Annotated in this window: 40 protein-coding genes and 1 other RNA gene; 9 read left to right on the top strand and 32 right to left on the bottom strand. The window is 66.0% G+C overall.

Annotation, left to right across the window (positions count from 1 at the left end):
• Positions 1-219: 219 nt before the first annotated feature.
• The 16 genes from lpxC to rnpB form a co-directional block, all read right to left on the bottom strand.
• Positions 220-1,131: a UDP-3-O-acyl-N-acetylglucosamine deacetylase gene (gene lpxC, locus HBF25_RS21790; RefSeq protein WP_166952922.1), complete on the bottom strand. Its 912-nt coding sequence runs from the start codon at positions 1,129-1,131 to the stop codon at positions 220-222.
• Between the two features lie 345 nt (positions 1,132-1,476).
• Positions 1,477-2,676, bottom strand: coding sequence for a cell division protein FtsZ (gene ftsZ / locus HBF25_RS21785; RefSeq protein WP_166952919.1), 1,200 nt, complete (start codon positions 2,674-2,676; stop codon positions 1,477-1,479).
• 130 nt (positions 2,677-2,806) lie between these two features.
• Entirely contained in the window at positions 2,807-4,042 is a 1,236-nt protein-coding gene (ftsA, locus tag HBF25_RS21780) for a cell division protein FtsA (protein ID WP_166952916.1), read from the bottom strand.
• An 8-nt stretch (positions 4,043-4,050) separates the two neighbouring features.
• Complete coding sequence (locus tag HBF25_RS21775; RefSeq protein WP_166952912.1) at positions 4,051-4,791, bottom strand: cell division protein FtsQ/DivIB; 741 nt, start codon at positions 4,789-4,791, stop codon at positions 4,051-4,053.
• Between the two features lie 4 nt (positions 4,792-4,795).
• Positions 4,796-5,761: a D-alanine--D-alanine ligase gene (locus HBF25_RS21770; protein WP_166952909.1), complete on the bottom strand. Its 966-nt coding sequence runs from the start codon at positions 5,759-5,761 to the stop codon at positions 4,796-4,798.
• Positions 5,761-7,200 carry a UDP-N-acetylmuramate--L-alanine ligase gene (gene murC / locus HBF25_RS21765; protein WP_166952906.1) on the bottom strand — a complete coding sequence of 480 codons (1,440 nt, stop codon included), beginning with the start codon at positions 7,198-7,200 and terminating at the stop codon, positions 5,761-5,763. The genes HBF25_RS21770 and murC overlap by 1 nt, the downstream gene beginning before the upstream one ends.
• Positions 7,197-8,282, bottom strand: a complete 1,086-nt coding sequence (murG, locus tag HBF25_RS21760) for an undecaprenyldiphospho-muramoylpentapeptide beta-N-acetylglucosaminyltransferase (RefSeq protein ID WP_166952903.1) — start codon at positions 8,280-8,282, stop codon at positions 7,197-7,199. Before murG ends, murC begins: the two co-directional genes overlap by 4 nt.
• A complete protein-coding gene (gene ftsW / locus HBF25_RS21755) occupies positions 8,279-9,499 on the bottom strand; it encodes a putative lipid II flippase FtsW (RefSeq protein WP_166952900.1) in 1,221 nt (406 codons plus the stop codon). Before ftsW ends, murG begins: the two co-directional genes overlap by 4 nt.
• Before the next feature lie 6 nt (positions 9,500-9,505).
• On the bottom strand, positions 9,506-10,588 hold the full coding sequence (gene mraY / locus HBF25_RS21750) for a phospho-N-acetylmuramoyl-pentapeptide-transferase (protein WP_166952897.1): 1,083 nt from the start codon (positions 10,586-10,588) through the stop codon (positions 9,506-9,508).
• Entirely contained in the window at positions 10,578-11,942 is a 1,365-nt protein-coding gene (locus HBF25_RS21745) for a UDP-N-acetylmuramoyl-tripeptide--D-alanyl-D-alanine ligase (protein WP_166952894.1), read from the bottom strand. The genes mraY and HBF25_RS21745 overlap by 11 nt, the downstream gene beginning before the upstream one ends.
• A complete protein-coding gene (locus tag HBF25_RS21740) occupies positions 11,939-13,426 on the bottom strand; it encodes a UDP-N-acetylmuramoyl-L-alanyl-D-glutamate--2,6-diaminopimelate ligase (RefSeq protein WP_166952927.1) in 1,488 nt (495 codons plus the stop codon). Before HBF25_RS21740 ends, HBF25_RS21745 begins: the two co-directional genes overlap by 4 nt.
• A 2-nt stretch (positions 13,427-13,428) precedes the next feature.
• The gene (locus HBF25_RS21735) at positions 13,429-15,234 is read right to left on the bottom strand and encodes a peptidoglycan D,D-transpeptidase FtsI family protein (RefSeq protein ID WP_243853373.1); all 1,806 of its coding nucleotides are present in this window, start codon (positions 15,232-15,234) and stop codon (positions 13,429-13,431) included.
• Complete coding sequence (gene ftsL / locus HBF25_RS21730; protein ID WP_166952891.1) at positions 15,231-15,503, bottom strand: cell division protein FtsL; 273 nt, start codon at positions 15,501-15,503, stop codon at positions 15,231-15,233. The genes HBF25_RS21735 and ftsL overlap by 4 nt, the downstream gene beginning before the upstream one ends.
• Positions 15,500-16,423: a 16S rRNA (cytosine(1402)-N(4))-methyltransferase RsmH gene (gene rsmH / locus HBF25_RS21725; RefSeq protein WP_166952888.1), complete on the bottom strand. Its 924-nt coding sequence runs from the start codon at positions 16,421-16,423 to the stop codon at positions 15,500-15,502. Before rsmH ends, ftsL begins: the two co-directional genes overlap by 4 nt.
• Positions 16,424-16,467: 44 nt before the next feature.
• A complete protein-coding gene (gene mraZ, locus HBF25_RS21720; RefSeq protein ID WP_166952885.1) occupies positions 16,468-16,914 on the bottom strand; it encodes a division/cell wall cluster transcriptional repressor MraZ in 447 nt (148 codons plus the stop codon).
• 298 nt (positions 16,915-17,212) lie between these two features.
• An RNA gene (gene rnpB, locus HBF25_RS21715) (RNase P RNA component class A) lies at positions 17,213-17,578 on the bottom strand.
• Positions 17,579-17,636: 58 nt separating this feature from the next.
• Between rnpB and rsmI the strand changes: the two genes are divergently transcribed.
• The 3 genes from rsmI to HBF25_RS21700 all read left to right on the top strand — a co-directional run bounded on the left by rsmI (position 17,637) and on the right by HBF25_RS21700 (position 20,947).
• Positions 17,637-18,464, top strand: a complete 828-nt coding sequence (rsmI, locus tag HBF25_RS21710; protein WP_166952882.1) for a 16S rRNA (cytidine(1402)-2'-O)-methyltransferase — start codon at positions 17,637-17,639, stop codon at positions 18,462-18,464.
• Positions 18,465-18,728: 264 nt separating this feature from the next.
• Positions 18,729-20,549, top strand: a complete 1,821-nt coding sequence (locus HBF25_RS21705; protein WP_166952879.1) for a penicillin-binding protein activator — start codon at positions 18,729-18,731, stop codon at positions 20,547-20,549.
• A gap of 29 nt (positions 20,550-20,578) precedes the next feature.
• The gene (locus HBF25_RS21700; RefSeq protein WP_166952876.1) at positions 20,579-20,947 is read left to right on the top strand and encodes a YraN family protein; all 369 of its coding nucleotides are present in this window, start codon (positions 20,579-20,581) and stop codon (positions 20,945-20,947) included.
• A gap of 334 nt (positions 20,948-21,281) precedes the next feature.
• On the opposite strand, the gene HBF25_RS21695 is transcribed toward HBF25_RS21700, so the two are convergent.
• The 3 genes from HBF25_RS21695 to HBF25_RS21685 all read right to left on the bottom strand — a co-directional run bounded on the left by HBF25_RS21695 (position 21,282) and on the right by HBF25_RS21685 (position 25,609).
• Entirely contained in the window at positions 21,282-21,956 is a 675-nt protein-coding gene (locus HBF25_RS21695; protein ID WP_166952873.1) for an HAD family hydrolase, read from the bottom strand.
• A 72-nt stretch (positions 21,957-22,028) separates the two neighbouring features.
• The gene (locus HBF25_RS21690) at positions 22,029-24,773 is read right to left on the bottom strand and encodes a putative bifunctional diguanylate cyclase/phosphodiesterase (protein ID WP_166952869.1); all 2,745 of its coding nucleotides are present in this window, start codon (positions 24,771-24,773) and stop codon (positions 22,029-22,031) included.
• Between the two features lie 59 nt (positions 24,774-24,832).
• A complete protein-coding gene (locus HBF25_RS21685) occupies positions 24,833-25,609 on the bottom strand; it encodes an iron-containing redox enzyme family protein (protein WP_166952866.1) in 777 nt (258 codons plus the stop codon).
• 214 nt (positions 25,610-25,823) lie between these two features.
• Here HBF25_RS21685 and HBF25_RS21680 point away from each other — a divergent pair, with 214 nt between their 5' ends.
• Entirely contained in the window at positions 25,824-27,875 is a 2,052-nt protein-coding gene (locus tag HBF25_RS21680) for a M13 family metallopeptidase (protein WP_166952863.1), read from the top strand.
• 134 nt (positions 27,876-28,009) lie between these two features.
• Here HBF25_RS21680 and HBF25_RS21675 read toward each other — a convergent pair whose 3' ends face one another.
• From HBF25_RS21675 to HBF25_RS21655, 5 genes are read right to left on the bottom strand one after another with little or no spacing between them, the layout of a single operon-like run.
• Positions 28,010-28,711, bottom strand: coding sequence for an ABC transporter permease (locus HBF25_RS21675; protein ID WP_208392723.1), 702 nt, complete (start codon positions 28,709-28,711; stop codon positions 28,010-28,012).
• A gap of 5 nt (positions 28,712-28,716) precedes the next feature.
• Positions 28,717-29,646 (bottom strand): ABC transporter ATP-binding protein, encoded by a 930-nt coding sequence (locus HBF25_RS21670; RefSeq protein ID WP_166952857.1) that lies wholly within the window; start codon positions 29,644-29,646, stop codon positions 28,717-28,719.
• The gene (locus HBF25_RS21665; RefSeq protein WP_166952853.1) at positions 29,643-30,770 is read right to left on the bottom strand and encodes an ABC transporter permease; all 1,128 of its coding nucleotides are present in this window, start codon (positions 30,768-30,770) and stop codon (positions 29,643-29,645) included. The genes HBF25_RS21670 and HBF25_RS21665 overlap by 4 nt, the downstream gene beginning before the upstream one ends.
• Positions 30,767-31,672 carry a glycine betaine ABC transporter substrate-binding protein OsmF gene (osmF, locus tag HBF25_RS21660; protein WP_166952815.1) on the bottom strand — a complete coding sequence of 302 codons (906 nt, stop codon included), beginning with the start codon at positions 31,670-31,672 and terminating at the stop codon, positions 30,767-30,769. The genes HBF25_RS21665 and osmF overlap by 4 nt, the downstream gene beginning before the upstream one ends.
• Before the next feature lies 1 nt (position 31,673).
• Entirely contained in the window at positions 31,674-34,271 is a 2,598-nt protein-coding gene (locus tag HBF25_RS21655) for a glycoside hydrolase family 31 protein (protein WP_166952850.1), read from the bottom strand.
• Between the two features lie 142 nt (positions 34,272-34,413).
• Here HBF25_RS21655 and HBF25_RS21650 point away from each other — a divergent pair, with 142 nt between their 5' ends.
• On the top strand, positions 34,414-34,668 hold the full coding sequence (locus tag HBF25_RS21650; RefSeq protein WP_166952847.1) for a CsbD family protein: 255 nt from the start codon (positions 34,414-34,416) through the stop codon (positions 34,666-34,668).
• Between the two features lie 9 nt (positions 34,669-34,677).
• Here the strand turns inward: HBF25_RS21650 and HBF25_RS22580 are convergent, their stop codons facing one another.
• The 4 genes from HBF25_RS22580 to HBF25_RS21630 form a co-directional block, all read right to left on the bottom strand.
• The gene (locus HBF25_RS22580; protein WP_166952845.1) at positions 34,678-35,832 is read right to left on the bottom strand and encodes a diguanylate cyclase domain-containing protein; all 1,155 of its coding nucleotides are present in this window, start codon (positions 35,830-35,832) and stop codon (positions 34,678-34,680) included.
• 46 nt (positions 35,833-35,878) lie between these two features.
• Entirely contained in the window at positions 35,879-38,221 is a 2,343-nt protein-coding gene (locus HBF25_RS21640) for an EAL domain-containing protein (protein ID WP_166952842.1), read from the bottom strand.
• A gap of 7 nt (positions 38,222-38,228) precedes the next feature.
• Positions 38,229-38,876 carry a cupredoxin domain-containing protein gene (locus HBF25_RS21635; RefSeq protein WP_166952839.1) on the bottom strand — a complete coding sequence of 216 codons (648 nt, stop codon included), beginning with the start codon at positions 38,874-38,876 and terminating at the stop codon, positions 38,229-38,231.
• Between the two features lie 86 nt (positions 38,877-38,962).
• The gene (locus HBF25_RS21630) at positions 38,963-39,397 is read right to left on the bottom strand and encodes an acetyltransferase (protein WP_166952836.1); all 435 of its coding nucleotides are present in this window, start codon (positions 39,395-39,397) and stop codon (positions 38,963-38,965) included.
• Between the two features lie 60 nt (positions 39,398-39,457).
• On the opposite strand from HBF25_RS21630, the gene dusB reads away from it, so the two are divergent.
• Positions 39,458-40,444: a tRNA dihydrouridine synthase DusB gene (gene dusB, locus HBF25_RS21625; protein WP_166952833.1), complete on the top strand. Its 987-nt coding sequence runs from the start codon at positions 39,458-39,460 to the stop codon at positions 40,442-40,444.
• Between the two features lie 113 nt (positions 40,445-40,557).
• Here the strand turns inward: dusB and HBF25_RS21620 are convergent, their stop codons facing one another.
• Together HBF25_RS21620 and HBF25_RS21615 are read right to left on the bottom strand one after the other, a co-directional pair.
• Positions 40,558-41,436: an NAD(P)-dependent oxidoreductase gene (locus tag HBF25_RS21620; protein WP_166952830.1), complete on the bottom strand. Its 879-nt coding sequence runs from the start codon at positions 41,434-41,436 to the stop codon at positions 40,558-40,560.
• Positions 41,437-41,545: 109 nt separating this feature from the next.
• On the bottom strand, positions 41,546-42,532 hold the full coding sequence (locus HBF25_RS21615; RefSeq protein ID WP_166952827.1) for a glycoside hydrolase family 15 protein: 987 nt from the start codon (positions 42,530-42,532) through the stop codon (positions 41,546-41,548).
• Positions 42,533-42,684: 152 nt separating this feature from the next.
• Between HBF25_RS21615 and HBF25_RS21610 the strand changes: the two genes are divergently transcribed.
• A complete protein-coding gene (locus HBF25_RS21610) occupies positions 42,685-45,015 on the top strand; it encodes an FdhF/YdeP family oxidoreductase (protein WP_166952824.1) in 2,331 nt (776 codons plus the stop codon).
• Positions 45,008-45,835: a formate dehydrogenase accessory sulfurtransferase FdhD gene (gene fdhD / locus HBF25_RS21605; protein ID WP_243853372.1), complete on the top strand. Its 828-nt coding sequence runs from the start codon at positions 45,008-45,010 to the stop codon at positions 45,833-45,835. The genes HBF25_RS21610 and fdhD overlap by 8 nt, the downstream gene beginning before the upstream one ends.
• Before the next feature lie 78 nt (positions 45,836-45,913).
• On the opposite strand, the gene HBF25_RS21600 is transcribed toward fdhD, so the two are convergent.
• Together HBF25_RS21600 and mobA are read right to left on the bottom strand one after the other, a co-directional pair.
• Complete coding sequence (locus tag HBF25_RS21600; protein ID WP_166952821.1) at positions 45,914-46,258, bottom strand: hypothetical protein; 345 nt, start codon at positions 46,256-46,258, stop codon at positions 45,914-45,916.
• Positions 46,255-46,818, bottom strand: a complete 564-nt coding sequence (gene mobA / locus HBF25_RS21595; RefSeq protein ID WP_166952818.1) for a molybdenum cofactor guanylyltransferase — start codon at positions 46,816-46,818, stop codon at positions 46,255-46,257. Before mobA ends, HBF25_RS21600 begins: the two co-directional genes overlap by 4 nt.
• Before the next feature lie 320 nt (positions 46,819-47,138).
• On the opposite strand from mobA, the gene HBF25_RS21590 reads away from it, so the two are divergent.
• Positions 47,139-47,589, top strand: a 451-nt coding sequence (locus HBF25_RS21590) for a hypothetical protein (protein ID WP_208392722.1), incomplete at its 3' end; no start/stop codon positions are given.

The following is a 47,589-nucleotide window of genomic DNA, read 5'->3' as shown; positions in this document are numbered from 1 at the left end:
CGCCCAGATCTGCCTGCGTTCGGCTGCCGATAAATGATGCCAAAGCCTGACTGTTCTGCTCATGATGCCCACCTCCGTCCCGATTAGACGCTGGTGTTGCACCGACCGGTTGAGATCGCCCGTTACGTTTCAACCGGTCGCGCGCAGGCGCGCTCCTACAGGGGAATGCAAAAGGCCGCGATTTCTCGCGGCCTTTGGCTTTCTACCCGGATGCGTTGCTTAGACGGCCTGGGCGGGATGGGCGTAGGAGATCGGCGCCTTGGCCGGGTCCTTGAAGCTCACTTCTTCCCATGCCGTGGCGTCGGCCATCAGGCGGCGGAGCAGCTTGTTGTTGAGCTCGTGACCCGACTTGTGTGCCGAGTAGGCACCAATCAGGCTGTGGCCCAGCATATAGATGTCGCCGATGGCGTCGAGGATCTTGTGCTTGACGAACTCGTTGTCGTAACGGAGGCCGTCTTCGTTCAGCACGCGGTAGTCGTCCAGCACCACGGCGTTGTCCATCGAGCCGCCGAGGGTGAGGTTACGCTCGCGGAGCATCTCGATGTCGCGCATGAAACCGAACGTGCGGGCGCGGCTGACTTCCTTCACGAACGAGGTCGTGGAGAAGTCCATCTCGGCCTGCGAATTGCGCTTGTTGAACAGCGGGTGGTCGAACTCGACCGAGAAGCCCACCTTGAAGCCATCGAACGGCTCGAGCCTGGCCCACTTGTCGCCGTCTTCGACGATGACCGGCTTCTTGATACGGATGAAGCGCTTGGCGGCGTCCTGTTCCTCGATGCCAGCGGACTGGATCAGGAACACGAAGGGGCCTGCGCTGCCGTCCATGATGGGGACTTCAGGTGCCGAGAGATCGACATAGGCGTTGTCGATGCCGAGGCCAGCCATCGCCGAGAGCAGGTGCTCCACGGTGGAGACGCGGACGTCGCCGTTGATCAGCGTGGTGGACAGGCGGGTGTCGCCGACGTTCTCCGGGCGAGACTTGAGCTCGACCGGCGGATTGAGGTCGACGCGACGAAACACGATACCCGTGTTCGGCGCCGCCGGGCGGAGGGTCATATAGACCTTGTCGCCGGTATGGAGACCGACGCCGGTGGCGCGAATGATGTTCTTGAGCGTGCGCTGCTTAATCATGTTGTGTCAAACCTTGCTGGCAGCAGCCTGAGTAACGTACATGCTAACACAGTCTTAACCTCGGAATAAACAAACCGGACAGTACAGCTCATCCTTCCTTTCACCGAGGCTTCAGTTTTTTCTGAGAACAGCTCTCAGCTAGCATGCGACCGATTTGCGCGGCGCATCAATCACTTGCAACTTATTGAATTCCCTCCCGCCTTGCCTTCCAGGCGGCACGGCACCGCGCCACCGCCCGGACGGGAACGGCGGCGGCGCGGTGGGCGGCCCGGCTTCGTGCCGGGTCGTCCTCACGTTTTCCTTAACGTGCCTTGAGACTTCTCGCTGACACGATCAGTTCCCCGGTCAGTCGGCCTGGCGACGCAGGAAGGCCGGGATATCGAGGTAGTCGATCGCCGGTTCCTGGCTCTTCGCCGGCTGGGCCGGTTCGGCGCGCGAGGACGCCTGGGGCAGTGCCGGTTCCGGATTATGGGCGTAGTCCACCACTTCGTTGCCAGTGCCGGTACGCAGCACGACCGGACGCGGACGCTGGCGCATTTCGACCTGCTGCTGGACCGGCTGGCGGACCGGCTGCTTGGCGGCCACGGTGCCACGATTGAGGCCGGTGGCCACCACGGTGACGCGGACGTCGTCCTGCATTTCCGGGTCGAGCGAGGTGCCGATCACCACGGTCGCATCTTCCGAGGCGAAGTCGTGGATCACGCGGCCGATCTCGTCGAACTCGCGCATGGTGAGGTTCGGGCCGGCCGTGACGTTGACCAGGATGCCGCAGGCACCCGCCAGGTTCACGTCTTCCAGCAGCGGGTTGTTGATGGCGGCTTCGGCGGCAGCCTGCGCGCGGTCGTCGCCGCGGGCCGTGCCGGAACCCATCATCGCCATGCCCATCTCGCTCATGACCGTACGCACGTCGGCGAAGTCGACGTTGATCAGGCCCGGGGCCGTGATCAGGTCGGCGATGCCCTGGACGGCGCCCAGGAGGACGTCGTTGGCGGCCTTGAAGGCGTTCAGCAGGGTGACTTCACGACCCAGCACCGAGAGCAGCTTCTCGTTCGGCACGGTGATCAGCGAGTCGACATGCTGCGAGAGGTCCTCGATGCCCTTCAGGGCGACCTGCATGCGGCGACGGCCTTCGAACGGGAACGGCTTGGTGACGACCGCGACCGTCAGGATGCCCTTTTCCTTTGCGAGCTGGGCCACGACCGGAGCCGCGCCCGTGCCGGTACCACCACCCATGCCGCAGGTGATGAAGACCATGTCGGCGCCTTCGAGCATGTCCTCGATGCGCTCACGGTCTTCCAGTGCGGCCTGGCGGCCCACTTCGGGGTTGGCGCCCGCGCCCAGGCCCTTGGTGACATTGCCACCGAGCTGCAGGTGCGTACGACCGCCGCAGCTCTTCATGGCCTGCGCGTCAGTATTGGCGACGACGAACTCGACGCCTTCGATATTGGAATTCACCATGTGGGCCACGGCGTTACCGCCGCCGCCACCCACGCCGATGACCTTGATGACCGCGTTCGGTGCCAGCTTTTCGATGAGTTCAAACATTTCCCGTCCTCCGCAGAACTTTTAGTTATTTTGGTTTGTGTCCCGTGACCGACTCCTGTCGATCGCGAGCGGCGGGCCGTCCTTATGCCCCGGCGCCCCCCATCCTTTGGGCGCCGATGAACTATCCGGTCTAGAAGTTCTTGCTGAACCAGCTGCGGAACTTCTCGACCATGTTGCCGACGTTGCCGGCGGCGGAACTCATCTGCCGGCTACCGCCATTGGCGCGGGAACCATGCAACAGCAGGCCCACGCCGGTGGAATGCAGTTCGCTGGACACGACATCACCCAGCCCCGAAACATGCTGTGGCACACCTACGCGCACCATCTTGTGGAAGATTTCCTCGGCCAGCTCGAGGGCGCCTTCCATGCGCGCCGCGCCACCGGTGAGCACGATGCCGGCAGCGACCAGGCTCTCGTAGCCCGAGCGACGCAGTTCGTCCTGCACCATCTCGAAGATTTCCTCGTAGCGCGCCTGCACCGACTGCGCGAGCGCCTGTCGTGCAAGGCGGCGCGGCGGGCGATCGCCGACGCTTGGCACCTGGATGGTTTCTTCTGCGTGGGCCAGCTGGGCCAGCGCGCAGGCGTACTTGATCTTGATCTCTTCCGCGTGAGCGGTTGGCGTGTGCACGCCGTAGGCGATGTCGTTAGTCACCTGGTCGCCACCCACAGGCAGCGACTTGGTGTAGCGGATCGCACCCTGGGTGTAGATGGCGATATCCGTGGTGCCCGCGCCGATATCCACCAGGCATACGCCCAGTTCCAGTTCGTCCTCGGTGAGCACCGACTTCGCGCTGGCGACAGCAGCAGGCACCAGTTCGTCCACCGTGAGGCCGCAGCGCTGGATGCACTTGGAAATGTTCTGCACGGCGCTGGCCGCACCCGTGACCAGATGCACGCTGGCTTCCAGGCGCACGCCGCTCATGCCGACCGGGTGGCGGATGCCATCCTGGCCGTCGATGCGGTATTCCTGCGATTCCTTGTAGAGCACCTTGCGGTCGGCCGGGATCGCCACGGCGCTGGCCGCTTCCAGCACCTGTTCCAGGTCGGCCGACATCACCTCACGGTCGCGGATCGCGGCGGTGCCGTGCGAGTTGCGGGTTTCCAGGTGGCTGCCCGAAATGGAGGCGTAAACCGAACGGATGTCGCAGCCGGCCATCAGCTCGGCTTCCTCCACCGCGCGCTGGATCGAGTGCACGGTCGATTCGATGTCCACGACGGAGCCGCGCTTCATGCCGCGCGAGACATGGGTGCCGATGCCGATCACTTCGATCGGCTCGCCCGGCTCGTACTCGCCCACGATCGCGACAACCTTGGAGGTTCCGATGTCGAGGCCGACGACGAGCTGTTTGTCGTTCTTGTTTCTCATGTATTAGCTCAGCTTCCGACCTTTGGGGTGGCCGTGTTTTCCGATTGCGGCCACCGGATAGCGAATCCGTTGGTGTAACGCAGGTCAGCGTAGGCGAAGCCGCCACGATGGCCTGAAAGGAGTTGCGGGTAGACGTCGAGGAAGCGCGCGAGGCGACGGTCCGCCTGCTCGCGGTCGCCGATCACGATCTCCGCACCGCTGTCGGTGATGGCGCTCCAGCTGCCACGCTCGGACAGGCTCACACCCACCACTGACATCTGCGCGCGGCCTTCGAAAGCCTTGCGAGCCTGTGCATAGAAGCTCACCACCTCGGCCAGCCGGGAGTCCGGTCCCGACAGTCGCGGCAGGTCGCCCATCTGGTCGGCGCCGGGCGCATCGAACACCTGGCCCTGGCGGCTGATCAGGCGGTCGCCGTTCCAGCGTGCGAAGGGCTGGCGCTCGTAGATGCGCACCAGCAGCGTGTCCGGCCAGCGCTTGCGCACCTCGACCGATTCCACCCACGGCAGCCCACCGATGGAACGGCGTACTGCTTCAAGATTCGTTGCAAAGAAGCCCTTGCCCAGGCTGGGCAGCACGGCCGCGCGGATCTGTTCGGCACTGACGTGCGTGAACTCCGCCTCGACCTTCAGCTGCGTCACCGGCCAGCGGCCGGCGGCAAACCAGCCCTGCATCACGCCGACCACGGGCAACGCCACCAAGGTGATGGCGATGCCCCAGGCGACGATCCGCGTGGCAGCGGCTCCCTTCATGTGGTTATGCCCTCCTTTCCATGGAGGTTTCCAGGATGCGCCAGCACAGGGCCTGGTAATCCAGTCCTGCCACGGCAGCGGCCTTCGGCACGAGCGAGTGCGAGGTCATGCCCGGAGCGGTGTTCACTTCGAGCAGCCAGTTCTTGCCGTGACGGTCGCGCATGATATCCACGCGTCCCCAGCCGAAACAGTCCACGGCATCGAAGGCGCGCAGCGCAAGTGCGCGCATCTCGTCTTCGGCGCCGGCGGAAAGGCCCGGGCAGATGTATTGCGTGTCGTCGGCAATGTACTTGGCGTTGTAGTCGTAGTACTCCTGCGCCGGCACGATCTTGATCGTGGGCAGGATTTCACGGCCGAGGATGCCGACGGTGAATTCGCCGCCCTCGTTCGCATCGCCTTCGATCAGGGTTTCCATCAGCAGGTCGCCCGGGTAGCGGTGCGCCAGTTCCACGGCGGCGTCCAGATCGGCTTCCTTGAACACGCGCGTGACGCCTACGCTGGAACCTTCCCAGGCGGGCTTCACGATCAGCGGAAAACCCACTTCGCGCGCGGCGGCATGCACGTCGGCACCCCGCGGCAGCGCCTTGAACTTCGGCGTGGGCAGGCCGAGGGCCAGCCACACCTGCTTGGCGCGGATCTTGTCCAGCGACAGCGCGGAACCCAGCACGCCCGAACCGGTGTACGGCACACCCAGCGATTGCAGGGCGCCCTGCAATTCTCCGTTTTCGCCACCGGCGCCATGCAGGATGTTGAACACGCGTGCGAAATGCCCGGCGCGCACGGCGTCGAGCAACGCGGGGATGCCGTCGATCGGATGCGCATCGACGCCACGGGCGCGCAGTGCTTCCAGCACGCCCTGTCCGGAATTCAGCGAAACCTCGCGCTCGGCGGAATTGCCGCCATAGACCACGGCCACCCGGCCGAAATCGGCGGGATCGGTGACCAGGCGCGGGAAACGGGTGGTGCTCATCACTTGCGGGTCCTCAGGTTGCCGGCGTTGGCCAGCTCGATGGCCGCCGCGCCGATGTCGCCGGCGCCCAGCAGCATGATCAGGTCGCCGTCGCGCGCCAGCGCGGGCAGCGTGTCGCGCAGGTCGCGCGGGTGGTCCACCAGCACCGGATCGGTCTTGCCGCGTGCGCGGATGGCGCGCGCCAGGGCCTTGCCGTCGGCACCGGCAATGGGCGATTCGCCTGCCGGGTACACCTCGGTAAGTACCAGCACGTCCACTTCGGCCAGCACGTTGGCGAAGTCGTCGAGCAGGTCACGGGTGCGGCTGTAGCGATGCGGCTGGAAGGCGACGACGAGGCGGCGCTCCGGCCAGCCGCCACGCGCGGCGGCGAACACCGCCGCCAGTTCGCGGGGATGGTGACCGTAGTCGTCCACCAGCAGGGCGTTACCGCTGTCGAGTGCGATCTCGCCGCGACGATGGAAACGACGACCCACGCCCTGGAAACCGGCCAGCGCACGGGCAATGGCCTCGCCCTCCACGCCAAGCTGCCAGCCCACCGCGGCGGCGGCCAGCGCGTTCTGCACGTTGTGGCGGCCCGGCAGGTTCAGCGTGATCGCCAGCGCATCGGCCATGCCCGGCAGGCGCACGTCGAACTGCATCTGGAAACCGACCTGGCGCACGTTCGTGGCCACCACGTCAGCCTTCGGGTTGTCGATGCCGTAGGTGATCATCCGGCGCGAGGTGTCTTCCGCGAGCTTAGCGGTTTCCTCGTCGTCGATGCACAGCACGGCCATGCCGTAGAACGGCAGGCGATGCAGGAAATCGTGGAAGGCTTTCTTCACCTGGGCGAAGTCGCCGTTGTAGTTTTCCAGGTGATCGGCGTCGATGTTCGTCACCACCGCCATCACCGGCGAGAGCATCAGGAACGAGCCATCCGACTCGTCGGCTTCCGCCACGAGGTACTGGCCGGTGCCCAGGCGCGCGTTGGCGCCGGCGGCGTTGAGCTGACCACCGATCACGAAGGTCGGATCGTATTCGGCTTCGGCCAGTACGCTGGCGACGAGGCTGGTGGTGGTGGTCTTGCCGTGCGTACCCGCAATGGCGATGCCACGACGGAAGCGCATCAGCTCACCCAGCATCTCGGCGCGCGGCACCGTGGGAATACGCGAGGCGTGCGCGGCGACCAGCTCCGGGTTGTCCTTGCGGATGGCGCTGGAGGTGACCACCACGTCGGCACCGTCGATGTTCGCGGCGTCGTGGCCTACATGGATCTGGATGCCCAGGCTGGCCAGGCGCTCCGTGGTCGGCGACGTCGCGCGGTCGGAACCGGACACGCTGTAGCCGAGGTTGTTGAGCACTTCGGCAATGCCGCTCATGCCCACGCCACCCACGCCAATGAAGTGGACCCGGCGGAACGAGGTCATGAAATCGTCGTGGGCGCGCAAACGACCGGGCGTCATGCGGATACCTCCATGCAATGACGGGCAATCGTTGCTGCTGCGTCGGGTTTAGCCAGCGTGCGGGACGCGTTAGCGGCGGAAAGAATACGGTTGCGATCGGCCAGCAGCTCGTCGAGAAGTTTCGCGAGCAGGTCGGGCGACTCGTGGCCGGCGAGCGCGGCATCGGTGACGATGCGTGCGCCGCCCACGTCGACCATGGCGCGGGCATTGCTGGTCTGGTGGTCGTCCACCGCGAACGGGAACGGCACCAGCACGGCTTCCTGGCCGGCGGCGCACAGTTCGGCGACGGTCAGCGCACCGGCGCGGCAGAGCACGAGGTCGGCCCATTCGTACGCGCCGGCCATGTCTTCGATGAAGGCCACGATGTTCGCGGCGCTGCCAGCCTTGTTATAGGCATCGACAGTGTCCTGGAGGTGGCGCTCGCCGGTCTGGTGCACTACTTCCGGCACCATCGAACCCATCGCCGCAAGGCGGGCGATGGCTTTCGGCACCACGCTGTTCAGCGTGCGCGCACCGAGGCTGCCGCCAAGCACGAGCAGGCGCGGCGCGCCCTCGCGACCGGCAAGGCGATCGATCGGCGCAGGCAGCGCGGCAATGCGCGCGCGGACCGGATTACCGACCCACTCGCCCTTCGGCAGCACATTCGGAAAACCGGTGAGCACGCGCTTCGCGAACGAGGCGAGCTTGCGATTGGTGAAACCGGCCACGGCATTCTGCTCGTGTACCACCAGCGGAATGCCTGCCAGTCGTGCAGCCACGCCGGCCGGACCGGCGACGTAACCGCCCATCGACAGCACGCAGCGCGGCTTCAGCTTGCGCAGCAGCGCCAGCGATTCGAACAGGGCGCGCACCAGCATCAGCGGCGCCAGCACGCGGGTCTTCATACCCTTGCCGCGCAGGCCGCCCACCTTGACGGTGTGCAGGTCGAGGCCATGCGACGGCACGACACGGGTCTCCATGCCGCCTTCGGCACCGAGCCACGCCACGGGCACGCCGTGCGAACGCAGTTCGTCCGCCACGGCCAGACCCGGGAAGATGTGGCCGCCGGTACCGCCGGCCATGATCAGCACAGGAGCGCTCATGCCATGCCTCCTGCCGGTGCCGAGGTAGGCACCGCATTGGCGGGCTGACGCACCGCCGACTGGCGGGCGTCCTCGGCACGATTGATTTCAAAGGTGGCGCGCAGCAGCACACCGACCATGGCGCAGGTCATCAGCACCGACGAACCGCCGGAGCTGATCAGCGGCAGGGTGAGGCCCTTGGTAGGCAGCACGCCGAGGTTCACGCCGATGGACACCATCGCCTGGAAACCCATCATCAGCGAGATGCCGTAGGCCACGTAGCCCGAGAAACGCTGGCCCAGCTCGACGCCCTTCAGGCCGATATACAGGCCACGGCCGACGAGCACGATGTAGAGACCGATGACCACCACGATACCGGCCAGGCCCAGCTCTTCGGCGAGCACGGCCAGGATGAAGTCGGTATGCGCCTCGGGCAGGTAGAACAGCTTCTGCACGCTGGAGCCCAGGCCCACGCCGGTCCATTCGCCACGACCCACCGCAATGAGCGCCTGGGTGAGCTGGAAGCCATCGTTGAACGGGTCCTTCCACGGATCGAGGAAGGAGGTGAGGCGTTTGATGCGGTAGTCCTCGGCGGTGGCCGCGTAGATCAGCAGCGGGATCAGCGGCATCGCCAGCAGCACGAGGTTGCGCATGCGGGCACCGGCCAGCCAGACCATGCCGACCGTGGTCGCGACCACGAGGGCGGCCGAACCGAAATCGGGCTGGGCCAGCAGCAGGAGCACCATGAAACCGGCCACGGCAATCGGCTTCACCACGCCGAACAGTTCGTACTCCACGCCTTCGCGATGGCGCACGAGGTAGCTCGCCAGATAGGCCACGAGGATCAGCTTCACCGCTTCCACCGGCTGGAAGCTGGTGACGAACAGGTTGATCCAGCGACGCGCACCGTTGATGCGCATGCCGAAGCCCGGCACGAACACCAGCAGCAGGATGCAGATGCCGACGAGCAGCAGCAGGGTGCTGTGCTTCTCGATCGTCTTCAGTTCGGTACGCATGGCAACACCGGCCAGCACGAAGCCGAGCGCCAGGAAGCTCAGGTGCTTCTTGAGGTAGTAGAACGCGCCCACGTGCGAGCCGTCGGCCACGGCGATGGAGGCGGAGGTGACCATCACCACGCCCATCGTGGCGAGCGCGAGCGCAGCCACGAGCAGCGGGAGATCGAAACTCCCCCGCGGGCCCTGACGGCGCTGTGCCTGCTTGTTACCGAAGCCGAACATGATGTCTTAGCGCACCTTCAACGTAGCCAGACCAATGAGCACCAGCACGACGCTGATGATCCAGAAGCGCACGATGACCCGGGGCTCGGGCCAGCCTTTCAGTTCGAAGTGATGATGGATCGGCGCCATGCGGAAGATGCGCTTGCCACGCAGCTTGAAGCTTGCGACCTGAAGCATCACGGAAGCCGTTTCCATCACGAACACGCCGCCCATCACCAGCAGCACGATTTCCTGGCGCACGATCAGCGCGACGCAACCCAGTGCGGCACCGATGGCCAGCGCACCCACGTCGCCCATGAAGACCTGGGCCGGGTAGGTGTTGAACCAGAGGAACCCGAGACCCGCACCCGACAGCGCGCTGCAGAAGATCGCCAGCTCACCGGCCCCCGGAATGGCCGGGATGCCGAGGTATTCGGAAAACAGCTTGTTGCCCGCGAGGTAGGCGAAGATGCCCAGTGCACCGGAGACCAGCACGCTCGGCATGATGGCGAGGCCGTCGAGGCCGTCGGTGAGGTTCACCGCGTTGGAGAAGCCCACGATGATGAAGTAGCCCACCACGACGAAGAGCACGCCCAGCGGCAGCGCCACCTGCTTGAACAGCGGCACGTAAAGTGCGGTTTCCGCCGGCAGCTGATGCGTCTGGTAAAGGAACACGGCGGCGGCCAGGCCGAACACCGATTGCCAGAAGTACTTCCAGCGGCTGGCGAGGCCACGGCTGTCCTTCAGCACCAGCTTGCGGTAATCGTCGTAGAAGCCGATGGCGCCGAAAGCCACGGTCACCAGCAGCACCACCCAGATGTAGCGGTTGCCGAGGTCGGCCCACAGCAGCGTGGAGATGCCGATGGCGAACAGGATCAGCGTGCCGCCCATGGTGGGCGTTCCGGCCTTGGAAAGATGCGTCTGCGGACCATCGCTGCGCACCACCTGCCCGGCCTTCAGCGCGGCAAGCTTGCGGATCATGGCCGGCCCCAGCAGCAGCGACACGGCCAGCGCGGTAAGCGCCGCCATGATCGCGCGGAAGGTGATGTACTGGAAAAGATGCAGCGACGTGAAGTGCCGAGCCATCCATTCCGCCAGTTCAAGCAGCATGGGATGCTCCTTCAGCGTACGACTTCATTGCTGCCGCGACCCGCTCCATACCGGAGGAACGCGACCCCTTCACGAGGACGGTGACGCCCGCGTGGATGTCATGACAGGCCGCCTCGATGAGGGCTTCCTGCGTGGTGAAATGGTGTGCGCCCTTGCCGAAGGCCTCCACCGCCGCGGCGCTCTTCGCACCGATGGCGAACAATCGCTCGATGCCGCGCTCGTGGGCGAGGCGACCGGTATCGGCATGCATCTTCACCGCATCCGGACCCAGTTCGGCCATGTCGCCCAGGATCAGCCAGCGCTCGCCCCTGGCCAGGGCCAGCGTGTCGATGGCGGCGGCGGCCGAACCCGGATTGGCGTTGTAGCTGTCGTCGATGAGCGTCCAGTTGCCCGGCATCGGTTCGAGGTTGAGGCGACCCGCAACGCGCGGCACCTGTTCCAGCCCTTCCACGATGGTCTCCACCGGCACGTCGAGTGCGATGGCGATGGCCGCTGCCGCAAGGGCGTTGGCTACGTTGTGACGACCGGCCAGCGGCAGGCGTACGTCGCCGTCGCCATGGGGCGTCGACAGCACGAAGTGCGTGCCGTCGATGGTCTCTTCGACGATATCGGCACCGATGTCGGCGCGGTGACCCAGCGCATAACGCAGCGTGCGGCGCGAGCCGGCCAGGCCGGCAAAGAAACCGGCGAAGCGCTCGTCGTCCGCGTTGATGATGGCCACGCCGTCCACCGGCAGCGCCTGGTACAGCGCGCCCTTGGTCTCGGCGACGCCTTCGATGGTTCCCATGCGCTCAAGGTGCGCAGGCGCAATGGAATTCACGAGGCCGATATCGGGCCGTGCGATGGCGGCGAGATAGGCGATGTCGCCCGGCTTGCCGGCGCCCATTTCGAGCACGGCGTAACGGGTGTCCTCGGGCATCGCCAGCAGGGTCAGCGGCATGCCCAGCTCGTTGTTGTAGTTGCCGGCGTTGACGTGGGTGCGGCCATGGCGCGACAGGATCGACGCGGTAAGCGTCTTCACCGTGGTCTTGCCGTTGGAACCGGTGATGCCCACCACGCGCACGTTGCGCTGCGCGCGCACGGCACTGGCGAGGTCGCCCAGAGCGAGCTGGGTGTCGTCGACGATCACCTGGGCGATCGGCGCATCCACGGGACGGGTGACCAGCGCGGCAACGGCGCCACGCTCGGCGGCCATGGCCACGAAATCGTGGCCGTCCACGCGCTCGCCGGGCAGCGCCACGAACAGGTCACCGGCCTTCAGGCTGCGGGTATCGATGGAAAAGCCGGTCACCTCGGTATCGGCGCCCTGCAGGCGGCCGCGAGTCCAGAGGGCGACGGCGGAAAGGCGCATCATGCGCGGGCTCCCTTGGTGCTGGATGCCATCGCCTCACGGGCGACGGCGAGATCGTCGAAGGGCTGCTTGCCCTCCGGACCTTCCTGATAGGTTTCGTGGCCCTTGCCTGCGATCAGCACGACGTCGTCGGCTTTCGCATCGGCCAGGGCCAGGGCAATGGCGGACGCGCGGTCGCGCTCCACCATGACGGTGTCGGGGTGGGCGAAGCCGGCCACGATCTGGGCAACGATGGTGTCGCCGTCTTCGCTGCGCGGATTGTCGTCGGTGACGATCACCACATCGGCGAGGCGCTCGGCAATGCCGGCCATGATCGGGCGCTTGCCCTGGTCACGATCGCCACCAGCGCCGAAGACGCAGATGAGGCGACCCTTGGTATGCGAACGCAGCGCCAGCAAGGCCTGTTTCAGCGCATCGGGCGTGTGCGAGTAATCGACCACCACCAGCGGCTTCTTGCCATCGCCGCCAAGACGGCTCATGCGCCCGTTGACGGGCTGCAATGATTCCAGCGCGGCGTGGATGCGCTCGAACGGCTCGTCCAGTGCGCCCAGCACCGCCGCGACGGCGAGCAGGTTGGCGACATTGAAGCGACCCAGCAGGGCGCTGCGCACGGTGCGCATGCCCCACGGCGTATTCAGGTTGAACGACAGGCCCTTGGCCGACGTGACGATGATGTCGGCGCGGATCTCGGCGTCCTTCTCGGTGGCCTCGTGGGCCATCGACGTGCGCAGCTTCGTCACGCCTTCCGCCAGGCCTTTCGCCAGCTTCACGCCGAAGGCGTCGTCGACGTTGATCACCGCCGTACGCAGGCCCTCGAAGCCGAACAGCTTCGCCTTCGCGGCCCCGTACGCTTCCATGGTGCCGTGGTAATCGAGATGGTCGCGGGTGAGGTTGGTGAACACCGCCACGTCGAAGGCAACGCCGTTGACCCGGCCCTGCTCCAGCGCATGCGAGGACACTTCCATCGCCACGTGCGTGGCACCGGCCTCGCGGAAATCCGCGAACAGCGACTGCATGCTGATCGCATCCGGCGTGGTGCGCTCGCCTTCGACGATATGACCGTGCATGCCCGCACCCAGCGTGCCCACCGTGGCCGGCTTACGGCCGAGGAAGGCCAGCGCCTGGGCGATGAGCTGCACCGTGGAGGTCTTGCCGTTGGTGCCGGTGACACCCACGACCTGGAGCGGCTGCGACGGTGAACCGTAGAAACGGGCAGCGATGCGACCCGTCTTCTCGCGCAGATCCTTCACGGTGACCACGGGCACGCCCGGATCAACGGCGTCGAACGGCGGCTCGGCCAGGATCACGGCCGCACCCTGCTCCACCGCTTTCGCGGCGAAGTCGATGCCATGGCCCTTCGTGCCACGCAGCGCGACGAAGGCATTGCCCTCGATGATGGCGCGCGAATCCAGCGAGAGTCCGGAAACGAGAATTTCGCCGGCACCCGGGGCGTCGGCGAAACCATTGAGTAGATCGGCGAGGCGCATGGTCACGGGACCACCTCTTCCGCCGCGCTGTCGTCCGCTTGTGGCGGTGCGTTGTTCGTACTGATCATGCCACCCTGGCTCGGGCCGCCGGCGTACCAGCGACCCACGTTGTCCGGCGGGATGTCCAGCAGCCTCACCGCACCCTGCATCACCTGGACGAAGGCCGGACCGGCGACGGAGCCACCGTAGTACCGGCCACCCTTCGGGTCGTTGATGACCACGACGGTGACGATGCGGGGAGCGCTGGCCGGAATCATGCCCACGAACAGCGAAATATAGTTATTGGCGTAGTAACCGCCGGCGGAATTCTTGTGCGAGGTACCGGTCTTGCCGGCCACGCTGTAGTTGGCGACGGACGCAAAGCCGTAGCCGGTGCCGCCCGGGGCAACCACAGTCTCGAGCATGCGCACGAGCTCATGGGCCACGTCGGGCGTGACGACCTGGTTGGGCGGGTTGTCCGCACCCTTGATGAAGCTGGGCGCACGATACTGGCCGCCATTGCCGATGGCGGCGTAGCCGGTAGCCAGCTGCAGCGGCGTCACGTTGAGGTTGTAGCCGTAGGCCAGGCGCGACTTCTCGATGGGCTTCCAGGTGCGGCCCACCGGCAGGTAGCCGGAGGCTTCGCCGGGGAAGCCGCTTCCCGTGCTGTTGCCGATGCCGAACGACTTGTAGATGCCGTAGAGGAAATCCGTATCCAGCGTCATCGCGATCTTGGCGGCACCCACGTTCGACGACTTGGTGATGACGCCGGTCGGGGTGAGCGTGCCCCAGTTATGCGTGTCGCGCACCGGGTGACCACCCATCATCCACGTACCCGGCGAGGTCTCGATGAGCGGCGAGGTCGGTGTGTACTTGCCGCTGGTGAGTGCGGCGGCCATGGTGAACGCCTTCATGGTGGAGCCCGGCTCCACCACGTCGGTGACGGCGCGGTTGCGGCGTTCCTGCGGGGTGCTGCCACGCACCGCGTTCGGGTTGAACGACGGCAGGTTGGCCATGCCCAGCACTTCGCCGGTGTGCACGTCCATCACCACGATGGAGCCCGAATCGGCCTTATTCTTGTCCAGCGCATCCTTGAGCGCGCTATAGGCGAGGTATTGGATGCGGCGGTCGATGGACAGCGTGAGGTCGCGGCCCGGCTGCGGCTCGCGCACCAGTTCCACGTCTTCCACCACATGGCCCATGCGGTCGCGGATGACGCGCTTGGCACCCGGCTTGCCGGCCAGCCATTCGTCGAAGGCCAGTTCCAGGCCTTCCTGGCCGTGGTCGTCGATGTTGGTGAAGCCGAGGATATGGCTGTTCACTGCACCCGACGGGTAATAACGACGGTACTCGCGCTGCGACGCGATGCCGGGAATCTTCAGGTCGACGACAGCCTGCGCGTCTTCCGGACGCATCTGGCGCGCGATGTACATGAACTCTTTGTCTGCACGGGCTTCGATCTTCTGCTTGAGATCGTCGGCATCCACATGCAGCGCGTGCGCCAGCTCGGGAATGCGGTCGGCATTTTCAAGCACTTCGGGCGGATTGGCCCAGATGGAAGCGACCGGCGTCGACACGGCAAGCGGCTCGCCGTTGCGGTCGAAGATGGTGCCGCGCGACACGGCGATGGGCATTTCACGCAGGAAGCGCGCGTCGCCCTGATCCTGGTAGAACTGCTTGCGCACCACCTGGAGGTCGAAGGCACGCACCACCAGACCCGAGGCGGCGATGCACAGCAGCGCCACCATCACGGTCATGCGCTTGCGCGGGCTGGGGCCCTGGCCGCGACGGCGGCTCGGCACCACCGGCTTGCCGTAACGGGCCTTCATCGACGCACCAGCTGGATGTCCTGCTGCTTCGGCGTGTACATGCTGAGGCGGGCACGGGCTTCTGCATCGATGCGGCTGGGTTCGGCGTAGGTGGCCTGTTCCAGTTCGAGACGGCCGTATTCCACGCCGAGGTCGTCCTTCTGGCTTTGCAGCCGGGACAGCTCGACGAAGAGGATGCGGCTCTCGTGGCGCGTCCACACCACGCCGATCGCGCTGACGATGACCGCCAGCAGCAGGATCGTGAGGCAGAACGCGCCGAAGATCTTCATGCAAGTTTCTCCGCCACGCGCAGCACGGCGGAACGCGAACGCGGATTCGCGGCCACTTCGGCGTCGGATGGGAAGATGGCCTTGCCGACCGGCTTCAGGCGCGCGGTCTTGGCTTCGGCGGGCGGCGCGCGGCGATTGCCCTGCACACGCCCCTCGTGCGAGCGGATGAACTGCTTCACCGTGCGGTCTTCCAGCGAGTGGAAGCTGATCACCGAGAGACGGCCGCCGACCTTCAGCAGCTCCAGCGCGGCATCGAGGCCACGCTCCACGGATTCCAGCTCGGCGTTCACGCGGATGCGCAGCGCCTGGAAGGTGCGGGTGGCGGGATTCTTGCCCGGCTCGCGGCGACCGACGCAGCGGGCGACCAGTTCGGCCAGCTCGCCGGTGCGGGCGATCGGTGCCGTGGCGCGACGCTCAACGATGGTCTTGGCGATACGACGGCTGAAGCGCTCTTCGCCGAAGGTCCACAGCACGTCGGCGATCTCTGCCTCGCTGGCTTCGGCCAGGAAGTCGGCTGCGCTGATGCCGCGGGTGGTGTCCATGCGCATGTCGAGCGGTGCATCGCCCATGAAGCTGAAGCCGCGGCTTGCGTCATCGAGCTGCGGCGACGAGACGCCCAGGTCGAGCAGGATGCCGTCGAGGCCGCCTTCGAGTGCCGGCCATTCGCCCATCGTGGCGAAATTGTCGTGGCGCAGGGAAACACGCGGATCGGTGGCGAGGCCAGCCTCGGCCACGGCAATGGCCGTGGGATCGCGATCCATCAGATACAGGCGGCCGTCGGCGGACAACCGGGCAAGGATGGCCCGGGCGTGACCGCCCCGACCGAATGTCCCGTCCAGATAACGCCCGTTCTCGCGCAAGGCGAGGCCCTCCACCGCTTCTTCGAGCATCACCGGGATGTGCACTTCGCGCCCCGCCATCGCCACATCCCGCTCCCGTTCTACTTCTTAAGTTCAGTTAGTCGTTACAACCGCAGCTCCGCCATGTCGTCGCTGATCTCGTCCTCGCCGATCGTCTGCCTGATCTTGGCGAGGTGGGCCTGTTCGCTCCAAAGCTCGAACTTGTTGCCCATGCCCAGCAACACGGCTTTTTTTTCTATGCCCGCCGCGGCGCGCTGACTGGCCGGAAGGAGGACGCGTGCTGCGCCGTCGGGTTCGACGATCGCGGCTGCGCCCACCAGCTTCATCTGCAACGCACGGTGGACGGCCTTCACGCTGGGCAGCGCATTGACCTGGTCGCGGACCTGCTCCCACTCGGCATACGGGAAAATCCACAGGCATCCCGTCTCGAATGGGTTGTAGGTAATCACCAGACGGTTTGCGCAGGCGTCAGCCACCAGATCCCGATAAGAAGTCGGAATCGTCAGACGACCTTTGTCGTCGACCGTGATGGCGGTTTCGCCTTGAAACATGTCTGCTGGCTACCCCACTAAATCCCACGATTTCACACTGGAGCCCACGATAGTCTCGCCCCTTGAGACTGTCAAGGAATTTTTTCTTGTGAATCAAAGAGAAAGCTGCCATTCATGACCAATTCCAGCCTTTTCTGAGGAACCAGCGGAAGGTGGTTGAATCGCGGGGATTTTTTGACGGAAACGCCTGTGCGAAGGCGTCCCGCACGCCGTGAAATTGACGTGTAGGCGGCAGGAGGTCGTGGAGATTGGTGGGAGAAGCGCGATCGGGGCATGGGATGCCCCGATCGCAACGAAAGGTTGGAGTCGGCCTGTAAGCCGGGTTCTGTACGTCTTGCGACGAGACAGTCATTCTTCTCGGCCTGGCGTCACCGCCAGGCTCTAGCAACCTACCCGGGAACGACGCGGGCCGCGTCATGGTTCCCTTATTTGGTCTTGCTCCGGGTGGGGTTTACCGTGCCGTGCGACGTTAGCCCCGCACGCGGTGCGCTCTTACCGCACCCTTTCACCCTTACCTGATCCCCTTGCGGGGCCATCGGCGGTCTGCTCTCTGTTGCACTGGCCGTCAGCTCACGCTGCCCAGGAGTTACCTGGCACCCTGCCCTGTGGAGCCCGGACTTTCCTCGATGCACACAAGGTGCGACGCGACTGTCCGGCCGACTCCACCGCCGATTATACGCCATGCTCGCTAGAATGACCGGCCAGTCACCGCGGAAACCCCGATGTCCTCCTCCCGCCCCGGCACCCTGTACGTCGTCGCCACGCCCATCGGGCATCGTGACGACATCAGCGCACGCGCCATCGAGACCCTGCGCAAGGTGGCCGTGATCGCCGCGGAAGACACCCGGCATACCCGTCCGCTGCTCCAGCACCTGGGCATCGATACACCACTGGTGGCACTGCACGACCACAACGAGCGCACGGCGGTAGATGCGCTGGTGGAGCGTCTGCGACAGGGCGACGACGTGGCCCTGGTGTCCGATGCCGGCACGCCGCTTATCAGTGATCCGGGGTTTCGCCTGGTGCGCGCCGTGCGGGCTGCCGGCCTGAAGGCCAGTCCCGTGCCGGGCCCCAGCGCCGTCGTCGCCGCGCTGTCGGTGGCTGGCCTGCCGAGCGATCGATTCATCTTCGAAGGCTTCCTGCCCGCCAAGGGTGGCGCGCGGCGTTCGCGCCTGACCGAACTGGCCGGCGAATCGCGCACGCTTATCTTCTATGAGTCGTCGCATCGCATCGTCGAGTGCCTGGAAGACATGCGCGAGGTGTTCGGCGCCGCCCGGGAGGCGGTGATGGCGCGCGAGCTGACCAAGCTGTTCGAGACGGTGCTCGGTGCACCGCTGGGCGAGCTGGTGGAGCGCGTCACCGCAGACCCGAACCAGCAGAAGGGCGAGTTCGTGGTGATGGTGGCCGGTCGTGAGGCGGGTGAAGACGAACGCCTGGCCGAGGGGCTGCGGGTGTTCGGCATCCTTAAAGAGGAACTACCGCCGGCCAAGGCTGCGAAGCTGGCGGCTGCGATTACCGGTGCGCCGCGCAAGGCGCTTTACGGGGCTTGAGCTTCCTGTCAGCCGACATTCGGCTTCGCCGGTCGCGCGCAGGCGCGCTCCTACACAGGCGCTCACTGTAGGAGCGCGCCTTGCGCGCGACCGGTCACAACGCATACGCCAAACCCCACGTGGCCTGCGCCCTCCTCCGATAAACCGCCCCCTACCGCCATGTCACACCCCGCGCCCGATCACGCCGGGCTCGCGAAGCGATGGGCTATGATCCGGGCGTTTCGGCGCCGGAGGGCGCCTCCCGCGTTACCAAAGGAAACTCCGATGCGAGCGATGCGTGCCACTACCCTCGGCCTCCTGCTGACTGCCGGCCTCGCCGGCTGTGCCACCCAGGGCGGCACGACGACCCAGCCCCACGGCACGGCACCCACCGGCGAGGCCACCCAGGCCGCGCAGGCGCTCTACACCAAGGGCCAGTTCGACCAGGCGGCGCAGGCCTACCTCGCCCTGGCCAACCAGGACTCCGATCATCGGGACTACTTCCGCCTGCTCGCCGCCGAGTCGTACCGGCAGGAAGGCGCCCTCGACCGCGCCGCCCCGGTGCTCGGTGACATTCGCCGCTCGCGACTGGAAGGCGAGGACGCCCTGCGCTTCGACGCCCTTCGCGCCGAACTCGCCCTGAAGAAGAACGACCCGGCCACCGCCCTGTCGCTTACCGGCAAGCCGTCGTCGCGTGTGTCCCCGCAGATCGAACAGCGCCTGACCGAACTGCATGCCCGCGCCCAGGCCGCATCGGGCGATCCGTGGAGCGCCGCCCAGACCCGCGTCGACCTCGACGGCCAGCTGCGCGGCATCGACCGCGAACAGAATCGCAAGGAGATCCTCGCCCTGCTCACCGGCCTCGGCGCCGAACCGCTGGCCACCCGTGGCAATGCGCTGCCGGCGAACGATCCGCTGCGTCCCTGGGTGCTCGAGGCACAGACCCAGCTCGGCAGCGCCACGCGCTCGCCTGCCGTGCTCGATCAGGCCGTGGGCACGGTCACCGGCGACAAGGGCGTGCGCGAAGGCTACAAGGTGCCCACCAAGGTCGCCCTGCTGTTGCCGCTCACCGGCCCGCTCGCCGGTGCCGGTGCCGCCATCCGCGACGGCTTCTTCGCCAACTACATCGATGCCGCGCATACCAATGCGCCGCGCCCGGAGGTCGCTGTCTACGACTCCGGCAATGACGCGTCGCACGCGGTCGCCGCCTACGACAAGGCGGTGTCCGAAGGTGCCCGTTTCGTGGTGGGCCCGCTCAACCGCGACGGCGTCTCGGCGATCTTCGCCAAGGGCGCGCTGCCCGCGCCGATGCTCACGCTGAACTATCCCAACGACAACAAGAACCTGCCGCCGTCCGGCGCCAACGAATTCGGCCTGCTGCCGGAAACCGAAGGCGCGCAGGTGGCCGACCACATGGCCGACCGTGGCCTGCACTCGGCGGTGGTGATCGTATCCACCGACGACTTCGCACGCCGCGCAGGCAATGCCTTCAAGGCGGAATGGCAGGCCCGTGGCGGCAAGCTCGCCGGGCAGGTCACGCTTGACGCCACCAGCATCGACTTCGCCTCGCAGCTTTCCGGCGCCGGCATCGGCGCCACGCCTGAGGGCGATACCGATGGTGGTGTCTTCCTCAGCATGAAACCGCAGCAGGCCCGCCTGCTGATGCCGCAGCTGCGCCTGACCCGCAACACCCAGCCGGTGTTCGCCACCTCGCACGTCTACACGGGCAGCGACGATGCGGCAGCGGACCGCGACCTCGAAGGGGTGGAGTTCTGCGACGCGCCCTGGCTGTTCGACGCACAGCCGGGTCTGCCGCGCCGCGCCGATCTGGCCGGCGCGATCCCCGCCACCCGGGGCGTGGCCGCCCGTCTGTTCGCCTTCGGCATGGATGCGTGGGGGCTGGTGCCTTACATCGACTGGATGCGCGGCCACCCGGGCAGCTACCTGCCGGGTGCCACCGGCCAGCTGGTGGCCGATGAATTCGGTCGCGTGCGCCGCGTACTCATCTGGGCGCGCTTCACTGACGGCGTGGCCCGTCCGGTCGCCGGTAGTCTCGAACTCGAAGCGCCGGCCACGGCTCCCACCGTCGAGAGCGGTGGCGGCTGATTTCCCACCGGCGCGGACAGGAGTCCGCGTTGAAAGCACCTCGTAAAACCACCCCGCGCCGCGCCACCGGAGACCACTTCGAAGGCGCGGCGCTTTCGTTTCTGCAGGCGCGCGGGTTGCGCCTTATACAAGCCAATTTCCTTTGCAGGCATGGCGAGATCGATCTCGTGATGCGCGATGGCGAGGTGGTCGTGTTCGTCGAGGTGCGTTACCGGCGCGGTAGCGCGTTCGGCGGGGCGCTGGCATCGGTCACGGCAGCCAAGCGGCGGCGCATCGTGAGCGCGGCGCATATCTGGCTGGCGGGGAGGCCGTTCGATGCGCGCAGGCCGTGCCGGTTTGATGTGGTGGGGTTTGAGGGTGCAGTGGTGGAGTGGGTGCGAGGGGCGTTTGATGGGTGAGTTTCCAGGTATCCGGTCGCGCGCAAGGCGCGCTCCTACACAAGCCGCCTCGTAGAAGCGCGCCCGCACGCAACCAGACCAACGCGGCCCTTGTAGGAGCGCGCCTCGCGCGCGACCGGACCGAAGCGGCCCTTGCAGGAGCGCGCCTCGCACAACCAGACCAACGCGGCCCTTGTAGGAGCGCGCCTCGCGCGCGACCGGACCGAAGCGGCCCTCGCAGGACCGCACCTCGCGCAACCAGACCAAAGCGGCCCCTGTAGGAGCGCGCCTCGCGCGCGACCGGACCGAAGCGGGGTTTGCAGGACCGCGCCTCGCGCGACCGGTCACACTAGCATCAAGCCGCCGCCAGAAACGCCTCACGCCCCAGCTTCGCCAGGTCCGCCACCGACTCCACGGTGATATCCGGCGGCGTATCCACCAGCTCCTTGCCCGCGGCCGCCGCGTAATGCCCCTGCTTCACGAACACGGTGGTGACGCGATCGCCCAGCAGCTTCTTCAGCGCCACGAGAATGCGCGGCTTGTCATCCACCATCACGTAATGATCGGCCGGATACCGTGCCTGCATGTCGTCGAGCATTTCTTCCTTGTGCACGTAGATCAGCACGTCTTCCCGGAACGCTTCCCACAACCCCGCACGGCGGATCTTGCGCGGCTGGAACACCGTATCGCCATCGGACATGATCACCGGCCGCCCCAGCGTGCGCAGATGATCGATCGTTTCCAGCACACCCGGAAAACGCCGCTGCTCGAACGGATAGTCGAGCAGGAAGAACGACATCTCCATGAACGAGCGATCGCTCTGCTGCCCACGCAGGCGCTGCAACACGCCCAGGTAATCGGCATAGCCCACCTGCCCGCGAATCTCCTTGTCGATGGCGTTGTAGCGTTCCCTGCCCCCGTCACCGAATTCATGCTCCAGCCGGGCGGCCAGGTCGGCGCTGAAACGGTCGTTGTCGATCAGGGTATTGTCGACGTCGAACAGGAAGACGATGGAATCGCGGTCGGACACGGCACAGCCTCGTACGGAATGCGGATGCCCATCATATGGGGACAGCCGTGACGATCCGAAGGCCGGCAACGTTCAGGCGCGCTTGGGCGGCACCAGCGACAGACGCTTGCTGGCCGCCGTGGAGGCCTTGGGAGCCAGCAGGCGGGCGATTTCATCCGGCGGCAACGGGCGCGAGTAGAGGAAACCCTGCCCCTCTTCGCAGCCGGCACGCAGCAGGAAATCGTGCTGGGGCTCGGTCTCGATGCCTTCGGCGATGGTGTGCAGGTCCAGGCTGCGGGCGATGGCCAGCATGGCCTCGGTGATCGCCACGTCGTTGCCATTGATCGGCAGGCCCGTGATGAAGGAGCGATCGATCTTGAGATAGGCCACGGCAGGCAGCTTCAGATAGGCCAGCGAGGAATAGCCCGTGCCGAAGTCGTCGATCGCCACGGCGATGCCCAGCTTGTGCAGGGCGACCATGGTCCGCTCCGTATCCTCGCCCAGGCGCAGGATCGCGCTCTCGGTGAGCTCCACCAGCAGGCGGTTCGCGGGCACGCCGGTGGTGGCAAGCGCATGCTCCACGCCGGGAAGGAATTCCGGATGCGCAAAAGACCCTGCGGAAACGTTCACCGCCACGCGCAGCGGCGGCAGGCGCAGCTGATCCCAGGCCACCAGCTGGGCGCAGGCGGTTTCCATCACCCATTCGTCGATTTGCCGGATCAGGCCGAGGCTTTCTGCAATGGGGATGAATTCATCCGGAGGTACGGCGCCGCGCTCGGGATGGCGCCAGCGGATCAGTGCTTCCACGGCTACGATGCGCCCGCTGCGGATTTCGACGCTGGGCTGGTACAGCAACTGGAATTCGTTGCGGGCCAGCGCCTGGCGCAGCTCGGAGGCAAGCTTCAGGCGACGCCGTGCATCCGCATGCATCTTCGGCGTGTAGAACCGCAATGCGTTGCGCTCTTCCGTTTTCGCCACATACATCGCGGCATCCGCATTCGCGATGAGGGTGACCGGATCGTTGCCATCCAACGGGTAGCCCGCGATACCGATGCTGGCGCTGACGTACAACTCGTAGTCGCCCAGGTCGAACGGACGCGCCAGCGCGGCCAGCAATGCCTCGGCTGTTACCAGTGCCTCTTCGCGCGAACGCAGGTCGCCCAGAAGAATGGTGAACTCATCACCACCGATGCGCCCCGCGATGTCGTTTGCCGACAACTGTGCGCGGATGCGTTCCGCCACGCGCATCAGCAGTGCATCGCCGGTGGCGTGACTGTAACTGTCGTTGATGACCTTGAATGCATCGAGATCGACAAAAAGCACGGCCACGGCACCGCGCTCGTGGGCCGCGCGCGTGATCGCCTCCGCGCAAAGCCGCTCGAATTCCGAACGCGTGACCAGCCCCGTGAGCGGATCGTGCGTGGCCATGTGTTGCAGGCGCTGGCGGTCGGCCTTGCGCGCCGTGATGTCGGAGACCACCGCTACGTAATGCTGCGGGCGGCCGTCCGAATCCCGGATCGTGCTGATGCTCATCAGCTCCGGATACGTGCTTCCATCCGCGCGGCGGCTTTCCACTTCGCCCAGCCAGTTGTCGCCGGCGGCAATGTTTTCCCACAGCGATGCCGGCAGCGGACGACCATCCGGCAGCGTACGCGTGGCATCGAAGCGTGTCTTGCGCAGCGCCTGCACGGAGATGCCGGTGAGTTTCGTCATCGCCGCATTGGCCGTGGTCACGCGACGATCCGCGTCGGCGATGATCACGCCCTCGGCGATGCTCGCCAGTGCCTCGGCGGCGATCTTGCGCTCCTGCTCCATCGCCACGCGATCGGAAATATCGCGGACGATGGCCTGGCATACCTGGCGAGAACCCCACACCACGAGACTGCTCTGCGTTTCCACGGGGCGCGTCGCACCTTCCGTGTTGCGCAACGTGCCCACGCCGGAATAGGCCGAACCCTCCGTGAAAAGGCTCGACAGCTGGATACCGGTAAGGTCGTGTCGCGCGCATCCGATCCAGGCGGCCGCGCGACGGTTTGCATCGAGGATGCGCCCGGTTTCCTCGTCTACCATGAAGATGGCATCGGCGGCGCTGTCGAACAGCAGGCTGTAACGCTCCTCCGTGCCACGGATGCCCGCGAGGATGCGGCTGGCGAAGCGCAGCCACAACGCCGAGGCAAACGCCGCCACGCCAAGCACCGTGAAGAACAGCACCCGGCCCAGCCAGGAGGCGCCGTTGGCGATATCCAGCGAGAAAGCCTTGGCACGCGGTTCGATGAAGCGATTGAGATCACCGATGCGCACGCGCTCCGCATCGAGATCCGCCTGGGTCAGGCTGCCGTCCGCGTAGCCCTTTTCCAGGCGGTCGGCGATACGGTTCATCTCGGCAAGGCTGTCGTCGACCGAGCGCCATTCCGTAATGGCCTCGCGCACGTACGGCATGCCGGAGAAATGCTGGAAGATGAAGACCATTCCCGGGATGGCCTCGGGGATGACCCCGCCACGCGCGAAGTCGTCTTCGACCTCGGCATGGGAAAAGCTGCCACTGGCGATGGAGTCGCGGGCCGCGCGGTCGGCCATCAGCACGGCATAGTTACGTCTGAAACCGATCAGGTCGTCGGCACGCCCGTGACGGGCGTAATCGTCCAGGTCGATCACCGACTGCTTCTGGGCCTTCGACCAAAGACTCTCGCCGTTGAGGAAACCGGCGAGAGTCACCTGGGTCTGCAGCGCGACCCACGTCAGGGTGAGGATGAGGCCCACGACGGCGACAAGCGCATAGGCCAGAGGCCTCAGGCGCCTTGCGAGCGGTCGCTGTTGACTGGCTTCAATGCGTCGCATCGAATCCCCGATTCCTCAAACCGACGTGATATTGCGCTACTTCAGCTGCAACTTACGAGTTACGCGGCTGCCTCGTTCAACTTGCGGATGGAGAGGATGCCGTCCATGCAACGATCCAGCGTCACCGTCATGGCGACGTAACTACGACGGACGCATTCCTTCACGTGTTCGACCTGGTCTACCGGAGGGTTGCTTCCCAGCAAGGTGCAGACGATTTCAAGAGCCTCCCACGGGTGGGTATCGTCATACGCGGCGTGCAGCTGAAGCCAGCGCAAACCGGCTTTGCGGCCGGAAATCGGCAGACTTTCCGCATATGCCACGCTTTCATAGACAATTTGCGACCAATCACCGGTCGCGCCCTCCACCGCATAGTTGGTGGCGGCCATGCCCGCGGCCAGTGAATCATGCCGGGACACCTCCTGGCACCAGTCGGCCAGGGCCTGGGAGCCCTTGGGCGGTTCACCCGAAAGGACCTCCTCACGGGACACCCCCGCCGATTCCGCCCAGTTGAGCCAGTATTCCGCGTGGTTCTGCTCTACCCGGATGTTGCGCACGAGCCAGCGACGGGCGAGATCGTCGCCCCGGCTGCGGCCGTACTGGGTCTTGAGCAGGCTACGGGCCATGTACCCCGGAAAACCCTCGATGACCGGCCACACGCCCACCATGAAGTGGCGGGTGGTCTGGGCATCGAGCGTGGCGGCACACATCGCCGACCACATGTCATGACGGACGATGGCCGCACGGGCATCCGCACAGGAGGACACCATGTCCTGTGCCCAGGTCGGATAGCTGGCGATGTCCATCTGCGGACCGGTGAGTTCGAAACGAGCGCTCATAAGTGATCTCCCTAAAGATCAGCTGCCATTGGAAGGTCCGGGCAGACCGGGGCGACCCACGGCCCGCCCAGCCGGTCCCCATTGCGGGGCCGGACAGCCATTAGGGCACATCCCCCGTCACGCTTTGCCGGATACGGGGGTGCCATTGGTCATACACACGACAGCCAGGTGCGGGGCTATCGTGGACGCCCCTTTCCACGCCCAAGGAGCCCTCATGGCCACCATCCACCGGCTGCTCGCCACCGCCATCGCCTGCGCGCTGGCGTCCTCCACCGTCGCGGCCGCGGAGCCACCCTCGGGCGTGGACCTGAAGGGCATCGACCACGCGGTGAAGCCCGGCGACGACTTCGATGGCTATGCCAACGGCAACTGGAAGAAAACGGCGCAGATCCCCGCCGACCGCGCCAGCACGGGCATCTTCCTGCAGGTGTTCCAGAAGGCCGAGAAGCGCAACGCCGACCTCGTGAAAGAGGCCGCCGCGGCCAACGCGCCGGCGGGCAGCAACGAGCGCCTGATCGCCGACTACTACAAGGCCTTCATGGACCAGGCCGGCATCGAGAAGGCAGGCCTGAAGCCGCTCCAGCCCGAACTGGCCGCCATCGATGCCATCGCCGACAAGCAGGCCCTCTCCACGGCCCTGGGGGCCCAGCTGCGCGCCGACGTCGACCCCATCAATGCCACCAACCTCGACACCGGCCACCTGCTCGGCCTGTTCGTGGCCCAGGGCCTCGAAGACCCGTCGAAGAATTACCCGTACCTCCTGCAGGGCGGCCTGGGCATGCCCAACCGCGACTACTACCTGAAGAACGACAAGGACATGGTGGAAGCGCGCACCAAATACGCCACCTTCGTCGAAACCCTGCTCTCCCACGCCGGCACGCCCGATGCCGCCGCCAAGGCGAAGGCCATCGTCGCGCTGGAAACCAAGCTGGCCGAAGCGCAGGCCTCCATCGTGGAGAGCGAGGACATCCACAAGGCCAACAATCCGTGGAAGCGCGGCGAGTTCGCCACGAAGGCCCCGGGCATCGACTGGACCGCCTACTTCAAGGCCGCCGGCCTCGACGACCAGCCCACCTTCATCGTCTGGCAGCCGGCCACGGTGACGAAGTTAGCCGCGCTCGTCGCCAGCGAACCGCTGGACACCTGGAAGGCCTGGCTGCGCTTCCACGCCATCAGCGAAAACACCTTCGTGCTACCGAAGGCCTTCGACGAGGCCTCGTTCGAGTTCTACGGCAAGACCCTCACCGGCACGCCGAAGCAGCGCGACCGCTGGAAACGCGGCCTGGGCGCCGTCAATAGCGACCTCGGCGATGCCGTGGGCCAGATCTACGTGAAGAAGTACTTCCCCGCCTCCTCGCGCGCCGAAGTGCAGGACATGGTGAAGAACATCCTGAAGGCCTTCGACGCCCGCGTGGACACCCTGGAATGGATGTCGCCCGCCACCCGCCAGAAAGCCAAGGCCAAGATCGCCACCATCAAGGTCGGTGTGGGTTATCCGGACACCTGGCGCAGCTACGCAGGCCTCGACATCCGCCCGGACGACGCCCTGGGCAATCACCAGCGCGCCGGACTGGCCGAGTACCACCACCAGGTCGCCAAGCTCGGCAAGCCGGTAGACCGCGACGAATGGTGGATGACCCCGCAGACAGTCAACGCCGTGAACCTGCCGCTCCAGAACGCGCTGAACTTCCCCGCCGCGATTCTCGAAGCGCCGTTCTTCGATCCGAAGGCCGACGCCGCGTCCAACTACGGCTCTATCGGCGCCGTGATCGGCCATGAAATCAGCCACAGCTTCGATAACACCGGCGCCGAGTTCGACGCCCAGGGCAAGCTCGCCAACTGGTGGACCGACGCCGACCAGAAGCACTTCAAGGACGCCGGCCAGCGCCTGGTGAAGCAGTTCGACCAGTACGAACCGCTGCCCGGCCTGCACGTCAACGGCCAGCAGACGCTGGGCGAGAACATCGCCGACCTCTCCGGCCTCACCATCTCCTACGCGGCTTACAAAGAAAGCCTGGGCGGCAAGCCGGCGCCGGTCATCGACGGCCTCACCGGCGACCAGCGCTTCTTCCTCGCCTTCGCACAGAGCTGGCGTGAAAAGACCCGCGATGCAGCGATGCGCCAGCAGGTCATCGGCGACGGACACGCACCGGGCCAGTTCCGCGCACAGACGGTACGCAACCTCGATCCCTGGTACGACGCATTCAAGCCGCAGGCCGGCCAGAAGCTCTACCTCGACCCCACCCAGCGCGTAAAAATCTGGTAACCCCCGCTTGTGCTCGATGCGACCCAACGCCTGAAAATCTCGTAGTCCTGCTGTGTAGGAGCGCGCCTTGCGCGCGACCGGTTGTCGCGAAAAAATGATTTCTTCGCGACAACCGGTCGCGCGCAGGCGCGCTCCTACAAGGGGCGGAGTTTTTGTTCCAGCCAGGCCAGCATGCCGTCGAGGGTGAGGGCCAGGGCGCCTACCAGCAGGGCGCCTTGCAGAACGTAGGCGGTGTTGTTGCCCACCAGGCCCTCGACGATGGGCGAGCCCAGCGTCGTGGCGCCTACCGCCGAGCCGATCGTGGCCGTGCCGATGCTCACGATGGCGGAAAGGCGAATGCCGGCCATGATCGGGCCGGCCGCCAGCGGCAGTTCCACGTCCCACAGGCGACGCCAGCGGCCGTAGCCCATGCCATCGGCGGCGTGAAGTGCGGCGGGAGATACCGCATCCAGGCCCGCGACGGTCTGGCCCAATACGGGCAACACGCCGTAGAGCACGAGTGCCACGAAGGTCGGCGCCGCGCCAAATCCCAGCAACGGCACCGCAATGGCCAGCACGGCCACAGGCGGAAACGTCTGGCCGATCACCGCCACAGCGCGCACCGTCGGCAACAGCGAACGACCCGCAGGTCGCGTCGCCAGGATACCCAGCGAAAGGCCCAGCACGGTCGCCACCAGTGTCGCACCGAGCACCAGGGCCAGATGCGCAAGCGTCAGCACATGAAATGGCGTACGCGTATACAACGGATGCGACAGTTCGGGCATCCACGCGTGGAACCAGGGCGATGCGTGCGGCAACACCAGTAACAGCGCCAGCAGGCCCAGCAATGGAAGCATCGCCCTCATCGTTTCCCGTCCACCAGATCGACCAGTGCAATCGATCCCACCACGTGGCCGCCTTCCGTCACCGGCAGACGATCACGCCCCTGCGCCAGCATCGCGCCCAGCGCCTCCTGAAGGCTGGCAGCGATATCCACCGCCTCGCCTTCCGCGGTTTCTCCATGCCGAAGCCGCTCCCGCACCGGACGAATCGCCAGCTCACGCAGATGCGCACGCGATCCACCCACGAACTCGCGAACCCGGTCATCGGCGGGCTCACGAATCAATTGCAGGGGTGTCCCCACTTGCACGAGGTGGCCATCGAGCATGAGGCCCACGCGATCCCCCAGGCCGAACGCCTCGTCCATGTCGTGCGTAACGAACAGGATCGTCGTCGCCGTTTCCCGCTGGATCGTGCGCAGGCTCGCTTGCAGGGATTCGCGCGTCAAAGGATCGAGCGCGCCAAACGGCTCATCCATCAGGACGATGCGGGGCCGGGCCGCCAGCGCCCGCGCCACGCCGACGCGCTGCTGCTGGCCACCGGACAGCGTACGCGGATAACGATCGCCGATGCCCGGTTCATCCAGCTTCAACAGATGGAGCAACTCGCCTACCCGCGAAGCGATGGCCTGCTTCGACCAGCCGAGCAGTCGCGGCACCGTCGCGATGTTCTCGGCCACCGTGCGATGGGGAAACAGGCCCACCGACTGGATGGCATAGCCGATACCGCGTCGAAGCTGCTCCACGTCCATCATGGCGATGTCGTCGCCATCGACCAGCACCCGTCCGCGGTCGGGCGTCACCAGTCGGTTGACCATGCGCAGCAGGGTGGACTTGCCCGAGCCTGAAGGCCCCACCAGCACGAAGAATTCGCCGTCATCCACGCGAAGGTCCAGCGCATCGATCACCGTGCGATCCGCAAAGTGCTTACCCACGCCTTCGAAGACGATCATGAACGCGACTCCGCCAATGCGTGCAATCCCTGGAAAAGCAGGTCCATCGCGAGCGCCAGCGCGATGATCGCCAGCGTACCCAGCAACACCATATCGGTAGCTCCCTGTCCGATACCGAGGAAGACGAAACGCCCCAGGCCACCTGCGCCGATCAGCGACGCCACGGCCGCCAGGCCCACGGTCTGCACCGCCACGATACGCAATCCGGCCAGCAACACGGGCAGACCAAGCGGCACCTGCACCCGGGTCAACAGCTGCCAGCGGCTCATGCCCAGCCCACGCGCCGCCTCGCGTGCATCCACCGGTGCGGCATCGAGCCCGGTGACGGTGTAGCGCAACACGGGAAGCAACGCGTAAAGCACCAGTGCGAACACCGCCGGCGCCGCGCCCGTGCCACCAAAGCCGAGGGAAGCCAGCGCAGACCACTGGCGGGCAAGCCACGCGAACGGGCCGATCAGCAAGGCGAACAGCGCCAGGGAGGGCACGGTCTGGAAGAACGAAAACACCCCGAGCAACACGCCCCCTGCCCGTTTCGCCCGCCAGGCCCATACGCCCAGCGGCAGACCCAGCGCGAGGGCAAGCGCAAGGGTGATCAGCGACAACACCAGATGAGTCTGCAAGGCATCGAGAAAGGCACCACGCTGCGCGTGATACTCACGCATGACGGCAACGTTATCGAAAGCGCCGGCCATGCCGCCAAGGACGAGGGCAAACGCCACACCCACCCAGATACCGGCCTGCCAGGCGATGCGAAGACCACGCATGCGGTCCAGCAGCAACAGCAGGGCGGCAAGCCACATCGTCCAGAAACCGGCACCCGTCTGGATACGCGTGGTGGGCGATGCACCTTCCAGCAACCGCGTTGCATCGTGGCCCGCAAGCCATGGCAAGGTGATCACCATGGCGGCCGTGCAGGCTGTCGCCAGCCAGCGGAACCGCGAACATCCCGCCACGGCAACAAGCAACCACGCGACGAGCAGAGCGATCGCATCCGGGTTTTGCGGCACACCACTGAGCAATCGATTGGGCGCCACATGCAGGAAAGGCAGCCCGGCCGCCGCGATACCGATGGCGCACAGGATGACCACCGGCAGGAAACGGGCAATACGGGCGCTGTCCGTCATGGCCCGGCACCCTGCCCGCGCAGATAATCGGCGGCCACCTTCGATGCATCCTCACCATCGATCTGCGTGCGCGCATTGAGATGCTGCAACACCTCGACGGTCAGCGGGCGAAAGGCCTTTTCCAGTGCATCGCGCATCACCGGATACCGTTTCAGTACTTGTTCGCGTACGACGGGCGCAGGCTGGTAGACCATCTCGACGTGACGCGGGTCTTCAAGAACCACCAGCCCGGTCATCGCCAGGGCCCCATCCGTGGAATAGACCATGCTCGCATTCACCCCCGACGTGCCCTCGGCGGCAGCCTTGATGGTGGCGGAGGTATCGCCACCGGCCAGCACGAGCAGTTGGTCACCGCGCAGGCGAAAACCATAGGCGGCCTGGAACGCAGGCAACGCCGCATCGCTTTCCACGAATTCCGCCGATCCCGCCAGATAGACGCGTCCGTTGCCATTCACCCAGCGTGCGAAGTCATCCAGCGTGCGCAATCGGTTGGCCTTTGCGATATCCGCACGCACCCCGATGGCCCAGTGATTGTCGGCTGGCGCGGGGTGCAGCCAGACCAGGTGGTTTGCCTCCTGGTCGAGCGACGAAGCCAGCGCATAGGCCCGCGCAGCATCCCGGAATGCAGGGTCGGCCTCCCGATGGAAGAAGAAACCTGCATTGCCCGTGTATTCCGGATACACGTCGAGATCGCCGTTGACGAGCGCACGTCGCACGATCGAGGTAGGCCCGAGCTGCGTGCGATCCGTCACCGGGATCCCTTCGCGGCGCAATACCTGGAGCACGATCTGCCCCAGCACAGCCCCCTCGTTGTCCGCCTTGGAACCCACCCGTACCGGTACCTCCGCCTGGGCGACGGCTATACAGAGCAGACACAGCAGGGCGACAAGGAGGCGCCGCAAGTCAGCGACCCAGCAAATCGGCGAACGTCCGCTTGAATGCCTCGTCGATCGGTGTCGCGTCCACGCTCGCAGGCAGGCCAATGAAACGCTGCTCGAAGGCGCGCACCGCTTGCGTGAAACGCTCCGCCCGCCCTTCGTCGTCGCCCTCTTCCACCGCGTAGGCCAGCGCGCGCGCCGCCTGCCCGGCCAGATCGACATCGTCCGGCAACGCCGAGATATCGCCCCAGACCTGCTTCAGGTAAGCCACGGCCAGCCCGGCGCGGCGCATGCGATGCAGCAGGCCTCGCGGCAATCCGTGCTCCGGCGCAAAACGCGCCACCACATCGTGGGCCTGATCGACAGGCGCCTGGCCCAGGTCGATGCGGATGCTCAGTGATGCGGTGTCGAACAACCATGAGCCCGGTGCAGGGGTGGCGCTGTATGGCAGCGCCCGGCCGTTGACCTCGACGCTTTCGGGAATACCGGCATCCAGCAGCTCCACGATGTAGGCACGCGTCGACGGCCTGCCGGGATAGTGGCCATCCATCGCATCGATATGCACCCGATGCGCACGATCGCCACGACGGCTGCGGACCGGCGTGCGGGCAAACTCGCCGCGCTGGTAACCCTGGCTCCGGCCATCGTCATCGTAGAGCGCCGTATGACCTTCGTCACCGGGAAACACCTGGAGAATCAGCGTATCGGGCACGCTGGCGAGATCGCGCAGGCCTTCGGGATAAAGCGGAATCACGCTGCCGGGCCGCACGAAGATGGGCATTTCCGCCAGCGTGTAATTGCGCTCCAGCACCTGTCCGCCCTCATAGGCCTCCGCACCGTCGCGGCTGTACCACAGGCCCGGCGGCAGCCAGACGGCGAAGGCGGCCGAGCCATCCTCGCTCACGGGAACGGTCACGGGTGCGACGAGGATGTCTTCTCCGAACATGTATTGCGCGGGGTGCGCATAGGCTTCCTCGTGCTCCGGCCAGTGGTAGTACATCGGCCGGACGATCGAGGTGCCTGTGTCATACGCGGCACGCGCGGCATCGTAGATATACGGCGCCAGCTGGTAGCGCAGGCGGATCGCCGCGAAGATCGCGTCGCCATAGGGCGGCCCGAAGTGCCATGGCTCCTTGTGCAGGCTGGCTTCCTTCGCCGAATGCGTACGCAGCACGGGGCTGAAGACACCCAGCTGCATCCAGCGTGCATAGAGTTCCGGATCGAGGTGACGCTCCGGTCGCGGTATGTGCTTGTGGAACGTGTGGCCACCGATGTCGTGACTCCAGTAACCGTAGAGCACGTTCGAGGCCATCGACGTGAAATGCGGCTGGAAGGCCAGCGACGTCCACGAGATCACGCTGTCACCGGAAAAACCGATGGGATAACGATGGTTACCCAGGCCACCCCAGCGGTGATAGATCAGCCCGCGCCGGTCGTCGTCGCGCTGCATCTCGGTGAAGAACACATGGTTGAGCCACCATGTGTTCGACAGGCCCGGCACCGCCCTGGATTCGGGCCACTGCTGCCAGTCGAGCCACCAGAAATCCACGCCCTGCCTTTCCAGCGGATGCAGGATCGTGTCGAACAGGGCACGCATGTACGGTTGCGACGCACCTTCGAAGGGAATGGGTTCGCGCGTGGAGGTATCCCACGACAGCACCTTCGCCATCGCGTCGTACTTTTCCTCGTGCGGCATCACGCCCGAGGCAGGATGCAGGTTCAGCGTGATGCGCAGGTTCTGTCCGTGCGCCCAGCGCATGAAGGCCGCCGGCTCCGGGAACAGGCTGCGATTGAAGGTATAGCCGGTCCAGCCGGACTGCTCGCCGAACACGTCGTGCTGTTCGTGGCCCGGCCGTAGCGACAGGCCCGGCGTGGTATGCCAGTCCATGTCGAGCACCAGCACATCGAGCGGAATGCGCTCCTTCTCGAAACGCGCCCCCAGGGTGCGCAGTTCTTCGTCGGCGTAATTCCAGTAGCGCGACCACCAGTAACCGAAGACGAAACGCGGCGGTACGGGCTGTGGCCCGGCGATGGCGGCGAAATCGGCGAGGCCCGCACGGTAATCGTGGCCATACCCGAAGAAGTACAGATCCTGGCGTTCACCGTGCGGACGCGGTATCACCCAGCCTTCGTCGTCGATGCCGAAGCCTTCCGTGTCGTCCACCACATGCCAGCCATCTCGCGCGATGAGGCCTTCTTCCAGCGGCAGCTTGCTGCCGTCCTGCCAGGTATCGCCCTCGTAGCGGTCGAGGGTGCGGTAGGTGCCGCCGAGGTTGTCTTTCTGGACATCGCCGGGATGCCAGGTGAGATCACCCGAGGGACGAAGCACGTCGATGGCAAGATTCGCGGCCGTGAAACGGCCCGTGCCTTTCTGGTAGCGCAGGCGGAGATTGCCGGTATCGATGTCCAGCGTGCTGTCGTCCTCGTTCAGCGAGAACATCGGCACGTCGACGGCGCGGTGGACGACGATCTGGGTACGCCCGTCGCGGAACTGCCGGTCGGCACTCCATTCCAGGCGGATCAGGCGTGGCGACAGCACGGTGAAGCGAACCTCGCCCCGTTCCACGGTGGCTTCCGGTTGCGCGGCGGCGCCCTGGGGCGTCGTGTCGGTCGTGGCTTCCATGGGTCGGGCAGCACCCCTGTGGCAAACGAAGGGGCCATTATGACGCGTCGCCGCATCGACACGGTGAAAGCGCCAGCTTGACGCGACGTGCACCCTCGCCCCGTCACCGTCTGTCGATCGTCACCCAAGCGAGGAGAGGACCATGAACGAAGACCAGATCCGCGGTGCGGCCAATACCGTAGGCGGCCGTGTGCAGCGTGCCGCTGGTGCCCTTACGGGCGATCACGAACTCGAAGCCGAGGGCGCCGTCCGCGAAACCGCCGGTCGTGTGCAGGCCAAGGCCGGCGAGGCGGTGGAAAGCGTGCGCGAAGCGGTGGCCCACCGTCCGCTCGGTGCCATCCTCAGCGGCTTCGGCGTGGGCATCCTCGTCGGCATGCTGCTGGCTCGCCGCGACTGAGCGAGCAACTCAGCCGACCAGGCAGCGGTCGCGCCCGGCGCGCTTGGCCGCGTAAAGCGCCTGGTCGGCCCGCTCGAAGGCGGTGATGGCGGTGTCGCGCGAGGCAAAGCGCGTGATGCCGCCTGACATCGTCACCGCCACCGGTTTGCCGCCCGCGTGGAAGGCCAGTCTGGCCACGGTGGCACAGAGCCCTTCGGCTGCCGCCAGCGCGGCATCGATGTCCTGGTCGGCAAATACCACCACGAACTCCTCGCCGCCGTAACGGGCCACGAAGCTGTCTTCACCCAGCGCCTGCGTGAGCGTGCGCCCGACAATGCGCAGCACGGCGTCGCCCGCCGCGTGACCGTAGGTGTCGTTGATGGCCTTGAAGTGATCGATATCGAAAGCGGCGACGCAGGCCTTGCCGCCCTGGCGCACCTCGCGCTCCACATCGCCCATACGCCGTTCCCAGGCCAGCCGGTTCGGCAGTTCCGTCAGCGGATCGGTGAGCGCCCTTTCGTGTTCGCGACGCAGGGAGTCCTGCAGGGTGCTCGCCTGGGTTTCCAGTTCTTCCACGCGATGCCGCATGCGCCGCGCCCGGTCGCGGTAGGCCGTCAGTCGCGCATCCTCGCGCTCGCGATGCTCGCGGAAATGGATGTCGATCATGGACAGTCGTTCGCTGACCTGGGCTCGCAGCCCGGCCAGGTCGGTGGCGGCACTTACCTGCTCTTCGAGCAGGCGCATTTCGATGTGGACGCGGGCATCCAGCGTACGGGTCTGGTTCTCACCTTCCTCTGCCTCGCGCATCCCTCCCGTCAGGAAACGGGTGACGTCGCCGAGCCGCGCACCGACTTCCGCCAGCAGATCCTGGAGTCGGGCGATATCTTCACGCAGGGCCTCTACCGTATCGGTATCGCCCGCGACATGGGGAACGTCCAGGGCGGCGACGGCTGCGCTCAGGTCATCCAGCAACGGTTCGATGACATCGACCGACTGGGCCGAGTGCAGGCTGCCCGTCAGGCGGTCGAGCAATGCATCGGCATCGGGACTCTGGCCCCGCGCCAGCAGGGCGAGGCGCAATGCGAGGCGACGCAGGCCTTCCTCCACCTGGCGGAAGTCGTGCTCGTCGCGCTCCATCCGTTCCAGCGCGAGATGGTATTTCCGCTCCCACTGATCCTGCTCCACCCGCGCCCCCGACCCGATCGACGTTGGCGCACATCCTACGCCCCGTTCAGGCCGACGCCACGGTCTGCGCATCGTAGAAATCGCAAAGATCGGCAAACGGCATCGGCCGGCCGATGAAATAACCCTGGGCATGGTCGCAACCGACACCCACCAGATAGTCGAGACTGCCTCCGTCTTCCACGCCCTCGGCCGTCACCCGGAAGCCGAGGCGCTGGCCCAGCTCCACCAGTGAACGCACGATGGTGCGGTCGCTGGCATCGGTGGCCAGCTGGCGGACAAACATGCGGTCGATCTTCAGCTCGCTGACCGGAAGGCGACGCAGGTAGGCGAATGAGGTCTGGCCGATGCCGAAATCGTCGATGGCCACGTCGATACCCATGTCGGCGAAGCGGCGCAGCACGCCGAGCGCTGCCTCCGGTTCGCCGATCACCGCGCTTTCGGTCACTTCCAGTGCGATGGCACGGGCGGGAAGCCCATGCATCGACAGCAGTTCCGCGACGCGATCCGGCAGGCCGATATCACCGATGTCGCGGGCAGAGAGGTTCAGCCAGACCTTGAGCGGACGGCCTTCATGATGCAGCCGTGCCGCCGAGGCGATTCCCCGTGCCAGCACCCAGCGCGTCAGGCGGCCGATATTGCCGGTTTCCTCCGCGACGCCGATGAACTGGTCCGGCGGCACCATGCCGTGACCGGGCCGGTGCCAGCGCACCAGCGCTTCCGCCGCATCGATGCTGCCGTCGGCAAGATGACGCTTGGGCTGGAACCACAGTTCCAGCGCATCGCCGTCGATGGCATCGCGCAGCTCGCTCATCAGCGACAGGCGTTCGGGCCGGTGCGGATCGGTGCATGGGTCGTAGACCTCCACGCCGGCGGACGAGCCGATGGCCGCAAATTCCGCGACCTCGGCACGCCGCAGCAGCGCCGCCGCGCGGTCGCCGTGCGACGGCGCCAGCGCGATGCCGACCGCAGGCCCCATGTCCATGGAAATCTGCGCTTCCTGGTAGGGCTCGGCCAATGCGTCCATCACTCGTCGCGCCATGATCGCGGCCGCGCTGACGTCACCGCCACGTAACCAGATGGCGAACTGCGTATCGGTCACCCGCGCCACGAGATGCCTGCCTGCGATGGTACCCACGCGGCGGCCTGCGTCGTCCATGAGGCGATCGGCCAGCGCGTGGCCCAGGGTCTTCACGATATCGGTGAGCCGGGTCACCCCCACCATGAGCAGCGCGCCGCCGCGATCCGGCTGCATGCCCAGGTCGGTATCGATCGCATCTTCGGCGGCGGCGCGATTGGGCAGGCCAGTTACCGGATCGTGCATGGCCTGATGGCGGATGCGCCGTTCGCGCTCACGCACGGCCTCGCCCATGGTGCGGAACGCCCGGGACAGATCACCGATCTCGTCCTTGCGACTGACCGGCGGAGCATCCTGGTAGTCGCCACCGGCAATGCGCCGGGCCGCTTCGGCCAGCGCTTCCAGCGGACGCGACACGCCGCGCGCCACCAGCCACGACGCCACCAGACCGCCCGCCAGCCCGAGCGCCAGCAGCCCCAGCCACGCACTCCAGATGGCCTTGTAAGGACGCATCGCGTCATCCAGCGAGTAACCCATCACCGCGAGTACGTCGCCGCTGCCGCGCGGCTGTTTCAAGGGCTGGGCCAGCGCAATGTATTCGCGGCCGTTCATGTGCGTGAGGGTGGGTGCACCGGGCAGGCCTTCGCCACGCTCCGCGAAACTCGCGGTCAGCTCCGGCAGCGAATCACCATGGGCGATGACCCGGTAACCATGCGCACCATCGCGCGACACCAGCTCGACGTCGCGCGGGAGTGCGGAAAGCCGCTGCATATGCGCCACCAGCGCATCGTCCAGCGGAATGCTTGCCGCCACCAGGCCCACGGGCTGTGGGGCATACACCGGCACCACCACGACCCAGAACGCCTTGCCGTTCATCACCACCACGGCGGCGGCATGCCCGTCGTACGCTCCCGACACCAGGTCAGGGAAGGCGAATGGCTGGCCGTCGCCCGCCGATGTCGTGGAGTCGATCTGCACGCGGCCATCCAGGCCGATCAGCTGCATGCGCGCCGCGCCGACACGACTGCCATGGTTGCGCAGCACCGACACGATGGTGCCGCGGTCGCGCGTGCCGATGGCCGAACGCAGGGCGTAATCGAGCGACATGATCTGCACGCCGGACGCCACGCGCCCGGACAGGTCGTTCATCTGCGCGACGAAGGCTTCCGCATTCGCCGTGAGCTGGTCGCCCCCCTGCATCAGCAGGTGCCGGCGTGCCACCTCGTAGGCCAGTCCGGCGGTGAGGCCCTGGACGAGGATCAGGGCGGCGACGAAGAACATCGCCAGCCGCGTACGGAAGCCGGGGAGCCGCACGAAACCGTCACATGCCCGGGTGGGTGCGATCCATCGCAGTACGGGGGTCGGGCAGGAGGGGCGCCACCACGAATCGCAACACCGTGTCGCCATTCCCGGCGACGGTCAGGTCCTGGATCGGCAGGGTGATGGCCGGACGCAGCTGCGGATGCCAGGCGTGCGCCATGTAGTGGCCGGCGGGAACGCCGTCCATATGGGCTTGGCCCCGGGCGTCGGTCACGACGAGGTCGGGGTCCTTGGTCACGTACAGGTAGGTGAGCATGCGGTCGTGGATATTGCAGCCCACGGCGGCCACCCCGGTCTTGTCCACTTTGAGTGGCTTGGACGATTCACCCGTGTCCAGCACGAACTCGAAGCGGGCGATGTCGGAAAACGAATAGACCTGGTGGTCGATCTCGTCGCTGTTGCGGAAGACCACGCTGTCACCCGGATGCATGGCCGTGACGTAGGGGTTGAAGGTCTGGTCCTTCTGATCCACGTAGCGGGTGACCGGGCGGATGGCCCGGGCCGGCTTGTCGCCGTCCGGGCTGAGGCTGACCACGGCATCCGGTACCGGGTGGCCATCGACATCGACGACCTCGACGCGGACCGTCCCGGCCTGCGCCAGGGACGCGGAAAGCGCGAACGACGTCGCGACGGCGAACAGGCTGCGCATGGGCTACCTCGCTGATGGGGCGCGTAGCCTAGCCTAGTCGGCAGATCCCGATCTTGGCCGTAATTTCCGGCAGGAAACCCGGCTTCTTACGCTTCGACCAGATGCAGCAGGGGGAACGGACGTCCCTCGCCATCGGTTTCCGAGCGACCACCCACCGTGAAACCACGGGCGCGATAAAAACCCAGCGCATCCGGGTTCTGCTCGTTCACATCGACGGTAAGCGCACCCTTCAGGCCACGCGCGTGGGCCAGCAGCCGCGAGCCGCCGCCCTGGCCGGCGTGCTCCGGATCAAGAAACAGCGCTTCCAGCTTGCTGCCATCCAGGCCCATGAAGCCCAGCGGCTGGCCCTCGGCGGTGGTGAGCACCCAGACCTCGAGCATCGGCAGCGCGCCATCGCGCACGGCGGGAATCAGCCCCTCGATATCGGCCTCGGAGAGGAAATGGTGGGTGGCGCGGACGGAGCGGAGCCAGATATCCAGCAGCACGTCGCGGTCGGCGGGGGTATAGGGTCGGATATTCATTCCCGGGAATATAACCTCATCGAAGGATCTTGCGATCTCCACTGACGTAAAATGCCTTTCATGCGCATTGGTCCCTACGATATCGCGCCGGCCGTGGTCCTCGCGCCCATGGCCGGTGTCACCGACAAGCCCTTCCGCCTGCTGTGCAAGCGCATGGGGGCTGGCCTTGCCGTGTCAGAGATGACCACCGCCGATCCGCGCCTGTGGAACACACGCAAATCGCTGCGGCGCATGGACCACGACGGCGAACCGGAACCGGTCAGCGTGCAGATCGCCGGCTACGACCCGGGCATGCTCGCCGAAGCCGCCCGTTACAACGCCGACAACGGTGCGCAGATCGTGGACATCAACATGGGATGCCCGGCGAAGAAGGTGTGCAACGTGTGGTCGGGCTCTGCCCTGTTGCAGGACGAACCGCTGGTGGCGCGCATCCTCAAAGCCGTGGTCGCCGCGGTGGATATCCCGGTGACATTGAAGATCCGCACCGGCTGGGACCGCGACCACCGCAACGCCCTCACCATCGCGCGCATCGCGGAAGACGCCGGTATCGCCGCCCTTGCCATGCATGGCCGCACGCGGGCCGATAAATACGAAGGCGACGCCGAATACGAGACCATCGCTGCCGTGAAGGCCAGCATCGGCATTCCCGTGCTCGCCAACGGCGATATCACCACGCCGGCCAAGGCGCGCGAAGTGCTCGCCGCCACCGGTGCCGATGCGGTGATGATCGGCCGTGGTGCGCAGGGGCGACCGTGGATCTTCCGCGAGATCGCGCATCACCTGGAAACCGGTGGTTACCTCGCGGAACCCACGGCCACCGAGGTGTGCGACATCCTCGTCGGCCACCTCGAACACCTTTACGCGTTCTACGGCGAGGTGATGGGCGTGCGCATCGCGCGCAAGCACCTGGGCTGGTATGCGAAAGACCGCCCTGAAAACGCGGCCTTCCGCCATGTGGTGAACCGCGCCGAAGACGCGGCCACCCAGTTACGCCTCACGCGCGAGTACTTCGACGCCCTCGCGGCGGGCGTGTCCCTGGCCGCCTGACCGCCCGTCACCTGTAGGAGCGCGCCTTGCGCGCGACAGGCGTGGCAGAAACATCTTCGTTCCGCGATAACCGGTCGCGCGCAAGGCGCGCTCCTACAAAAGCAGGGTGCAGGTTATTTACCGGCCGACGGAATCTCTGCAAACAACTTCACCACCGCCGTCATGTGCAGATCGCCCATGCCTTCGGCCAATGCACGATCAAACACGTCGCGGGCCGCGGCAATCGTCGGCGCATCGGACGCCGATCCGCATTCGGCTACGGTGTAGTTGAAATCCTTGTCGATCAGTCTGACCGGAAACATCGGCTTGAAGTCACCCGCCGTGATGGACGCCATGATGCGCCCGGCGATGACGCTCCATACCGGCGTGGCGGCCATGGCGTCGAAAATGGGGGCCGCATCCACACCGGCCTTCGACAGCATGCCGCTGATTTCCGCCAGCGCCGTCACCTGCACGCCGAGCATGGTGTTCGTCGCCAGCTTCGTCAGCGCACCACAGCCCAGCGGGCCCACCCGTTTCACCGTGGAACCCATGTGCAGGAGCAACGGGGCCGTGGCCGCGCAGGTCTCTTCGTCACCGCCGACGAGGTACACCAGCTGCCCTGCCTCGGCCTGGGGCAGGCTGCCGGAGACCGGTGCTTCGATGAAGCGGACATGCCGTGCGGCCGCCGCTTCGCCAAGCTCACGAATCCAGGCAGGTGAGAGCGTCGAGCTATCGATCGCAATGGTGTCGGATGCGATGCCATGAAGCGCACCGTCGGATGCATCCATCCAGACATGTTTCGACACCACGTCATCGGACAGCATCGCGATGACGTATTCCGCGCCCTTGACCGCATCGCGCGGCGTAGCGGCCCAGGCCGCTCCACGTACCGAAGCATCGATCTCGTCGTTACGGGTGCGGTTCCAGACCGTCACCTCGTGGCCCGCGGCGATCAGCCGGGCGCACATGCGCCGGCCCATGCCACCCAATCCAAGGAATGTCACTTTCATTGTCGCTACTCCGCAAGTTGACCGCCGCCCATGGTGACGCCTTCCCTATGCCGCTGCGATGGCCTGGACGGCATATGTGTCATGCCTTTGCGTCAACAATGCACCGCGCTTACCGGGCCATCCGCGTCGGCGTGTCGTCCGGCAACGCGACACAGGATGGCAAGGCCGCGCGTCCGTAACGCTCCGTGTAGGCACGCACCGTGTCGTAGAACATCTCGTCCGACGGACGGCGGCCAAAGGCATCCGCGTGGCTCGCCTGCGCGACCTGTGCCAGCAGGCTGGCGCATTCGCTGCGATAGCCCAGTTCCAGGAACAAGGCCGCCGCCCGGGCTACGTCGCCCAACGGGGCCGGAGCAAACGAACGGACCCCGGGATCTTCCACCAGCATGCCAGCCTCTCCACAGGCCGCCTTGATCGACAGCGCCTCACGCAGCTTCGCCTCCGCATCCTCGCCCCGGTAGCGGCAGCGATCGCTCCACCAGCTCCAGTAGTGGATCGTATCGCCAAGACCATGCAACGCATCGGCCAGCAGGGTTTCACCGCCCTGCACCGCTTCGTTGGATATCACGAGCACAAGACTCTCGCCCTCGCCCAGGCGAACCTTCGTCGCAGCCACGTCGGCGCCCACGCCCATCGGTTGCGAGCAGGCAACGTACCAGCCCTGCGTGGTTCGTGCAGACGTCGCGGGACGACCTTCGATCCCTGCGGCGCACACCAGGCGGAATGCGATATCGCCTTCGGTGCAGGTCACGATACGGACGAAGCGGCCCTTCGGTAGCGGCTGGCCCGACCGTGATTCCGTCAGCGGCATGAAATCCGCCACACGCAGCTCCGCTCCCTCGCGACGTCCCGTGGTCTCCAGCACGTTGGTGCCTGGCACATAAGCCTGCTGCCATTCCACCTCGCCATCGACATGCAGGCTCAGCAGGTCGCGCTCGTCGTGTGATGGACGCAGCAATCCCGCCTCGCGATCGATGGCGAGACAGGCCAGGGCCGCATCGGCGCGGACCCGCGCAAAACCACGCAGGTCACCGAGTGGCAGGCCGCGCGACGGCGGCTGGCCGTGCGATACGGCCTCGAGCTTGGACAGGTTCACCGTGGGTCGTTCCGGGCGCCTGGGGAGGGGCGCGAGCGCGCGGAGGTTGGCCGAGCGGCCGCCAAGGAGGTGTGAAAGAACCCGTGGGCCGACTTCATGCTCACGGCGCGCGGCGTAGAATCAGCTTTCCGACGACCGACCGAGCGCCCGCCATGAGCGAGAAAGAAGTCCCCGGTATCGAGGAATACGACGCCCCCGCCGGCGGCTGGGGGGCCCTGGGCGCCGTGGCCCGCGCCCTCAGCGGCCAGATGGCGATCGCCCGGGAGTCCATCGCCCTGCACAAGGTCAACCAGCCGCACGGGTTCGACTGCCCCGGCTGCGCATGGCCCGATCCGAAGGAAACCTCCTCCTTCGAATTCTGCGAGAACGGCGCCAAGGCCGTGTCCTGGGAAGCGACCGCCAAGCGCGTGAAGCCCGAGTTCTTCGCAAAGAACACCGTCAGCGATCTATGGAAGCTGACCGACTACACCCTGGAGGGGCTGGGGCGGCTTACCCACCCCATGGCCTACGACCGTGACAGCGACACCTTCCGGCCCATCGGCTGGGACGAGGCCTTCCAGCGCATCGGCGCGGCACTGCGTGCCCTGCCCGATCCGGACATGGCGGAGTTCTATACCTCGGGACGTGCCTCCAACGAAGCGGCCTTCCTGTATCAGCTGTTCGTCCGCGAATACGGCACCAACAACTTCCCGGACTGCTCCAACATGTGCCACGAGGCCACCAGCGTGGGCCTGCCGAAGTCGGTGGGTTCCGGCAAGGGCACCGTGACGCTGGACGACTTCGAGCAATGCGATGCGATCTTCTGCATCGGCCACAACCCCGGCACCAATCATCCGCGCATGCTTTCCACCCTGCGCGAAGCCTCGCTGCGCGGCGTGCCCATCGTGGTGCTGAACCCGATGCCCGAGCGCGGGCTGGAACGGTTCACCTCGCCGCAGCATCCCACCGAGATGCTGACCGGACGCTCGGTGCGCATCGCCTCCACCTATTACAAGGTGAAGATCGGCGGCGACGTGGCCGTGCTCAAGGGCATGATGAAGACCCTGATCGAGACGGACGCCATTGCGCTCACCCTCGGCGAGCCTCCCGTGCTCGATCACGAATTCATCCGGGACAACACGCTGGGCTACGACGCACTCGCCGCCGACGTGCTCGGCACGTCGTGGGCGGATATCGAGCGCAAGTCCGGCCTCACGCAGGAACAGATCGAAACGGCCGCCGACATCTATGCGAAGGCGAACAACGTCATCATCTGCTACGGCATGGGCATCACCCAGCACAAGCACGGCACGGAAAACGTACAGCAGATCGCCAACCTGCTCCTGCTTCGCGGCAACATCGGCCGTCCCGGTGCCGGCATATGCCCCTTGCGCGGACACAGCAACGTGCAGGGCGATCGCACCGTGGGCATCACCGAGAAGCCCAATGCGGAACTGAACGACGGTATCCGCCGCACTTATGGGTTCGAGCCGCCCACCGAACACGGTCACGATGCCGTTGCGGCCGTGCTCGCCATTCGCGAAGGTCGTTCGAAGGCCATGATCGCCCTGGGTGGCAATCTCGCCGTGGCGATGCCCGATACCGATGAAACCTTCGGAGCGATGCGCAAACTCGATCTTGCCGTGCACATCGCCACGAAGCTCAACCGCTCTCATCTGCTCCTGGCGAAGGAATCCTTCATCCTCCCGTGCCTGGGCCGCACGGAGCTTGACGAGCAGGCGACGGGACCGCAGGCGGTGACCGTCGAGGATTCCATGTCGATGGTGCATGCCTCGATGGGCTCGCTGACACCGGCTTCGGAGCATCTGCGCTCCGAACCCTGGATCGTGGCCGGCATCGCCAAGGCCACCCTGCCGGCGACAAAGGTGGACTGGGACCGACTGGTCGGTGACTACAACCTGATCCGCGACGATATCGAGAAGGTGTTCCCCATCTTCTACGACTTCAACCAGCGCGTGAACGTACCGGGTGGATTCCGCCTGCGTGTCGCCGCCAGCGAACGCGACTGGGCCACGCCGGAGAAGCGGGCGCATTTCCTGCTGGCGGCGGGCCTGAACGAAGACGACGCCACGGACCAGGACATCCTGGTGCTCACCACCCTGCGCTCGCACGACCAGTACAACACCACCATCTACGGACTCAACGATCGCTATCGTGGCGTGAGCGGACGACGCGACGTCGTCTTCATGCACGCCAGTGACCTGGCTGCACGGGGCCTGGCGCACGGTGATCGCATCGACATCCATGCCACGGGTGCAAACGTCGCCGATGGCCGCGAACGCGTGGTGCGTGGATTCACGGCCGTTGCATACGACATCGCCGAAGGTTCCGTGGCGATGTACTACCCCGAAGGCAATGCGCTCATCTCGCTGGAAAACCACGACGCGGCATCCGGCACGCCCACCTACAAGTCGGTGCCGGTACGCATCGTCGCCTCGACGCTTCCTGCCAGCAACACGCGCAGGAAGCCATCGCATGCATGACGGCCCGCCGCTGTCCGGCTGCGCGACACGCACCATGTGGCGTTACGAGGCCGGTCACGGCACGGACGCCACCGACCGGTTAGCCGAAGAAGTTCCGGTCGCCATCCACCTCGATGGTGACAGTTTCGCCGTGATGATGGCTTCCCCACTGGATATCGAGGACTTCGCGCGAGGCTTCGCACTGACCGAAGGCCTGCTTTGCTCCGCCGACGACATCGCCGCCCTCACCGTCGAACACCTGCTGGAAGGCATCAAGGTCAACATCGAATCCCGTGCAGGAGCGCGCCTGGCGCGCGACCAGCCGGCACGTACCCTCCCCTCCCGCACCGCCTGCGGCATCTGCGGCACCCGCGACCTGGAAGACGTGATCCGTCAGCCGCCGAACGTAGGCACCGGCCCTGTCCTGCATCCGACCACGATCCAGCAGGCCCTACAGTCCATCGGCCCGCACCAGCACCTCAACACCGTCACGGGTGCCGTGCACGCCGCGGCATGGTTCGATACCGGGGGCAACATCACGCTGATCCGTGAAGACGTCGGCCGCCACAACGCGCTCGACAAGCTTATTGGGGCGATGCTCGTTGCCAACGTTGATCCGCAGGCAGGCTTCGCCCTGATCACCAGCCGCGCCAGCTATGAAATGGTGACCAAGGCCGCGACGGCGGGGATCACCACACTGGTGGCGATCTCAGCGCCGACGGCGCTGGCCGTGCAGCTGGCCAAACGTTGTGGCGTGACGCTGGCAGGGTTCGCGCGGCCCGGGCGGTTCAACGTGTATTCGCATCCCCAAAGAATCCAGCCCGCGCACAGCCCCCTGTAGGAGCGCGCCTTGCGCGCGACCGGCGGTGCGAATGCGTTGAAGGGTCTCGCGACAACCGGTCGCGCGCAAGGAGCGCTCCTACAAGGTGTTATTGCGGCGGCGGAGGCTGTCTTTCACATCCACGTCGAACAGTACCTTCGTCGCCGCCGTGTTCAGCCCGGGAATATCGAACACCAGCCCATCCTTGCTGGGCAGCCGCTCCCTCAGGGCCAATAACTGCACGCGCGGCACCTCCAGCCTCCACTCATGCGCCGTGCCAGCCAGCACGCAGGCATCCCGCTCCGTCGCATCGATGGCATAGCGCATAGTGAACGCCTTGCCGAAGGCGGTGGAGCCGAGCAGCGCCACGTTGTCGAGCAGCTCGATCAGTTCGTCTTCATTGATCCGCACCCGGATCGTGTCGTTTTCCAGCTGCACCCTCATGTGTTCGCCTCGCGCCATTCGTCCGGTGTATTGCAGTTGACCAGCCACCGTGTGTCCAGTGTGTCGAGCGGCAGGTGCGTTGCCTTCAGGCACGAGAGAAGGGTGCCTGGGGATCGTTCGGATGACGGTCGTTCCATCAACTGCTCCACAAGCGCCCTCACCTCATCGTCGAGATCAAGGACGAAGGGCAGCGGATGGCCCTGCCAGTTGGCGGCCGCCCCCGCGCATTCCAGCAAGGGACGCAGGACGGATACGCACAATCCCGGCATGTCCACCGGGACCACGAGCCAACGGCCATCGGGGAGGAAAGGCGCGGCGCTGGCGATGCCGCCGAGGGGGCCGGCGTTATCGAAGTGATCGGGAATGCCGCCCGGGCGAGAACCGCTGACCACGACCAGGTCGGCACCGGCGTCACGGAGTACCTGGGACGTGCGATTCAGCAAGGTGGTGCCGTCGATTTTCAGCAGGGCCTTGTCGTGGCCCATGCGGGAGGAGCGGCCGCCTGCGAGGATGAGGCCGCCAGTCAGGGGTTGCAGGGCGGTGGCTTGGCGGTTGGGCATGGGGGAAGGATAGCGCGCGCGACCACCTGCTTGTGTAGGAGCGCGCCTTGCGCGCGACCGGTTTTTGCGATCACGCCTCACGCTCATCGTTCGCGATCATCTCCATTCCTTCGCTTCGTCCGGTCGCGCGCAAGGCGCGCTCCTACACATGCAGGAATCTCGCGCAGAAACCGATACCTCGCATCCTCCCGACCGTTTCTGCCTATTCGCGCCTACAACGGACGCCCTATATCGCCACCCCATCCCACGGGGCACGCTGCTCGCCAGCGCGTCGACGCGCGCCTCCCGAACCCCACATCCGCAGCGCACAGGAGAGCGACATGGACCACAATGCGATGGGCACGGACCCCTGCGATAGCCAGAACGACGCCATCTTCAACACCACCACGCAGAAGCGCACGCATGTCGACCCACGGACGGGCTTGTTCGAGGCACTGGTGCCACTGCAAAAGATCACCGGCAATGCCGGACAGGGCCCGGTCATGGACCTGAGCCTGTACTACTCCCCTGTGGTGAACAACATGGCCGCCCTCGGCGATGGCTGGTCATTTGCCGTCACCACCTGGTACGAGAAGAACGACGACCTCACCCTGCATACCGGTGAGGTGATCGACGTCAAGAAGGGTGCAACCTTCAAGAACGCCGCCGTGAAAATCACCTGGACGGACAACAACACGACCATGACGGTCGAACGCACCGACGGCCGCGTGGAAACCCTCAAGAAGCAGGGTGACAGCCAGATCTGGGTGCCGCAGAAATTTACGACCGACG

Origin of the sequence: Luteibacter anthropi (assembly GCF_011759365.1) — a bacterium.
Taxonomy (GTDB): Bacteria; Pseudomonadota; Gammaproteobacteria; order Xanthomonadales; family Rhodanobacteraceae; genus Luteibacter; species Luteibacter anthropi.
The sequence above is the reverse complement of the archived record's forward strand: the minus strand, read 5'-3'. Positions and strand labels throughout refer to the sequence as shown.

Bases quoted from the DNA above. Each gene is read 5' to 3' on its own strand.
- ftsZ (WP_166952919.1), bottom strand. From the start codon at position 2,676: ATGTTTGAACTCATCGAAAAGCTGGCACCGAACGCGGTCATCAAGGTC.
- ftsA (WP_166952916.1), bottom strand. From the start codon at position 4,042: ATGAGAAACAAGAACGACAAACAGCTCGTCGTCGGCCTCGACATCGGA.
- ftsW (WP_166952900.1), bottom strand. From the start codon at position 9,499: ATGTTCGGCTTCGGTAACAAGCAGGCACAGCGCCGTCAGGGCCCGCGG.
- HBF25_RS21735 (WP_243853373.1), bottom strand. From the start codon at position 15,234: ATGAAGGCCCGTTACGGCAAGCCGGTGGTGCCGAGCCGCCGTCGCGGC.
- HBF25_RS21745 (WP_166952894.1), bottom strand. From the start codon at position 11,942: ATGATGCGCCTTTCCGCCGTCGCCCTCTGGACTCGCGGCCGCCTGCAG.
- rsmH (WP_166952888.1), bottom strand. From the start codon at position 16,423: ATGGCGGGGCGCGAAGTGCACATCCCGGTGATGCTCGAAGAAGCGGTG.
- HBF25_RS21670 (WP_166952857.1), bottom strand. From the start codon at position 29,646: ATGATCGTCTTCGAAGGCGTGGGTAAGCACTTTGCGGATCGCACGGTG.
- HBF25_RS21740 (WP_166952927.1), bottom strand. From the start codon at position 13,426: ATGCGCCTCGCCGATCTACTCAATGGTTTCGCCGACGCCCCGGGTGCC.
- HBF25_RS21600 (WP_166952821.1), bottom strand. From the start codon at position 46,258: ATGAGGGTGCAGCTGGAAAACGACACGATCCGGGTGCGGATCAATGAA.
- rsmI (WP_166952882.1), top strand. From the start codon at position 17,637: ATGTCCTCCTCCCGCCCCGGCACCCTGTACGTCGTCGCCACGCCCATC.
- dusB (WP_166952833.1), top strand. From the start codon at position 39,458: ATGCGCATTGGTCCCTACGATATCGCGCCGGCCGTGGTCCTCGCGCCC.
- HBF25_RS21675 (WP_208392723.1), bottom strand. From the start codon at position 28,711: ATGCTTCCATTGCTGGGCCTGCTGGCGCTGTTACTGGTGTTGCCGCAC.
- HBF25_RS21685 (WP_166952866.1), bottom strand. From the start codon at position 25,609: ATGAGCGCTCGTTTCGAACTCACCGGTCCGCAGATGGACATCGCCAGC.
- murG (WP_166952903.1), bottom strand. From the start codon at position 8,282: ATGAGCGCTCCTGTGCTGATCATGGCCGGCGGTACCGGCGGCCACATC.
- mobA (WP_166952818.1), bottom strand. From the start codon at position 46,818: ATGCCCAACCGCCAAGCCACCGCCCTGCAACCCCTGACTGGCGGCCTC.
- HBF25_RS21655 (WP_166952850.1), bottom strand. From the start codon at position 34,271: ATGGAAGCCACGACCGACACGACGCCCCAGGGCGCCGCCGCGCAACCG.
- HBF25_RS21705 (WP_166952879.1), top strand. From the start codon at position 18,729: ATGCGAGCGATGCGTGCCACTACCCTCGGCCTCCTGCTGACTGCCGGC.
- mraY (WP_166952897.1), bottom strand. From the start codon at position 10,588: ATGCTGCTTGAACTGGCGGAATGGATGGCTCGGCACTTCACGTCGCTG.
- HBF25_RS21620 (WP_166952830.1), bottom strand. From the start codon at position 41,436: ATGAAAGTGACATTCCTTGGATTGGGTGGCATGGGCCGGCGCATGTGC.
- murC (WP_166952906.1), bottom strand. From the start codon at position 7,200: ATGACGCCCGGTCGTTTGCGCGCCCACGACGATTTCATGACCTCGTTC.
- HBF25_RS21680 (WP_166952863.1), top strand. From the start codon at position 25,824: ATGGCCACCATCCACCGGCTGCTCGCCACCGCCATCGCCTGCGCGCTG.
- HBF25_RS21665 (WP_166952853.1), bottom strand. From the start codon at position 30,770: ATGACGGACAGCGCCCGTATTGCCCGTTTCCTGCCGGTGGTCATCCTG.
- HBF25_RS21630 (WP_166952836.1), bottom strand. From the start codon at position 39,397: ATGAATATCCGACCCTATACCCCCGCCGACCGCGACGTGCTGCTGGAT.
- HBF25_RS21770 (WP_166952909.1), bottom strand. From the start codon at position 5,761: ATGAGCACCACCCGTTTCCCGCGCCTGGTCACCGATCCCGCCGATTTC.
- HBF25_RS21775 (WP_166952912.1), bottom strand. From the start codon at position 4,791: ATGAAGGGAGCCGCTGCCACGCGGATCGTCGCCTGGGGCATCGCCATC.
- mraZ (WP_166952885.1), bottom strand. From the start codon at position 16,914: ATGTTTCAAGGCGAAACCGCCATCACGGTCGACGACAAAGGTCGTCTG.
- HBF25_RS21635 (WP_166952839.1), bottom strand. From the start codon at position 38,876: ATGCGCAGCCTGTTCGCCGTCGCGACGTCGTTCGCGCTTTCCGCGTCC.
- HBF25_RS21610 (WP_166952824.1), top strand. From the start codon at position 42,685: ATGAGCGAGAAAGAAGTCCCCGGTATCGAGGAATACGACGCCCCCGCC.
- lpxC (WP_166952922.1), bottom strand. From the start codon at position 1,131: ATGATTAAGCAGCGCACGCTCAAGAACATCATTCGCGCCACCGGCGTC.
- HBF25_RS21650 (WP_166952847.1), top strand. From the start codon at position 34,414: ATGAACGAAGACCAGATCCGCGGTGCGGCCAATACCGTAGGCGGCCGT.
- HBF25_RS21690 (WP_166952869.1), bottom strand. From the start codon at position 24,773: ATGCGACGCATTGAAGCCAGTCAACAGCGACCGCTCGCAAGGCGCCTG.
- ftsL (WP_166952891.1), bottom strand. From the start codon at position 15,503: ATGAAGATCTTCGGCGCGTTCTGCCTCACGATCCTGCTGCTGGCGGTC.
- fdhD (WP_243853372.1), top strand. From the start codon at position 45,008: ATGCATGACGGCCCGCCGCTGTCCGGCTGCGCGACACGCACCATGTGG.